Genomic DNA, 57,671 nt, shown 5'->3' with positions numbered 1-57,671 from the left:
CTCACGCTGACGCTCCCACCACAACAGCAAGGCGGCGCCCACAAAGATAAATCCGATAAAGCCTAAGCTTGTGGCCGATAGCCAAGCAAAGTCTTGCCCTGCCACAGACAACCAATACAGCAGCGCCGTAATGATAGAAGGAAATAACAGCACGCCAAGCAAATCAAACCGACCCAGTCGTACTGGTTTAATACTCTGTTTATGCAAGCGATTAAGTCGCCAAACCGCCAGCATAGCCAAGGGAATATTCGCCCAAAATAACCAGTGCCAAGAATAGGCATGCACCACAAAACCACCAATCACTGGGCCGCCAACACTGGCGAGGGTAAACATAGCGGCAAAATAGCCCTGAAAACGCGCCCGTTGCCGTATCGGCACCAATTCCCCCACAAGGGATTGGGACAGACTCATCAGCCCGCCACCGCCGAGGCCTTGGAGAATCCTTCCGGCAATCATATGGTCCATCGTCCCGGCACTGGCGGAGACAATTGAGCCTAACGCGAACACCGCCAAGGCAATCATCAAGATTTTGGCGCGGCCAAAGTTATCCCCCAGCCAGCCATAAATAGGTACACTGGCCGCCATTGCCAACATATAGCCGATAGTGATCCACGAGGCTTGCCTGAGGCCGCCAAGATCTTCCACTATGGCTGGGGTTGCGGTGGCGAGTAGGGTTTGATCGACCGCCGCCAAAAACATGGGTAAGAACACGGCGGAGAAAATCGCCAGAAAAATCGAAGTGGGTAGAGGCTCATGTTGGGACGAAGCAGACGCTGGGGTCATAGAGTCTCTACCTGTGATTAAGGCTTAAATTCGCCTTGCATTCCAATACTTTGATGCCCAATAGCTATTAAGTAGGCTCGAAATTTTTACCCCTTGGCTCGTCGAGACATGGAGGAAATTATTCCCGCCCACATAAATGCCGACATGGTGCGTGCTCCAGCCAGTTTTAAAGAACACTAAGTCCCCCTTACGCAGTTGATCCCGCGCCACGGGTTTACCAAGTGCTTGCTGCTCCTCCACTGTACGCGGCAGAGTCATACCCAACATTTTTTGGTAAGCGACCGACACAAAGGCCGAGCAATCGATGCCTTTCTTGGTCGCGCCCCCCAAACGATAAGGGACGCCGCGCCATTCGGAATGCAATTCGGCGATATTGCTATCGTTCCAAACGGAGACGGGTTCAACTTGCTTAACCACAGGCTTAGGTTCTGGCGCGCTCGCACAGGCACCAAGACCTAAGGCTAAGATAACTATCAGTAATCGTTTCATTAGCGTAAAACTCATCGCGGGCAATTCTTGCGTAATATCGGGTGCTATCAAAGCGATAACTAACATACCGTGAAAAAATCGATGGTAACAGCCTAAGCTAATCTCAAGCTTAAAACTATAACGCCGTCCACAATAAGCGAATACCCACCAGCACCATTAAAATCAAGATGATGCGTTTAAACAACCTATCGCTGATCTTATCTTGGATCGACAACCCCAGTTTTACCCCTAACCAAGCCAAAGGCGCAAGTAACAGAGAAATCAGAATGTTACCTTGATTAATTTGCCCGAGCAGACTGTAGGGCACTAACTTAATCAGATTCACCACCGCAAAAAATACCACTGCCGTGGCTAAAAACTCTGGTTTGGCCAAACGTAACGGCAGCAAATAGGCATTGAGTGGCGGCCCGCCTGCATGGGCCACAAAGCTGGTAAAACCTGCGGTTAAGCCGCAGAGTCGTCCCACCAAAGGTGAAGGGGTCGCTTGGGTTTTATCCCCTAAAACCAAGCCATAAAGACCAAACCCTAAGGACACACAGCCTAAAATCGCCCGTAAGTAATCTTCGTTTAATCGGTCGAACAACCAATAGGCGATACCTATACCCACAATCGCCGCGGGTAAGAGGATCCATAATTGGCGTGGATTATGTTGGCCCCACCACGAACGAACACTTAAAAAATCCATATAAATCAGCAGTGGTAACATGATTGCCGCCGCTGTCGCCGGGCTTATGGCTAGCGCTAACAGGGGCACGGTCAAGCCACCGACGCCGCCGGCAAAACCCGATTTAGAGATCCCCGTAATCAACACCGCAGGAATCGCCACTAGCCAAAAAACAGGGTCTGTTAACATCCCTTATTCCCAATATTGCGTTAAAGTCATTAAGGTCGAGCGTGAGTAACAGACCTTGAGGGCGATAACACGCCTCGCTGCACCAGCATAAATGTTAAATCTATCCGTGTCTAAATGAAGATAAGGAGTCGATATGAGTCAAATGCAAACGTCGCCGTTTTACGGCGGCCCAAGGGAATGCCCCGTCGAAGATGGGCGGATCCAAATCCAACATATAGCCTCCAAAATCGGTGATGTAGGCGGGATACCCGTAGCGCGGGCTATTCCGCAAAAACCGCGTCGACTCATAGGCCCTTGGTGTTTTCTGGATCATATTGGTCCTGTCACCAACGGCCCCTTAATGAATGTGGGCGAGCATCCCCATATCGGCCTACAGACCTTCACTTGGATGCTGGAGGGGGAAATCATGCACAGGGACAGCCTAGGTAGCGCCCAAGTGATCCGCCCTAAGCAAGTCAATCTGATGACCGCAGGCCATGGTATCGCCCACACCGAAGAGTCCGTCGAAGGTCATCGCACTATGCATGCGGTGCAGCTATGGATTGCGCTACCGCTGGAACACAAAGACACAACCCCGAGGTTCGACCATTATCCCCAGCTGCCCACTTGGCAGGAGGCGGGCGCTGAATTCACCCTATTGATTGGCTCGTGGAAGGATAAACAAGCGCCCACACTACACTTTTCGCCAATCGTCGCGCTCGATATCTTCGCCACAGAGGCCACTCAACTAACACTTCGGCTCGATCCGCGATTTGAATATGGCCTAATGCCGCTTGAGGGCCGATTCGATATCGACGATGAATCCTTTGATAACAATAACCTCGCTTACCTTGGCATGCTGCGCGAGAGTATAACGCTCGACCTTCACCAAGGCGCACGTTTACTGCTGATTGGCGGCGCGCCCCTCGCCGACTCTGTCAGTATCTGGTGGAATTTTGTCGGCTACAGTAAGGAAGATATCGCCAGTGCCCAAGCCGATTGGGAGGCCAAGTCCCCACGTTTTGCCACTGTGCCGGGTTATAGCGGCAAACGCTTAATGCCGCCGCCCATCCCTTGGTAATCCCAGCCGTTCATGCGTTAGCGCGAGGTAATCGAGCTAGATTACCTCGCCTAATGGAGGTATTTGCAGCCACTATCTAATGCAAGTTGGTGAGTAGAACAGACTGCCTGATGTAAATGCCAGACAACATTCACACGCCAAGCCACAGAAAATTTTACGGATTTTTTACGCGCTATCCCTACAGGCCTTTGCTAGAGTAGCCTTAACTTCAGCAATGCCTTAGCCATTATGACTTTTGCAAACACAGCCTCCATCAACCAATACTGGCGCACGCATCCCGCGTTATTTACCGCCATGTTGTTAGTGGTAACGTTAATAACTAGCTATTTTATTGATGTATTTTCAGGATCAGCCATTGCTGTGCTGCTTATCCTGCAATTAGCCGTGATCGCCGTGGCCCTGCAATGCAGCGCCAACTATGCCTACTTTGTGGCCGTGTTTGGCGCCGTCAGTTTCAATTTTTTATTCACCACACCGCGCTATTCGTTACAGATGTTCAACGTCGAAGACATAGTCAATCTAAGCGTATTTTTGCTGGTCGCCCTTACTAGCAGCAAATTGGCTGAACATTACCGCCGCCAGCAGCATGCACTCGAACAGGCGCAGCTCAGAAACAGCATTTTGCTCTCGGTCTCCCACGATTTACGCACGCCCCTTGCGACCATTATCGGCACCTTAACCACGCTGAAGGAATACCAAGCCAAGCTCAACCCAGAGCAAACTGAGGAGCTTATCGACTCGGCCGCCGCCGAGAGTCATCGCCTGCACCAATATATCGAAAATCTTTTGCAAGCCACTAAGTTACAACATGGTGCGCTCAAATTTAGCCTAGATGAAGCCAATCTACGCGAAGTGCTACAGCGCACTATCGCTCGCTTTCAAACTGAGCAACCCAGAATCAAAATTCATACTGAGCCAGAGCTACCACCATTAATGATTTGCAGCTCTTTGATTGAACAGGCGATTTTTAATGTGCTCGATAATGCCCTGCATTATTCCCCCACCAACCAGCCTGTGATCGTAAGCCTCTATCGCCACCAAGATATGCTGCGTATCGATATTCAAGACTTAGGACAAGGCATAGCCCCATCTCAAAAGGAGGCGATTTTCGAACTGTTTTACCGCCAACATCCCTCTACCGATGGCGGAGCTGGATTGGGTCTGCCTGTCGCCAAAGGGATTATTACTGCCCATAACGGGCGTATCAGTGCCGAAAATGTTGCTCAAGGCAGCCTGATCCGCATCGCGTTACCGATAACGAAGGAAAGTGCATAAATGGCTTACAAGGTGTTAGTGGTGGATGATGAGCCACAAATCCATACCTTTATGCGGATCTCACTTGAGGCGGAAGGCTTTGAATACATAAGCGCCACCAGCATAGCCACGGCGCTCAAACAATACCAAAGCCACCAGCCGCACCTTATCGTGCTCGACCTCGGCCTGCCCGATGGCGATGGCATCGAACTACTCCAAGCACTGCGCCAGCAAGATAAGACCCCCGTGTTGGTTTTAACCGCCCGCGATCAGGAGGAAGAAAAAATCCGCCTGCTCGAGGCCGGTGCTAACGATTATCTAAGTAAACCCTTTGGTATCAGGGAATTAATCGTGCGTATCAAGGTATTAGTCCGTGACCTTGTGGATACCTCAAACACTATCGATATGCTGCAATTTGGCCCGCTCACCCTACAAAAGAGCAGCCATCAATGCTGGCTTAACCAGCAGGAAATCGCCCTCACCAAAAAAGAGTTTGCCCTACTGGTTCAGTTAATGTCCCACCCTGGGCAATTGCTGAAACAGAGCGAACTGCTGCGCAATATCTGGGGCGAAACTCACCAAGAAGATAGCCATTATCTGCGGATTTTAGTCAGCCAACTGCGTAAAAAGCTTAACGATAGTGACGAACAACAACTGATCAAAACCGAGCCTGGTTTAGGGTATCGACTCACCGACCTCGGCCCGCCGTAGGCCAGCTCGCCTCACTCTTTAGCTCAACCACACAAGGATATGAAATGGCACATTTTACTGTCATCGGATTAGGCCGCTTCGGCGTTGCTGTAAGCAGAGAACTGATCCACTTAGGTCATACAGTTACGGGTGTCGACAATGACCACAAAGCTGTTGAAAAATATGTAGAAAGTCTTACCGAAGCGGTGATTTGCGACTGCGCTGATGAGGCGTCGCTGCGGGAACTCGATCTTACCAGTAGTGAAGTCGTGATTGTCGCTATCGGTTTTGATATGCAATCGAGCCTGCTGTGCACTCTGGCACTTAAAAATCTCGGCGTGCAAAATATTTGGGTTAAAGCCAGCAATAAAGCGCACCACACCATATTGTCTAAACTCGATGTCGCGCGAATTATTCACCCCGAGGAAGATATGGGGATCCGCGTCGCCCAGTCGCTAAACTACCCTATGGTGAATAACTTTCTCGCCATCGGCGATGGGCTCTATATTGTTGAAATCCATATTAAAGCCCATTTACATCAAGTCACAGTTGGCCAACTACTAGGGAGCCTACAAGAGAAAAACACCGATGAGCAAACCAACGTACAGCGCAGCCCTAAAGGCAAAGTCACACCGCTGATGGTTAAGCGCGGGCAGAGTGTATTTAGCAAGATTGATAGTGACTTTAGCCTGCACACTGAGGATGCTCTATTCCTCTGCGGTAGCCGTGCCGAGTTAAAACAGCTCGCATCAAGGTTGGTGTAACGTGGTTCAATGGCATCCTTCGCTCACCCTAGAGCACACACCGAAAACCAGTAAAAAACTCTTTGGCGCGCCGCCCTTTATCTTAAGTGCAAGCTTTGCTCTGCTAATCTTGGTCGGCACTTGCTTGCTTAAACTGCCTATCGCCACCGAGTCGCCCATTACTTGGCTGCAAAGCCTCTTTACCGTGACCTCGGCGGTGACGGTCACAGGGCTAGTTGTTGTCGATACCGGCAGTGTGTTCACGCCCTTTGGCCAAGTGATTATCGCGCTGTTAATTCAATGCGGCGGCCTAGGCTTGATGACCTTTGCCATTGTCACTCTGATAGCACTGGGCGGTAAGATAGGTTTCTTGCAGCAAACAGTGGCGAAAGAAGCGTTTAATCAAACTGATACCTCTACCTTAGTCTCGACTGCTAAGGCCGTACTGGTGTTTTCGCTATTGGTTGAAGCCGTGGGTATGCTGATTTTATCTGTCTACTGGAGCGGCGAATTGGGTTGGCAAACTAGCCTGTTTCACGGCTTCTTTTATACCATTAGCGCCTTTAATAACGCGGGTTTTGCCCTAAGCCCAGATAGCTTAATCCCTTATGTCGCAGACCCAGTTATCAACCTCACTATCACAGGTTTATTTATTGTGGGCGGCCTTGGGTTTTCGGTGTGGATTGATCTTAAACGCAATAAACGTTGGTCGAAACTCACCGTTTACAGCCGTATGATGATTACCGGCACCATATTGATCAATGCCGTGGCCGTGATAGCCATTTATCTGATTGAGTACAACAACCCCAACACCCTCGCGCCCTTAAGCGAACTCGGCAAATGGTTGGCCTCTTGGTTTCAGGCCGTAACCCCGCGCACCGCAGGCTTTAACACCCTACCCATAGACCAACTCGAGGATGGTTCCACCCTATTGATTTTAGTGCTGATGTTTATCGGCGGCGGCTCCCTCAGTACCGCCAGCGGCATTAAAGTCGTGACCTTTATGGTGTTAATCCTCGCCACCTACGGCTATTTACGCCGCGATGAAGCAGTGTATGTGTTTAAGCGCGAAATCCCCAAAGACACCATTAGCAAGGCACTCGCCCTCACGATGATCTCCATCGGCGTCACTTGGCTGGCAATATTCGCCCTCGTACTCACCGAAAACGCCCCGATAATGGATATCGCCTTCGAAGCCGTATCCGCCCTCGGCACCGTCGGGTTATCCCGCGGATTAACAGGTAATTTATCCAGTGCAGGCCAAGGGATTATCATCTTTATGATGTTTATGGGACGCCTCGGCCCATTGATGTTGGCCTACTTCCTTGCCAACCCAAGGGTAAAAAAGCTGCGCTATGCAGAAACCAAATTAGCGATTGGATAAGGAAAACACTAAGGCGCGCCGTAAAAAATAATTCGCTTAGCTATGAGCTATCAACAACCGACACAGTGGGGCATTAATGTAATAATTAGCACGCCCCACTTTTTGTTTCGTTAAGAAACCGTGCTCGACCAGCTGCTCTAAATATTTAGTGGCGGTAATGCGTGTCACACCCAATTCTTCGATTAGAAAGTCAATCTTGGTATAGGGATGATTAAACAAATTGTTTAGTAAATCTTGGCTATAGACTTTTGGAAGCTGCTCACGGATACCTTGTTTGACATCAGTCATCAAGGTTTTCATTTCGGTGATCAGCGAAATGGTATTTTGTGCTGTGTCGATAATGCCATCAAGCATAAATAGCAGCCACTGCTCCCAATTCCCTGAATCTCTTACCGCCTGCAATTTCGCATAATAATCAGGCTTATGCTGAATAATATAACGGCTTAAATACAGAACTGGCAGGTTAAGTAAATCTTTAATAACCAAGTACAAAATATTCAATATACGGCCAGTTCGACCATTACCGTCATAGAAGGGGTGAATACTTTCAAATTGATGATGAATAATTGCCATTTTTACCAACGGATCGGCATCACATTGCTCGTCATCGTTGATAAACAGAATCAGATTTTCCATAAGCTCAGCAATATCATCTGCATGCTGTGGTGGTGTATAGATCACTTCCCCAGTCCGCGTATTCTTAAGCTCCGTGCCCGGTAACTTCCGCAGTCCCGCATTGTTGTGCTCTAGATTTTGTTGTATCGCAAGAATATCGCTGAGGCGGATCAATTTGTTTTGCCGCGCAATATGAAACCCTTGCTTTAAAGCAAAAGCATAATCTTGGACTTCTTTGGTAGCAGGGTTAGTAATGGCCTCTTCAAATAAATTGGCCTTATAAAGCTCATCGTGCGTAGTGACGATATTCTCAACTTCAGAACTATCTTTTGCCTCTTGTAGAGCTAACGTATTGATTAAAATAGCTTCATTGGGAATGCTGGCTGCGACACCTTTAAGCTCTGCCAAGTAGCGATGTGCTTCGGCAGTTTTTTTGAGTACCGAACGGGTTTCCCACAGTTCAATGTTAGGAAGAGGAAGCAAAGCCAGTGAGTCTAACATAGATAAATTCCACTCTTTTTTATACTGAAGAGATTCAATATGTATAGTTTTCCTCAAAAATTATACATGACAGAGAAAACATGTATAGTTTTTCAAGTTTTCTATACATTACACCTAACTCGTTAGACTCAATGGCAAGAATGTTAAAAATGGTAGGATTACCGCAAAAGAGTCACGCAGCACAACACAGCTAACCAACTGATATACAAGAATGAACTCGAGGCTTTTCAGAGTTCTGCGAAGAAGCGGCATACAAACCTCCTTGTTTAATGCTTAACCAAACCAAGCATAATAGGAGGCTGACTTAAGTGCTATTAAGGATGAGTGTCCAGTTTTTCAGCCTCAAGTAAAGTTAAGCATAAATTCGTCCAAATCTTTTGCGATAGTATCTATCGTTTTCTTTTCTGACTGCCGAAGAACTGCTGCATGATAAGAAAATTTGTTACGCAATTGCTGAAAGTTCAATTGGTAGCTTTTCCCACTCAATATGGTTTCAATCGGATTATTGTAGCCTTTGAATAGACCGAGCAAACCAGACCTTTGGTCTAAACTACTTTTTATGGATGCAGCAACATTTACGACATCATGGTAATCATCACAAAACTGCCTTAGCATCGTCTCATAATTAAATTGACTAATTTGAAATTCATTTTCTAAAGCAACACGATTTTTTAATTCATTGATTTGGTCAAAATAGAAGATAAACGTAAATAAATATTAGATACGTCGATCTGAGCTATTAATCCAATATTCCGTTTATAATTTTTTTCGTTTAAGTCAAAAGAGTTTGTTGGGTTTCTCATTTCTTCAAAAACACTCATTATTAGTTTTTTGAACAAATCTAACCGTCATTCCGCACCTAATTTTCGATTTAAAAAACTTGACGGCGATCGGTCATTCTGATCTATTACTCTCTTTTGCAGGTAATTCATCATGGCCGCTCCCGCTATCTCTATCCGTAACCTCGACCACCTTGGTTTGGTCGCTGCACTTTGCCAAGAACTCGGCATTGCTCGCATGATTGATGCGGTGCTACCCAAAACGCCGCCCTACAAAGTCTCACATGGTGAAGCGTTGGTGGCGATGATACTGAACGGTCTTGGCTTTCATAGTTCGACCTTGCACATGTTCCCGCAATTCTTTGCCAACAAGCCTGTAGAACGCCTGATTGGCCCGGGGATCTGTGCCGATGACCTCAATGATGATGTGCTCGGCCGCTGCCTTGATGCCCTCTTTGAGGCCGATGTCAGCACGCTTTATCAGGTGATGGCGGAGCAGGTCGTTGAACGATTGGGGCTCAAAAGTACTGCAGTACACCTCGATATCACCAGCTTCCACGTCGATGGCGCCTATGACCAAGCCGATGGCGAGCAGCTCGGTAAGTTGCAATTGGTACGGGGCTATAGCCGCGACCATCGGCCAGAGCTAAACCAGGTTATCCTGGAGCTTATCTGTGAAAATCAGGCCGGCCTGCCCATCTACATGCAAGCCTTGAGTGGTAATATTAATGATACCAAGGCCTTTGCCCAGACGGTACGGCGCCACTTGAGCAGTCTCAAGGCCGCGCAGGAGAGTCGTTATCTGGTCGGCGATGCGGCGCTGTATTGCGCCGACACCTTGCAACTACTGGCACAACAGCAACAGTTGTTCGTGACTCGTGTGCCTGTCACCCTCAATGAAGCCAAGCGAGCCGTGGCAACCATTGGCACCCAGTCGCTGGTTGCGCTGGGCAATGGCTATCATGGCTGTTGGCAAAGCGCCAATTATGCCGACGTCGCGCAGCGTTGGTTGCTGGTGCGCAGCGAACAGGCCAGCCACCGTGAGCAGCAAACATTAGCCAAAAACCTACTGAAAGACAGCACGCGTGAACTGAAAGCCTTCAACAAATTATGTGCCCAGCGTTTTGCCTGCGAGACCGATGCGCAGGCTGAATTAGCCCGTTTTGCTGTCAGCTTAAATCTGCTGCAACTAGAAGCAGAAGTCGTGAGTGAACCTATCTATGCAGGGCGCGGAAGGCCCCAAAAGGGTGAAATGCCGGTGAACTACCAATTTCACATCAAGGGGTTAGCCGCAAGTAGCTTGGCGCGGGTGGCTGAGGCGCGCAACCAGACAGGGGTGTTCATCCTCGCGACCAATGATCACAGTGAAACGCTCACCATGGCTGAGCTGTTGGCTACCTATAAAGCCCAGCAGAATGTCGAGCGTGGTTTTAGGTTTCTGAAAAGTCCCGAATTTTTAACCTCCTCGTTATATCTTAAAAAACCGGAACGTATCGAAGCGTTGCTGATGGTGATGACCTGTAGCCTGATGATTTATGCGGCGCTGGAGCACCGGATCCGGCAGGGCTTAGTAGAGCAGAACCGGAGTGTGGCGGACATGAAAAAGAAACCCACGCAAAAACCGACTGCGCGGTGGATTTTTTTACGCTTTGGCGGGGTGCACGAGTACCAGTTGGGAGAGGCGCCACCTCAAGTCACAGGACTCACAGTGGACCAGCAGATCATTCTCGACGTGTTAGGCGAACGGTATCGGCAAATTTATTCCTAAATCAGGTGCGGAAAGTCGGATCTAATACGTAGTTCGGATCAGTTAGTTCCATAATCTTACCTAAAAAATAGAGTCACCCAAAGTAAAGCAATAACATAATTCACTTTCGATTTTCCGACAACACATCTGGCTAGAATGACTTGAATAAGTAACAAGAAAAGTAGCAAGGCTGCATTCGAGGTAAAGAATCGAGATAATAGCTTAGATAGTTACGATTGCCATTGTCGTAACTTTGACCGTTGGCGGCATGTATGCCGCCGTCGAGCCTATAGGGATACTTCTTGTAAAATAAAAGGGCGGCGTGTCACAGGGGAAATAGTGACAATGTATACAACGCCAACTTCCTTGAATTGTTATGTGCAGAAAACAAACTTAAATTTACGTATTCCACCGCGCTAACTGAGAATTTCCCAATATTAATTCGATCTCATTATGCGACAGTACATTTGCATCTTCAGATTCAAGCACTTTAATATCTAAATGACATCCCATATTGGCACAAAAGAACTTTACTATTTTCAATCTAAAACTAGTAAGTTCATTCACTTCTAACTCTTTGCTTGCGCTACTTAGCAACTTGAGAGCATCAGCTCTTATACGGACGTATTCTTCATCAACCCAATGTTCATCTGAATCATCCTCAAAATTGTTATGACAAGCGATTTCTAGTTCATTTAATTTTTCTAAATATTTCTTCAAACTTTATTGTTCCCAAACAGACTAAACCGCTTGTCCAGCCGCCACACCAGATGCCCAGGCCCATTGGAAGTTAAAGCCGCCTAACCAACCGCTGACATCCATCACTTCGCCGATAAAAAACAGGCCGGGGACTTTTATGGCTTCCATGGTTTTGGAGGAGAGTTCATGGGTATCCACGCCGCCGAGGGTGACTTCGGCGGTGCGATAGCCTTCGGTGCCATTCATTAACACAGTCCAGCGGTGCAGATCATCGACTAACTTGGCGCGCTCTGCATGAACAAGCTGATTTAAGGCTTTGTTGAGTAAAGCCTCATCGAATAACACTTCCACCAGCCGCTTAGGTAACCACAGGCTTAAGGTATTACGCAGACTCTGTTTAGGATGTGCGGCCAGTTGTTGCTCTAAAGCCTGCGCGGCATCCATATTGGGTAATAGATTGATTTCTATGGTTTCGCCGGCTTTCCAATAGTTGGAAATCTGCAAAATAGCGGGGCCAGATAAGCCTCTGTGGGTAAAGAGCAGGGCTTCGCTAAAGGCGGTGCCATCTTTGGCGGTAATGCGGCTCGGTACGGCAATGCCCGACAGCGGTTCGAAGCGAATTTTATCTTCGCTGTGCCAAGTAAAAGGCACCAGACCCGCGTGAGTTGGCAACACCTTAAGCCCAAACTGCTCGGCCAATTGATAGCCGTAGGGCGTTGCGCCAAGTTTTGGCATGGATAAACCGCCGGTGGCGATCACTAAGGAGTCACAACTTAACTCGCCATTTGAGGTGGTTAGCGCAAAGCGGCCTGCCTCAGTTTTGCTCACCGCCAGAATATCGGTACGCAGCTTAATGCTCACACCCGCCCATTCACATTCGGTCAGCAGCATAGTGACTATCTCTTTGGCCGAGTCATTACAGAACAGCTGACCATGGTCACGCTCGTGGTATTCAATGCCGTGGCGCTCAACCAGTTCGATAAACTGCTGCGATGGATAACGCGCCAATGCGGATTTGACAAAGTGCGGGTTACCACAGATAAAGTTGGCGGGTTCAACTTTAAGGTTGGTAAAGTTACAACGGCCGCCACCGCTGATAAGGATTTTACGCCCTGCCTGCTTGGCATTATCGAGTACCAGTACATCACGACCTCGGTAACCCGCTGTTGCAGCACACATTAATCCTGCGGCGCCGGCTCCGATAATAATTACATCATGATGTTTCACACTCATACTCCAGTCGATAAATTAATTTGGCTATTGCCCATCATCCCAAATAGTTCAAAGACTTGGTTACGGTATTGGTCTTCGATATTGGGGTAGATATTCCGCGTTCAGCATCCAGCCTTAATGGATACAGCCAATGCAGACTGCTGCCAGTACATTAAGGCGATAGCGATCGGACATAAAAAAGGGCGCTATTTTAGCACCCTTTATTTTATTCAGCATCATCACGACTCGCGCTTTATTGCGCTGGCGTTTCTGATTTCTTTTCTCTGCTGAGCAGTTCTTTTGCGGCATCCAAGGGCGCTTTGCCTTGGTATAACACTTGGTAGATTTGCTCGGTGATCGGCATTTCGACGCCCATGCGCTTCGCCAGCGTAAACACTTCTTTAGTATTGCGATAACCTTCAACCACTTGGCCAATTTCGGCCTGTGCGGTATTCACATCGCAGCCTTTACCTAAGGCTAAACCAAAGCGGCGGTTACGGGATTGGTTGTCGGTACAAGTTAACACTAGATCGCCTAATCCAGCCATGCCCATAAAGGTGGCGGTGCTGGCGCCTAAGGCTTCGCCTAAGCGGGTTAACTCGACTAAACCACGGGTAATTAACGCCGTTCTGGCGTTGGCACCAAAGCCAATACCGTCGGACATCCCCGCGCCAATGGCGATAACGTTCTTCACCGCGCCGCCTAATTGCAGGCCGATAAAGTCGTCGTTAGCGTAAACGCGTAAACGTTTAGGGCTGTGCAGCAATTCCACTAGCTCAGCGGTAAATTTAGGACAAGTGCCCGCAACCGAAATCGCCGTAGGTAACCCCATGGCTAATTCCTTCGCAAACGTAGGTCCTGACAATACCGCCAGCGGATATTGCTCGCCTAACACATCACGGGCCACATCTTGCAGCAAACGTCCGGTTTCAGGCTCGAGTCCTTTGGTCGCCCATACGATGCGAGCATCTTGGCGTAACAAAGGTTTCGCTTGGGCCAGTACCGAGCCAAACACATGGCTAGGTACCACAACCAGCACATTATTGCTGGCCGCTAAGGCTTTGGCTAAGTCGGCTTCGATATGTAAACACTCGGGGAAGGCAATACCAGGCAGGAATGCTTGGTTGCATTTGTCCTGAGCGAGCGTTTGCATATGGGCAGGATCGTGCCCCCACAACAAGGTCTTATGACCATTGCTGGCTAGAGAGATGGCAAGGGCGGTGCCATAAGAGCCCGCCCCTAACACCGTGATATCGGCAGAGTTTTTCATGTAATTAAGCGTTAGCTTCTTCGGCTGCTGGTGCAGCTGCTGCGGCTTGACGTTGTTGCACGTATTGTGCGAACAGAGCGTCGAAGTTTACTGGTGCTAAGTTAAGTTGTGGGAAAGTACCACGACCTACTAAGCTACCTACAGCTTCACGCGCATATGGGAATAGGATGTTAGGGCAGTATGCACCTAATGAGTGAGCCAGTTGTGGCTCAGTCAGACCTGCGATTGAGAAGATACCTGCTTGTTGTACTTCACACAGGAATGCAGTTTCGCCAGCGTTTTGTGCAGTCACAGTCAAAGACAGAACCACTTCGTATACGTCGTCGGCTAATTTAGCGCTGCGAGTGTCTAAATCTAACTTAACTTCTGGATTCCATTCTTTTTGGAATACAGCTGGGCTGTTAGGTGTTTCGAAAGAAACATCTTTAGTGTAAACACGTTGGATGTTGAATTGTGGGGCTTGTTGTTCGTTGTTTGCTACTTCAGCCATAATTTCCTACCTATCCTATCAATGTTATGCCAACACTTATCTGGTTGGCTTTTTTGTCTATTTAGCTGGGCTTATGCTTTGATGCCTGAATGAGATCTCAGTACCGTCCCAACGTTCCCTTAACGGGGTACTTTTGAAGTCAATCTAAATACTTAATTTAAGCCCTTAGTGACCACAGGATTAGTATGCCAAACAATGATGACGCAACTGCTGCACAATCAATTAACTATGCAGCACAGCGCATAACTGCCGCCGACAACTTATCTTTTGCTTTTTGAAACAGGCATATTCGCTGCCTGCCATTCACCCATACCACCTTTCAAGTTATACAGGTTTTCAAAACCTTGTTTACTTAAAAGCTGAGCCGCTTGAGACGAGGTCATGCCAGCATTGCATACCAGTATAATGGGACTACCTTTAAACTTTTCAAGGGCAGAAACCTGATTATTTTTGATATCCGCGAGCGTAACGTTAACTGCATCAACAATATGGCCCTTGCGGAATTCGTCATTAGAACGCACATCCACGACTTTGGCGTCTTGTCGGTTCACCATAATAGTGAGTTCTTGATGAGTAACATTTTTGATTTTTGAAAAGCTCGATTTGATCACACTGACCACAAGCATTACAAACAAACCCACCCAAGCCAGACTTAGCATAGTGTGAGCCTTAAAAAATTCGATATATTCTTGCATGGTTACAGCCCGTATAAATGGCGAAAAATTCGATAAGGGCACAGAGTATACCCATTGCCTTGGCAGATTGCAGCAGTTTAGTCACAGTTCTAGAACACAGCTCAGCCCTTGCGCCATCTCGCTTCTCTTGGCGCTCACAGAATCCGCTGAAATAGCCATTCGATGACCTTAATCTAGGTAAAGCGCTTTTTCGTACCCCGCTTACGTAGTAATATTTAACCAATTTCAGATTTCTTTAGCTTCCTTAAACTTTAAAGGTATCACCATGACGACAACTAAACGTCCAATCGCGTTGTTGATCCTCGATGGCTGGGGTTACCGTGAAAATACGCATATGAATGCGATTTACCACGCCAACACACCAGTACTCGACCGTCTCAACGCCCAATATGCCCACGGTTTAATTTCAGGCTCAGGCTTAGATGTAGGCTTGCCCGATGGGCAGATGGGGAACTCTGAAGTAGGCCATATCAACTTAGGTTCTGGCCGAATCGTTTACCAAGAGCTGACTCGTATCAGCAAAGCCATTGCAGATCATGAGTTTGAACAAAACCCAGCCCTTTGCGATGCCGTAGATGCGGCCATCAAAGCCGGTGGTGCGGTGCACATTATGGGCCTGCTCTCTCCCGGTGGCGTACACAGCCATGAAGAGCATATCGAAGCCATGTGCCGCATGGCAGTAGCACGCGGCGCCACTAAAGTATACTTACATGCTTTCTTAGATGGGCGCGATACCCCACCTCGCAGCGCCAAAGGCAGCCTAAGCCACTTTGATGATCTGTTTACTACATTGGGCCATGGCCGTATCGCCTCGATTATTGGTCGTTACTTTGCTATGGACCGTGATAACCGTTGGGACCGCGTGTCACAGGCATACGATCTGATCACCCAAGGCAAGGCGAAGTTCCAATACGATAACGCCGTGACCGCGTTAGAAGCCGCTTACGAGCGTAACGAAAACGATGAGTTTGTGTCGTCGTCAGCCATTACCGACAGCGAAGGCAAGGTTGCCAGCTTGAACGATGGCGATGCGCTGATTTTCATGAACTTCCGCGCCGACCGTGCTCGTCAAATCACCCGCAGCTTTATCAATGCCGATTTCGACGGTTTTGAACGTGCAGTGACGCCAAAGGTTAACTTTGTAACGCTGACCGAATACGCGGCTGATATCAAAGCACCTATTGCTTATCCTTCTGAAAACCTAGTAAATACCTTAGGTGAAGTGCTGCAAAATCGTGGCCGTACTCAGTTACGTATCTCAGAAACTGAAAAATACGCCCATGTGACCTTCTTCTTCAACGGCGGTAAGGAAGAGCCATTCAACGGTGAAGATCGTATCCTGATCAACTCACCTAAAGTGGCAACCTACGACTTACAACCTGAGATGAGCTCAACCGAGCTGACGGATAAGTTAGTCGCAGCGATTGAATCCGCTAAATACGATGTGATTATCTGTAACTACCCTAACGGTGATATGGTGGGTCATACTGGCAACTTCGATGCGGCGGTTAAAGCCTGCGAAGCTGTCGATGCCTGTATCGGCCGCGTAGTTGACGCACTGGCAAAAGTAGGCGGCGAATGTATTATTACCGCCGACCACGGCAACGCCGAGCAGATGACCGACGAAACCACTGGCCAAGCCCATACGGCGCACACCAGTGAACTCGTACCCTTTGTGTTTGTTGGCCGTGACGCCACCATAGATGAAGGTGGTAAACTGAGTGATGTCGCCCCAACGATTCTGCACCTGATGGGTGAAACCATTCCCGCAGAGATGACGGGTAAGCCCTTAATCCACGTTAAAGAGTAGTTGTTACCTAGTGAGCACTCGACTCCCCGTTAAAGCCAGCATTATTGCTGGCTTTATGATGTTATCTTTCTCGGTCTACGCTTCTGATTTGGAGAAGCGTCAGTCCGAGTTGAAATCCATCCAAGCGCAAATCAACCAACAACAAAGCGCGCTTAAAAACACCAGTAAGCAGCGGGAAAAGTTACTCGCACTGCTACGCAGCGATGAAGAGGCGATTGCGGCGGCAGCCAAAAAGGTCAATAGCACCAAAACCAGTTTGGCGCAGATTGATAATACGCTTGCCGAACTCAAGCAACGCCAGGAAGAGTTAGAAACCCTCAAGGTGAGCCAGCAAAATACGCTTTCAAAACAACTTGCGAGCGCATACCTAGCCGGTAACCACGATTACACTAAGATGATGCTGAATCAGCAAAGTCCCGCCACTATTGAGCGGATGTTGGCCTATTACCAATATCTCAACAAAGCGCGGATGAAGTCGATTAACGAGTTAAAACAAACCATCACAGAGCTGGATGAGATTAAAGTCACCCAAACCAGCAAGCAAAAACAATTAACTAAGTTGATGGCCGAGCAACAAGTGCAATCTAAGCGCTTGAATCAAGAACAAGATCAACGCCAATTAACCCTCAATGAATTACAGCGCACCTTAAATACTAAAGGTGCCGAACTCGAACAACTGCAAATTGAAGAGGCCAGCTTAAAACGGGTGGTTGAACAAGCGCTTAAGGCCATGCGTGACAATCCTTCGATGGAAGGCTTCGATAAACAAGGCGGTAAACTCAAATGGCCAACAAAGGGCCGTGTTACTGCTGGTTTTGGCAGCCCGAGATCGGGCCAAGTGGTGTGGAAAGGCACTATGCTCTCTGCGCCCGAAGGACAAAATATTCGCGCGGTTTCTGGCGGTAAAGTCATCTATGCCGATTGGCTTAAAGGCTTTGGTATGGTGATGGTGATAGACCATGGTAAAGGTTATATGAGCCTCTACGGCCATGCGCAGGCCCTGTTAAAAAGCCCTGGAGACATGGTCAAAACCGGTGAAGCAATTGCTTTAGTCGGACGTTCGGGTGGACAGACAGAGCCTGGCCTATACTTTGAAATAAGGTATAAGGGGCAAGCGGTCGATCCAGCCAAGTACTGTCGTTAATCAGTACTGTCGCTAAGGTGGCCGTCCCCATCAACATCGGGGACGGCTATGAAACATCTAATCCGCAATATCGTCTGCCTTGGACTCGGCCTAAGCCTAGGCTTATCCATTAGCCTCTCCAGCCAAGAGAATGCCAAATCATATCAGAGTGACTTCGACTACCCGCTATTGCAGGATGTATTAGAAACGGTCGAAACCTATTACGTTAAAACCGTTTCCAAAGATGAGCTGGTGCAAGCGGCCATTAAAGGGATTTTTGAGCACTTAGATCCCTATTCCAGCTTTTTAAATCACCAAGAGTTACTCGACTTAAAAGACTCCAATCGCGGCGAATACTTCGGCTTTGGCTTTGAGGTCGCCAGCGATAAAGACCATATCAGCATTATCGCGCCCTTTGCGAACTCGCCCGCCGAACAGGCAGGTATCCAAGCGGGTGACATCATTATCAAGCTAAATAACACGCCAACCACCGAAACCAATCTTGCGGATATCCTCAATCAAATCAAACAACATAGTCTGAGTAATCAGGGTATTCACCTCACACTGAAGCACCATAATGATGACGCCCAGTTCGAGGTATCACTCAAACCAAGCACTATTACGATTCAATCTGTCGCCAGCAAATTACTGGATGGTAATATCGGCTATATTAGGCTCAGCAGCTTTCAAGAAAACTCCACCGAGGATATGGTGCGCAGTTTAAGCCAGTGGCAAAACGCGCATCTTACGGGCTTGATTTTAGATTTACGCAATAATCCCGGCGGCTTGCTGGATCAGGCAATCAAAATTGCCGACCTGTTTTTAGCTAAAGGACGAATCGTCTCAACCTCAGGCCGCTTCTTCGATGCCAATTCCGACTATTACGCCTCCCCCCAAACCATGCTGACCAATGTGCCTATGTTAGTGCTGATCAATAAAGGCTCGGCCTCCGCCTCCGAAGTCCTCGCCGCAGCACTACAAGAGAATGGTCGCGCCAAGCTGCTCGGTGAAACCAGCTTCGGCAAAGGCACAGTACAAAGCCTGATCCCCATACTGAACGACGGCAATGCCATCAAGCTCACTATCGCCCAGTACAACACACCCAAAGGGGAAAACATCCACGCTATCGGCATAGTGCCAGATATCAAAGTTGCAACCGAAACTGGCTCCAATCAAAAGAATATGGCTATAATCGACGCCATCTCAGCACGAACCGATGTCAGCCAAGATAACATAGTCATTTCCGCTATTGCTTGGATACAACATCATGACTAATAAGAAGAAATAGTGCGTCTATTTTATATATTGGCCCTTTTGGCTATCAGTATTGCGCCAAGCAATGCAGCTCAAATCGCCTTAATCATCGATGATATCGGCTATCGTCACACCGACGAAGCCGTGCTTTCACTCCCCAGCGCAGTCACCTTATCGGTGCTGCCACACACGCCGCTCAGCAATAAGCTAGCCAAAGCCGCACACGCCAAAGGCCACGAGATTATGCTGCACTTACCCATGCAGGCGCTCAATGGTAAAGCCTTAGGGCTTGGCGGTTTAACCAACAAAATGAGCGAAGCACAGATACGTAGCAGTGTACTTGCTGCTATCGCTAGCGTGCCCTTCGCTAAAGGTGCCAACAATCATATGGGGAGCCTGCTGACGCAGCTCGATGATCCTATGTTATGGGTAATGGAAACGCTAAAGCAGAAGCAGCTCTACTTTATCGATAGCATGACAACCAAATTCACTAAGGCGGGAGATAAGGCAGATTTACTCGGCGTGCCACTGCTACGACGCCAACTCTTTCTCGATAATGACGTCAGTGCAACAGCACTGGAAAAACAGTTTAACTTGATGATAAGCCAGGCTCACGCGCAAGGCAGTTTAGTGGCCATCGCGCATCCTTACCCCGAAACCATTCACTTCTTAAAAACGAACTTAGCACGCCTAAAGGCGGAAGGAATTGAGCTAGTACCGACATCACGCTTGTTGCCCATCGAACTAGCCCATGAGAAAGGCGCTAATCCAACTGTAAGACAGAAATAGTCATACCTGGCAGCAATGCTAGCAACTCATTTCGATTGCTTACAATGTCCTCCAAGCTGTATTGATCGAGCACACTTAAATACGCCTCAACCGCTTTGGCTAATACGCCCTTCAACTGACAGGCGGGAGTGAAGCGGCAGTAAGGTTTGCTGCAATCAATCGGTGCCAGCGAGTTCTCTAACGCACGAATGAGTTGCCCAAGATTAATCTCGCTCGCTGGTTTCCCTAAACGAAAGCCCCCCATCTTACCGCGTATGGTTTCTAGATAACCTAACTTGCCTAAGTGATGCACAATTTTCGAGACATGATTTGGTGACAAATCGAAGACCTCGGTAATCTCAGCGATCCTAAAAAGGGTTGTTCTATCGGGCTGAACCGCCAAATACATCAGCGTGCGAACACCAAAGTCGGTATAGCGTGTTAACTGCATAATTCACCTGTCAGCAATAAACTATTGAGATGTTTGAGATTCAAGGTTTGTGATCAACCAGAGCGCCTCTTCGTTTGAATCCCCACAGACATCTAAAGACGCTTCAAAATCACTACAAACCGCAGGACGATCAGGCGAGCCGAAAATCAAACATAAATTGTCATCACTGAGCTGCACACAGCGCTCTCCAGCCGCCTTACCATTTGGCATACCAGGGATCCCACTGCTGATTGAAGGCGCAATACAGCAAGCACCGCAACCTAGACGACAATTCATTTTATTACTCGTAAAAATTGGTAAACATTATACCGTTTAATTTATCTGAGGGCAGAAACACAGTTCAATACTGCCAAGTGGCGCACAACCACCTCACCCACAAATGAAAAACTGACCTGTCCAGCCGTAAAAACTAGCAGTCTATCATAAAGAAAACCGCTAAACCCTTTTAATAAAAAGAGTGGTTTCAGAATAACTTACATAAACGAGGCTGAGTAAAACACCGCTGAAAGTGAGTCTGAGCAGATTTTTCAACGCATAAACGAAAAAAGCCTCATCTTTCGATGAGGCTTATCTCTTGTGTTGGCGGAGCGGACGGGACTCGAACCCGCGACCCCCGGCGTGACAGGCCGTGCAGATATGGATTTTAGTGCGTTACCTATTTTACCTAAATTGTTGTCAATTGATTTAATTAGCAATATTCGAATGACAATCGGACTAAACATTAACGACTATTAACAACAACTTGGTGGTCACAGTCACGAAAACCAGTCTTTTCACTGATCAACATTTGATCGATTTTGATAACTAAAAATAGTGTTAACTTCATATTTAAAGCAAATATGCAGTCACAGAGAGCTACATTCTGTTAACCAAAATGATTTTAAAATAGTAAGACAGGCATGGTTTTTCAGTGAGTGTAATCTTGAGCTTGTCTCCAAAATTGATTGAACTAGTTGCCCCCCGATATCACCAGTAACCGTGCTAACAACAGGTGTTTCCAGTTAGTGAATTGTCATTGCAGGACTAGGAATGATCCATTGGAAAGTTAAATAATTCACAACTTTAGGGGCTTGTTCATAAATCCGATTATGGAAAAAACCAGATCACGATCACATAAATCGATCTTTTTACTGATCAACTTTTGAGCACACTTGGGAGGTGAAAAAGTGAGCCCTATATTAAAGGAAGGACGCAATCACAGGAAATGGAATTCTGATGGCCCAAATAATTTTAAAGCTCCAAAAGAAGTATCAGGTGAACTTACATCCAGCAGCTAGAAAAGCTTTCGATGTAATGCAATCATTACCTGGGTTATGTAATCTACATGCCTTACCTGCAATTATCAGGTCTGAATTTGCCTCCCAAACAATAAATTGTTTGGAGTACATAGATTCGAAAGCCAGCATCAATAAAGCAAAACACCATACCAGAACATTTCAGTTTTATAGTCCTATCTGGGCAGCACTTTTTTGGGAAAATGGTCGCCCACCAGAAGGTACTCTTCTGGTTTTAGAAACAAAGATTCAAGATCAATTGACGCCTGAAAGCGTCGAGAAAAAAGCATGGTTATCACTATTGCAACTGCTAAGTCTATCCATCAATTCTAAATATGTTGCCGCCTTTATTGATGACTGGCGTCAAGGCCTACCAGAGCAGTTTTCACGAGAACTCTTTGGGAAGAATACACTACCTGACCAGCTATTTTGTGATTTGTTATCTATCTCGAGAGGCACTCTGGTTCAGCAGCGCCAGCGCCAGTTTCCTAAATGCCCAATATCTGATTCTGTCGATATTCTCGCCGAATTAGCAATGCCATGGGAGCCTAAATAATGACTCCTCCTGCACGCAACACCAGCAAAAAATTAAAGGAATTTTTAAGCAAATATTTTGCGCCAGAGCATTTAAATCCAGAGCTCAAGCAAACGCTGTTAATGCAACTAGCCTATAGTATTCAAGCATTTCCAGCAGGCTATTGGGAACAATTCGAACTAATAGATAGGCTAGTAAAAATTCTGATAACAAAAATGCCTTCAGGCTCCGTCAGTAACACTGAAATATTTGGAATTTTAAAGAAAAATAAGCATCTTACATCATACCCATTTGCTGCCACCATTTGTGCAGTGTTACCCCCCAATGCCACACCACAATGGAGAACGAAATACACGTCATACCAATCGATTGTTCTTATCTGTTGTTTCATCCGCTATACCCATAACCAGCAACTCGCAACCTCAGGAAATGAAAATGCATTACGCGAGCTACGTCTGGTAGCGATGGACCCCAAGCATCGAAAACTATTAGATATACTGCCAGAATTGGATGACGCATCATCAGTTGAACTACTGGTGTCAAAACTTAAAGAACTACGAAAGGAAAAATATCCTGCCCCGCAAGAATACGGCCTTGGCTACTTGGAGTTAGTGCTTAGAGAAGCAGTATCAGGGAGCAAAAGACGACGAAGAAGAATTAGAATACCTCCTATTTCAGACCCTGACACCTTCATCGAACTTAATCCCGTTGATGCATTTGAAGACGCAGGACTTGAGGTTAAAGAACTATGTGTTGCATCCACAAAACCGACGACCGCTCAAGAACGAGATGAGGCAATATCGGTAACAGCCGGTCGAACATTTCGTATTGAAGATAAACCCTTAACGAATAAACTAAAAACAACTCCTTCCCCATCCTCAAGAGCTGTACGGGCTATACAGCATAAGTGTCTGACCGAAAAACTCGGCATTATGCAGTTATCCTTAAATTGCAGTTACAATCAACTGACCGAATGGGATATATGTCATCTCATTCGTTTTACGACCAATGGAATTAACACTGGAGTAAACCCAGATAGCTGCTCAACCCTACTGCTGTGCCTGCTATGCGGTCGAGATCCTATCTCCCTAGGACAATCTTCAAATACATTTTGTCTCACACATTACAAAAATCGCCCTTGCATATCTCTAACCCACACAGTACCAGCAAGCAAACAAGATGTAAGACTAGAAAAATGTTTGAACAATATAACAAACCATTTAGTGCTGCCGCTCCCTCAATTTTTACAAGATAAGCTTACTCAAAACGTGGGCACGGCAGAGTTGAAGTCAGTCATTAGTGACATCAACAAGCAACACCGATGTCGTTTAAGTCTCGGAAGAATCACCCGTTTTCTTGAACACTGGTATATCAATCATGGACTAGATCGTGCCGAAGTCGGACTCATAAAAGGGCGAGCCCCCCGAAACCAGCCTGCACTGAGCTATTCAAATTTCGATGCAGATAAACTGATTGAAAACCACCACAGATACGTGAGTTCAATCTTCGAGATGGCTGAGATCGCTTCGCAACTCCCCGAAGTAAAGCCCATCAAAAAGCAACTGGGAAGTGCATTACATCTCCCCCCACGGACCTTACACAATTTTTTTCGCGTTTTGAGGAGTCAAATTCCTCGCCCGCGAAAGCAATCTTTGGAAGAACTCACGACACTACATAATCACTATGTCTGCTACGTATGGGCGCTTTTGACGTTTGCAACCGGTCACCGCGATGTTAATGCACCAATGGGACAGCGTACCGATTTCAACAGCCATAACAATACCTGGTGGATTAGCGATAAAGAAAACCGACATGGGATATCTGCTAGAACGCTGATACTTCCACAGACTGCAGTGAAGCAACTTGAACATTATCTACAACATCTTCAAGAGTTGAAAAAACGCAGTCAACTCATCGCAAAAGATATTTTCAAACGTGCAGACGAGGCAATGACCGGCAGCGGAAATCTTCTATTTTTTATAAAACATCAAGAACAGGACAACATCCCCCAAATTACGCAAGAACTCACGCCTGCCAGAGTAAAAGCATTTCTTGGAGACCAGTTACCCTGGCCTGGCAACTGGGGGAGGCATCACATGCGTAGCGAATTAAAGCGTCTCGGTGTTGTTCCGGCAGAGATAGATGGTTGGATGGGACACGAAGATATTGGAGAAGAATCCATGGGTCGTCATAGCATGCTATCAACTCAATACCTCAACCGTATTGCTCAGCATATCGAAACGCTACTGAACACTCATGAAATTACGGTGGTTGATGCATGGAAAACCCGCTGATCCTTCCACATGAACAGAAATCCCTAGTACGGTTATTGGGGCATCAGTCCAGAACTGCTGCTCGGCAAAAAAGTCATATAACGATAATAAAACAAGCTCTGGCCGTACTTGAACATCATCTACCTGAACTGTTTGAAACACCACCGAAATACGACCGATTTTCGGCTGTTTGGCCACAGGTTGACTCAGATCTGCGAAAGGTCCTCAAATCGGAAACAGCTTACCGCCGAGGATATGCTTTTATCTGCAGACAACTAGAAACGGGTAACCGACAGGGACTTTGGCAGATCAATCCTCCCTCAGACTATCTCACCCTTCGTAGAGTTCGACCGCTTAGAAATTTGACTTGGCAACACAATACTTCTGTTTTCGCATCAAAAATTGACGGTTTGCTAGACAAGCTTGATAAAACATCCGATCCCCAACAATGCTTTGCCAGATTGCTGATGAGTTGCATTTGCTATGGTGGTCTGAATCGACCTAGGCTATGGCCCGCGCTGGCGAAGGCATTAAATAGCGATAAACCATTAAATGGCAATAAAGACCTTTGCTGGCTAACGTTGAGACCAAGTCCAGGGCAGAGCTTTGCCAGTAATCTTTACACCGTTCAAGACGATTTCGAACCTAATAAAGCTCAGGTCGAGGTTCATTTTTTCCCCGATCCAATAAGTCTCGGGCTAATAAAGCCATTTCTAAACAGCCGAACAAGAAGTTGGCGCCCCCCAAAATCAGTCAAACAATGTTTAGAGATAATTAAGTCAGAACTTAAACTCATTCTTCCAAAAAAACAGTTTCAACAAGGTGGGATTTGTTTTGCAGAGGCTCAGCCTAATGTCGAGTTACCACAGGTGTTGGTAGAGTATTCGTTGGGACGTCAAAAAAGCGCATCCCTACCCAATGCCTACTGGTTAAGATTATTTAAAGGTGCAACGGGACCTTGCAACGTAAGAAGCTTTGCTCAATTCAAGAAATGGTATAATTCAATACAAGCAGACTCTTCAGTAACATCGCCATCACACCGTTTTAAACTAGGTAACCGATACCTGCTTAACCAAATAAGAGAAATATTTAAGCAGAATAACGCCAATCCCCAAGGAAAGCGCCAAGTTGTTCTTCATTTACAAGAACTAACACAAGCAAGCCTCTGCCCTAACGAAGAGATCCTGCTTCAATGGCTCATTCACCACCTGACTACTGAGAAAAATGAAGTATCAACAGCGAATAGGTACTTTGGAGCAATTGGAGGCCACTGGTTGGCTGCGACCGCAGAAATTGACTTATACAGCCTGAGCAGTGAAGACTTTATCGAACTTTATCAAGAAATTTTGAATCGTACTGATAGTCAACATGAACTGCACTATAAAGCGCGTCGGTTTGAGAACCTACATTTATTCGCACAACAGAGATTTGATCTCCCTCCTCTTAATCAGCCACTCAGCGAAGGTAGCAATATTACTCCCCATGTAAGTGCAGCCATTATTGATGAGCCACTGTTTTCAGCCCTGCTTCGCCAAATCGATTACATAGACGATTTAGACCATGCAGCCCAACGGATGTTAAAATGCTATTTGCTCATTGCCTATCGTACAGGTCTTAGACCCGGTGAAGTCGCCAAACTGCGTCTAAAAGACATTGAGCCTTCCTCTATCGGATGGCTATTTGTTCGTGAAAGCCGCCACGGGCATAACAAAACCGACTCTGCACTTCGAAAAGTGCCTTTATTTCCTTTGTTGACCGACAACGAAAAAAGTTTAATGGAAAGCTATCTTAGGGATCGCCTTATGGCTTGCCATAAACGTTATAACGAATTGCTCTTTCACGAAGAGGCTAATCCCTTTCAAGTTGTCAATACAGGTCAAATATCCTTGATGGTGAAAGAGATATTGTCTCAGTTAACCGGCGGAATTTATTATCGTCTATATCATCTTCGCCATACAGCATTGTCCAGACTTCAACTCCTTGCCCATGATGACTTAATCACATTACCTGAAGTTATCAAGACGATGTTGCCATACCCACCGTCACAAAAAAGGATAATATCTAAACTGATATTTGGTGAAGACCGGTTACGAGACAGATATTCTGCGCTGGCAGTGTTTGCTGGCCATAGCAGTCCAGACACCACATTCAGAAGCTATCTACATTTTACCGATTTACTGCTAGGCAGCCATTTGGCAATAAACGCTCAAGAAATACCTGAAGACACAGCAAATATTGTACTTGGAGTACGCCCACACCGTTATAAAGTGATGCAAAAATCAGGAAACATCACTCCTGTGCGTTTGCTGCCATTTTTTAGAAAGCGGCTAGTCCCTTTTATGGGCCCAGTGAGCGGCATTCGCCAAAGTACAATCCGCCAGAAAAATCAGGTTGTAAAAAGCAGTCACTACAATCAGGCCTTGGCGGTACTCAGGAGTATTGATCTAGGTCATGACTATCAAGACGTTGCCTTTCAGTATCGCCTCACTCCTGAACGCGTTAAACGCTGGATAGATGCTGCAACTGCACTTCGGATGTTAAAAACACCACGAGGTATTGGCCGATTATTTTCAAACAGACGTTGTAATGCGCTGCTACCCGCAGACCCCATTGATATTTCTGTTCGAAAGGATATTTATTCAGCCCTACAAGTATGTCGCGAACTCAAGTCGAGTCAAAAAGGAAACGTCGAATTACAATGGGCTATTCAGTATTACTTAACGCATACAACCAGCAGTAACCCGTCGATTTTCTTTAACAAAACAACAGAGTTTCAGCGATTTATGGCAGTGGTAAGCAAGCTTTTTACTTGGAAGCGCTGGCACCTTAGACTGCATTATCAATATGGAAAACCCTATAATCAGTGGAAATGCCACCGCAACCTTCAGATAACCTGCTACACGTTACAGAAAATAAATGAATATCCAGAAGGATCTGGAGCATTATTTTTACGTCACATAAAAACACGCGGCGACGAAGCAATAAGCCAATATTCCTCCCCGGCACTGAAAACCTTATTCCACCAGCTGGCGATTATCCTGTTCAAAGCGGAGCAAATAAAGCAATGGGAACAGAGTTAATGTCACCAAGCGTCATCCGAGCCGCTTATACCATTGATCGTTCATAGCAGAATGAGCGTACCAATGATGTGGAGGCACATCTGCAAAAGCGGTGCGCCAATGGCATACTTCCATGGAGAGATTGTCGCATAGTCTCACCATAGAGGCCGGAATATATGCCTCAGAGCGGCGCCCGATCTTGACCGATAAGCAACTACTCAGCGCCTCAAAAATCTTGGGAGAATTTCGATACAACAACGCTAATGGCTCAGCCAATACCATAAAATTGTATGACTCGTGTGAACCTGCAATGCCATCCCGAGTATCTGCATTATAAAAAAGGTGAATTTTACCTATGTCGTGTAAAAGGCCTCCAATAAAAGCGACGCATACACTTAAAGGCCCAACATTGTATCGCCAGCAAAGCATTGCTGCAGTAACAGCCACCTCATGGCTATGTTCCAGTAATCCACAAGCATGATTATGATGATGACTTCGGCTCGCTCTGGCGTTAAAAAACTGTCCCATCAGCTCATTGTTGAGTAATACTGCTAAGTAAAAGCGTCTTAATGCCTCATCATGGATAAGTCCCAAAATCCCCCAAATATCGATAATGATTGACTCACAACCTGCGGGGACAAGTTTAAAATGATGATGCACAGCAGCTTTATCGGTAACCTCATGGATATTCAAGGTTATTTTTACCCGCTGCAAATCATTGCTAGGGCTCCACTGAACCATCACCAGCTGCCCCTCAGGGTTTACACCTTCCATAATATTTGGGGATAGCTCTAGTGCATAAGACTGTCTTAAGCAGCTAAATTGCCACAATTCTACCTGTTTTCTCCGCTCTATCAGATGTACCCAGGCCAAGTCATCAGCATTATTTGTTCGGGATTTAATATTCATTTTGACGACTCCCCTTTTGGACCATTGCCAATCAACCGTTCAAACGCTGCGCCATCTTGCCCTAATAAATTAGGTACATAGCGAGAATACACTCTAAATAACATCCCCGTATTGGCATGTCCTAACTGCCGAGCAATCCATTCTGGACTCTCTCCTGCTGCAAGCCACAGGGTTGCAGCAGTGTGTCTGGTCTGGTAAGGATTTCGCTTTTCGAGTGCCAAACTTTCTAGCAGTGGATACCAAACACGCTTGGTCACATTCCGATGGCTCAGTGCGTCTCCACGGCGGTTACAAAAAACGAATTTACTCCGAATTTTGGTTAGCTCACTTTGGGCCTGAAGTGCTTCATATACAGGCTGATTCATTGCAATCGCGCGGTCTGAACTTGACGTTTTAGTTAGGCCAAGGCTGCCACGAACTAATGACTGGCGGATGTGGATCAATCTGTTCGTAAAATCAATATTTTCCCACGTCAGACCATCGATTTCCCCTGTGCGCATACCTGTAAAAAATCGAACGGTGTAGTAAGGGCGAAAATCATCTCTTACACCCTCGATAATCCGATATACCTCTACCAACGAAAATGGTTGAATATCCGTTCGCGGCATAGGTAACGCTTTGATATTTCGCCAAGGAGTCTGAAACCCAAAGCGCTCAGCAGCCTCATTTAGGATTAATCGTAAATAAGTCATGATGTGATTGATTCTTGAAGCTGACAGCGAACGATTTGTGAGTGCATCGACCTCACAAAGACTTAGACGCAAACCCAAAATATCCTGCTTACAGATAGTGGCTATCATCTTAGTCCCCATCGCGGGAATGAGGTGACACCTTAAGATCCCCTCTACCGTCTCAATTTGACTCTCGCGCCATTCTACCCGCTTCTCGTCCAGCCAAAGATTAGCAAAGACACTAAACAACATGCGCCCACCAGCAGCATGGAATTGACTGAGTTTAGCTAACTGGGCGAAGTGTTCGACTTTAGGGCTATTTGGAAAATGATGCCGATAATCAAATGAACCAGCTTTCATTTGCTGTTCCAGCATTAACAACAGTTTATTTAATTTTTGTCGATTCGCCGGAGTATCGGCAAGACTGGTCTGCTCTCGGCAACGTACACCCTTATAGCGAAAATCTAGATAAAGTTTGCCATCTCGGCTATTTACAGTTCCCATGGCAACCCCCTAGTTCAGCTGATTTATCAGATCATGGGCAGAGGCTCCAAGCAACATAGACTCCTCAACTCGCTCCCATATGTAGAGAATTTTTCGTCCGCCAAAAGGCCGAATGTAATGCACACCTTCAAACAGCACAGCATCCTTTAAGCATTGGCGGATAGTACGAACGTCATAGCGGATACGCGCAGATAGTTCTTCAGTTGTAAGATAGGTATATGGCATAATCAAACCTCGCTTTTTTCTCTTCTAAAAACAAAAATGACCCACAGAAGAGAATTTAGCACTAAAATTAATCATTGCAAGTCATTTTTCTCTTTTGTAGGTATTTTTTCTTCTCAAGGAGGATTTTATGGTAAAGTGTCACTTGTCTCGGATCTTGGGCGAGAGAAAACAAAAAATAGCTGAAGTATCACGAGATACAGGTATAAACAGAAATACCCTCCACCGTCTCTACAATGAAACGGCGACAAGAGTGGAACTTGATGTAATTGAGGTACTTTGTAAGTATTTAGATATACAGGTGGGTGATCTGTTTGAGCTCGATAAGTCCAATAATTAATATTGAAATGTGTGTTACGCAATGAATGTAAAGCATATTTTCTAGCATACTCAGCTATCCACAGTCTCACTGCGGATAGCAAAATGCGCTTTATATTTTATTAGCAGCTTCTTATCTCTCTGTAACATAAAGATGTGTTTGGCAGTCTGGACAGGGGTTAACCTTATTACGAATACCGATAAACATTTTGCCGCAACCAAGGCACTGGCATTTGAGCTGTTGATGTACAGGGATAGATAAAACATGGCTTTCGGTAGTTAATTCTTTCAGTGCCTTATTGATATCTTCATCTCTCTTAGCAATACACGCCTTCTCTCGGGGATGATAATACCAATCTTTAGCCTTGATACTTGTTTGAAGCCAACCTAATAACTGGGCTCTGGCGGTTCCTAGTTTTCCTGTTTTGGCCATCGGCTGATGGTAAAAAAACGTTGATAAAGCATCGATATTGAGTATTGCTGCACCAGCATTCAACTCTTGTAATAATGGCCTTTCGAGTTGGCATTTGCGCCCTCGGTATTCCAAATAGATCACTAGAGAGGCTTTATTGAATTCATATAAAGCATCAACTTTATGCCCGCAAAAATCAGCGTCTACCGTGAGCTTTACACCCGCAGAGCTCTTTAACTCCAGCTCTTTAAATACCATCACTTCGGGAGGAAATTGTTCTCGTAAAACCTTTGGTACACTAACAGGCTTAAAATATGCAGGTAACTTGAGTGATGCGCCTTCCCGCAGCAATTGATGGATCATCATCCTCACGGAAACTTCAAAAGAAAATTCGCAATCAACTATTTCTGCTTTAGGTGTATTTCTGGTGTGGTGAGTAAAGTGCCATTCTCGCTCATCTCCCTGATGGGCGGACAAAGGCAAATGACAAGAAGGGCAAATACAATCGCAGGCCAGCCCCCGCTCGACCTCTGCAACATCTTTCCATTCGCCAGTGGTTTTATCCTGCCCGAAAGGTACGCCTAATTTCATCTCAGCCATCCTTGTTTAAATCAGGTCTGTCCAATAACGCCATTTCCATCTCAACCCGTACTTTATATATGACAGATAAAATTCCACAGAGTATCAGCGACAGACCTTTTTCACATATTCCATTGTATTTAAAATTAAATATATCTAACGGTTAATGCACTCCATGCATTCTTGTTCATAAGCAAGTAGATGCCGGTAGAACGTTTCACCACAACTCTCACAAGGAATAAAATTAGGTGTATCAAATAATATCTGTGCCCAATCCTCATCAAAAAACCTAGAGCCAATATTGTGCCATTGGCCTTCGAGCTCAGCACAAACGGAGACTCGGGGCGATGTTTCCTCAGCAATTAACATTTCAACAGCGAGTTTAGGTGCCTTGCGTCTACCTTCAAAACGCCACTCTTGTAACTCATTTCGCTCTTCAGCCGTAAATGGCGCGACTAATAATCCCATGTCGCTTAACATACTGAGTAAGCCTTCATATCGTTCAAGCTCACGTTGAAGCTTATCAACCAACAAAAACTCACCGTCAATCCCACCCGCAGCCAAAATTGCACTCATTCTGACCTGACGCTCTCTATTACAAATAGGGTGGCCTTTAACAACCTTAAAAATCGCTGCACCGTTATCTTGCGCTAAAATATTTAGCCATAAATATAATTCCGGCGGGCTCATAAGCAGCCAAGCTTGGCATTGAAACTGAGTCATGCTCTGAATAGAACATTGCGGCGCAAAGGGCATTTTTTCGACGATGAATGTAGGCAAAAATATTGAGCGACCAAAGGAGCGATTTAAATAGCGGATCCCAAATTCAATTCCCTCATCAGTCACGCAGAACTGTATGTCTTCAATATCATCCGTTAACTCAACTAACTTTAACCTCAGCAAGTCATCCGTCAATGAGCTCGGCTGTCGAGTGTTTCTTGGGAAATAAGCATCATATGAATGAATTACCTCCTCTCGGCTTACTTGAATACGTTCAAGTTCCGCAATTTTTTCATCCTTTTCTTCGATAGCTTGCTTTAAAAAAGATATAGCTTGTATTTCAAATAAAGCATGAACTGCTGGCATATCAGTCTGAAGTACATCAGTCAGCACATCACAATCAAAACTGGGATCACTCAAGAAACTGATATAACGGGCAAACCAGCGCAATCCAAGCTGAGTTTCAGGGTCATCGTCACGCCAATCTCGAAGTGCGAGGTGGAACAACCGTTCGCGGTCATCCCATTCATCAAGTGCCGGATTTATCTCCGCCCCTAATCCTACCAAACGGTCCATTGTGGCAAAGTCCCGCTTTTGGTAGCAATGAGCCAGAATCGGCATTGCGTTATAACCAAAACGGAATTGCCAATCGATATTCAAAAATGGGTAAAAACGCTCATACAGGGGATCTAACAACCACAGATGGGGTGAAAAATAATGATTCGAATCATAATGCCCTACAGATGCAGCTATTTCAGCATGCTCGTTATCCAGCATAAAATCACAATTCACTTCAATATCGGGATGCAGCAGTAATAAGTTGAATATTGCCTTGCGTTGATAAGCAACCGCCATTGCTAAGATGTTATTTTCAAAGTGATACGCGGTGAGCTCCGTCAGTGCCAATAACACAATTGTCAGTTCAATATTGTCGTTTTTAATGGCAGTCTCAAACGCATCCTGCGCTTGATCACTGTCATCAATCAGTGCATGAGCAGCAGATACAGTGTCGCATACAGCCACCGTTGTAGCGTCTGCAACGCTTGCTAGATCAGCGCTAACAATCACATCCTGCATTTTGGTTTGTAACCAGCCATCCATTTTGGCCGCTAGTAGCCATTCGATATCGAGCAGATTTTTCTTCAGAGTCATTATACTTCCCATGTTCTCTTTTACCCTGCATTGCAGGTTATATCGTAATTAATTCCACGTAACTCAAATGATATTTGCACTTAAGCAAATACATCTTATTTCAGTCATTTTTATAATTAGTGTTACTGAGCTTAATAAGTGCTTTTAAATGTTCGGGACTCATTGCAGGTGTTTCTGTATGTAACATGGCATGGCAGTTGGGGCACACCGGCAACAGATCAGTGATGGGATTCACCTCTCTTACATCATCAGCCAGTGCCAAATCCACCCTATGATGCACATGGATAAAACCACGCCCGAGTTCGCCATAAGTGCGTTCAAAATCAAAGTCACAGATCTGGCAAATGGATCCAAAATGCGCAATGCAGGCACGCCTTGCTGCCGGGTCTCGCTCGTGGACTGTGAGCTCTATGGTTTTCACAGCGCCTTCGTGATACGCAGGCCCTGGTGCTTCATGCGTATCAGTAAGGCTTTGTTCTGGCTGGGCAGCGCCTCTATTCCCTGCTGGCTCACTGTCGTTTGAAGATGGCTGAAGTGCAGTAAAAGCGCTACCGTAAAAGACTTCGGCACGGGTTTGAAACTCCGCCAGAATGCCTGCAAGTTCCTTCTGTTTGCCAGCGCCCTGTGCATTGTAATAGCGAATATGCCCTGTAACTGACTGCAGTACAGCAGCGAACTCATCGACATTCATCTCGCCCATAAATCGCTGGAGATAATATCGGGTCGCGCTGTTACTGATGGTTTTTTTGTAGGTTTCACCGGTTGGCATAGTCTGCAGCGCACTAAGGTAAAACGAGGCCGATGTGTGGCCAAGGCCCGTTTCAACCATTAACTCAATAGCCCGAGAACGATTAAATCGCCCTTCGCGCATGGCTTTGGCAATATCAAAAGCCGGTTCGTATTGTTGCGGGGTTATTTTGGCCATAATTCCTCCATGAATCGGTAATCAAACTCCTGCTAGTATCGCCTCACCACCAGTGGCGCCGTGTTCTTGCTGTTGAAACTCAACGACTGACCAGACAAGGTCCAGATCTATACGTGACAATGCCATATAAAGCTTATGATCCCAAAATTTCCCCGGGCTCCGCTTTAACGTGTCCGCAGAGGGAGCTATACGCTTTCTTTCAACTAGAGCCTGAAAATCGAGCAAATTTCGGGGGCCGATATTGTCTTCTACATAATGTTCCAGCGGCAGATAACGCCCTTCTACCAGATTTTTGATCTCAAAAACATCATTCCACGTGTCCAATTTGCTCTTTAGAACAGGGTCGTCTGACTCAAGCCTCACCCTGACTTTTGGAGAAGTATCGTTAAGCTCAATTTCCAAATCCACCAGCTCACTTGCGCCTTCGGTATAAGGGTAAAAACTGTGCCTCTGCTGTCTGGCTGCACTACAAAAAAACATGTCTTTGGTCTTTTTAGCGTCCTGATTACAGGTTCGGCATATTGGAAACAGGTTTTTCGGGTGCACCGCAAAAATGGGGTATTTGGATTTGCAGAGCAAGTGGTCGTAGTCTGCGCGCCACTGTTCTTCATCAGGAGTATTGGCTCTAAAAGGGGCAACGACCTCAAGGCCGCAAGCCCTGCAAACCTGGCCGTTAATTGCCTTAAAGGCCGTAAAATGACTGTCAATATTCACGCCACCAGCAGCGGCTATGACACCAACTAAGGCTTTGGTATGTGTATAAAGGTGGTAGCACAAGGTTTGCAGATGCGTCATCAACGCAGCAGACAAAAATGCCAGCAGGTCATGCTTTCGTTGCTGAAACAAGCCTACTAAGTCCTGATTGTCACTCACGGTTTCATATAGCCTTCGTCTTAAGCCCTCCGACTCAGTCTGCAGGGCTTCGTGCAACGCTTTAAACTTATCGTGGGTAAGCTTTCCTTTGTCGGTAGATGTTCGCGCATTATTCCAGCAGGCCAATCCCAGGGGGGTATCAGATAAACTCTGACGATTAAAACCTCCAGCTGGTATCGCATTCTCAAGGAAATACAAAAGCTCAGCATTGAGCGCCGTGAACACAGCAAACTCTGGGGTACTGGCCTCCAATGGAAACAGCATTATGACCCCAGCTTTTTAATGAGATAGGCCTTCTCCGGTGACTTGCCCAAGGTTTCGAGCCATTCAACAACACCGTGTTCATCCTCTCTAATCCTGCGGCGGATCTCTTCAACCACAGAGTGAGAGATAAGTGATTCGAGCCCAAAAAACTGCTTAATCAGCACATCAAAAGAAGCGCCATAAGTCTCTTCAGAAGGCGGTCGGTAACCTATGGTGCGGTCCTCATTGCGCTTGAACATGAACACACTTTGCTGATGCAGTGAGGAGATCATAAAGGGGGAATGGGTGGCGACAAACACCTGGCCATTTTCATTATCAGGCCCTAACGCTTGCTGCAAAAAGCGGTAAAAATGGGTACGCCAGGCAGGATTCAAATGTGTTTCCGGCTCATCGAATAAAAACAGGGTTTGCTCATCTTTATACAGCGTTAGGATGGCTAACACCTGCAGCAACTGTGCCTCACCGTCGGATAAGTCATCATAACTAACCACCCTGCCGTCTCGATCTGCCAGCTCCAACAATTTAACCGCAAGCGGTAATTTGGACTTCAATGGCTTCTTCACCGGGCCAAAATAGTTATCGTTTTTGAGCTCACTGCGTACTTTAGGGTCTAACGCCTTTAATCCCAGTTGTTGAATACGATACAGGCGTTCAAACATCCTCAGGTCACTGTCAAGATTCGACTGCAACAGCAATCTGGTGACGTCCCCGTCGCGAAAGTTCAACTCAATTTTTCCACGCAGATATTCGAGGTCAAACTCGTCATATTCTTCATCAGTTGTGCGCGGCCCAATCCCCTCAACATTGTAAGGAAGCGCATCACCAATAAACTTTTTAATATCTCGTGTCAGGTCCTCTTCTATCACCCAGCTTTTGAGGTCATATTCCAGTTTCATTAGCGCTGGCGAATTAAAAGTAATCCCTTCCAATGCCTGCACTAAGTGTTGACGGTTCGAGATAGCCAAAGACGCGATAGCCAATTGCGCACTGTCATAGTCAAGATAAACTTGGGTACTTGAACGCAATGCTGTCTCGATAAGTGATAATTGATTTACGTAGGTTATCCGGTTATCACCAGTGCCAATTTCGGTAATATCCTGAGCAAACAGATGAGGGTATCTGCGAAGAAAGCGCTGATTCAATTCTTCAACATTTTGCTGATAACGCTGCTGGCTCTGTTCATCATTGCGGTAGCGAATATCTTTATTTAATTGTCTTAATTGCTTACGCCTGCCTGCTCTGGCCATGAGGCCTTCATAGAGCTGATTGGCGTTTTTCAGAAAACTGCGCTGCAAATTTTCATTCAAGCCAGACGAATAACCCACTACACGTGGTAATGGTAGAGCATCCAAAGGAATTAGAAAGCGCTCGCCATTACTGCATGCGAATACCTTCGGAGCCTTGCCTGTAGCAGCAACCTCAATACGGTATTTCGGGTTGATCACGCTACCAAATTGGGACAGCGGTCCCCATGTCAAATCACCAAAGTCATTGTTGTTATCATGGAGTTGGTACTCTAGGGTAAAACCAAAGCCAAGAGGCGTTTTCACTTTAAAATCTGGCCGCTGAGCCCGCTCCAAAAAAGCGAAGCATTCTGCAATTAACTCAAGTAGCTGCGACTTACCCGAACCATTCAGCCCTACCAAGGCAATCGCTTGACCAATGGACTCGGAAAAATCAAACGCTTGGTCTTTTAATCCTTTATATCGACCAGTTAAACTCAGCGACAGCAAACGCATCAGGCTTTCTTCCCTGTCTTTTTACCTACCAATGCTGCACGCTCTGCTTTGATTTTTTCAAGCAAGGCCGCGGCGCTGTTGTCGCCACTTATAAGCTCGGGGTTGGCGGCGCGCCAGTCGGCGGTGAGTTCACCTCTGAACGCCTTGGCCAGAATCGACTGGGTCAGGTTATTAACCCGTGCTAAGGCTGCATTGGCTTTTTGTTCGATGCTATCGGCGAAGGTGAAGAGTTCATCCACTCGGCGAACGATTTCGGTTTGCTCCTCAAAAGTTGGTAAATTGACACTGAATTTCCTCAAGTGAGAAAGTGAAACAGTTTTTTGTGCAGTTCCTGTGGCAACTGAATTCGCATACTTAAAAACATCTGGTGAAGCGAGGTAAAAAGATAGATACCTATAATTGACCTTGTTATGGTCAGGCTTAATTATTGCTATATGTCGCTGAAAACAAAATTTAGCTGGTGAATTAACTATCACAGGAATTCCGAATGAGCCTGTAACAGTGTACAAAATATCATTTACTTCAGGCCTTCTAATATCTTTCAAAGTTTCATAGTATTCTTCTGGGACATATCTGCTTACTGAGTCGAAATTAATTTTCCCATTGCTTATATTTGATATAACTAGGAAGGGAATACCATATTCCGCTCTTGGTGGCGCTTGATGATCTCCATCAGATACACTGCTGCAAACCTTGGCTAAGGTGACAACGCTCCAACACGTATCTTTACTTTCCCGCCACTCTTCGGTTAATTTGCCGCTGACTGCCGCGGAGAGGACGGATTGGCGGAAGCTTTTTAGGATCTCGGGGATGCGCTCGAGGCGGGCTTTGGTGGTTTCCACCTGCGCCAAGAGGGTATCCAACTTGTCAGCTATGACTTTTTGTTCGGCTAGGGGGGGGAGAGTTATCGGATGCTCTTTGATAAGTGCCTGAGAAATGTTGGGCTGAGCCCCCCCCTTTCCCTTGGCGATGAAATTATCTTTTTCATTGTTCAGAAAATAATATAAGAACTCACTAAAGGTGATGCCCTCAATTGGGGTACCTACACCACAAGCTTGGTTTGTCGTAGCGTCTATACCCAGAATTGACGTCCTTCCAATAGTTGCTCCATACATTGCAATTGCAACTGAGCCTGTTGGAAAAAACTTTGCACTGGAGTTTTGAACTGCAGACTCAGAAATAAATTCGCTGGCCTTGTAAAGCACTCTAGGCCCCAGATCTCCGGTTTTCACCCATGGGATATCACCTTCATAATATGAAGGCTTGCTTCGGGAAGGTGTACCACCAGATCCCCAGGTAGCTACATTTTCTAACGTTGTTAAAGCCCAACTATCAGGCAAATTGACATCACTCATCATTCCGCCCCCAACGCCTTCAATAAAGCATCCAGCTCTTTGAGCGCAGCGCTTAGCTCCTGTTTGGCTTCCCGCGCCAGCACATCCGGCTCGGGCAGGCTGGCGGCATCGACGCTGTCTTTGTCTTTGAGCCAACTGATATCGAGCGAGTCGCCCTTGTGCTCGCGGATCCAGTCGCGACTGAAACAGCGCCAGCGAGAATGTACCAGCCTATTATCCACGCCCTTGTTTTCATCCGCGTCAGCGATTTCCACCTGTTCGGCACCAAAGCTGTACTCGCCCTCTTCCCTCGGGCTTGTGCCATCGGCCTTGGCGCCATAGACACGCTCGAAGGGGCCGAGGTGCGGATCGCTGCCGTGGCTGTCTGCACCATCGGAATCCACAAAACCCAGAGCCGCGTTACCAAAGGGGGTGCGCTTGCCAAAGCTTGGCATATTGGTGCGAAGATCATAGACCCAGACGTTTTGGGTGCAGTTTTCCTGTTGGTATTTGTCGCTGGCACTGCCCTTGGTGAAAAACAGCACGTTGGTTTTTACGCCCTGGGCGTAAAAGATGCCGGTGGGCAGACGCAGGATAGTGTGCAGGTTGCACTTATCCATTAAGTCACGGCGAATGTCGGTGCCCTTACCCGCTTCAAATAAGACGTTGTCGGGCAGCACCACGGCGGCGCGGCCACCGGGCTTTAAGTTGCGGTAGATGTGCTGCAAAAACGCCAGCTGTTTGTTGCTGGTATCGAAGGTGAGGTCATCACGGGTGATACTGGCCTCACCGCCCTTGCTGGTACCAAAGGGCGGGTTGGCGAGGATGATATCGGCGGCTTTAAGGCTTTTACCAGCATCGCCAAGGGCGTTGCCCAGATGTACCACGCCTTCATCGTCGCCTTCCATGCCGTGCAGGAGGCAGTTCATCAGCGCCAGACGGCGGGTGTTGGGCACCAGCTCAATGCCGACAAAGGCTTTTTGGCGCTGAAAGCGCTGCTCTTCGGCCGTTAAATCAAACAGCTCGTCGGTGTGGGCCTTGATGTACTGATCGGCGGCAATCAAAAATCCGGCGGTACCGGCGGCGGGGTCCTGAATAAGCTCACCCGCCAGAGGGCGAATGCAGCGCACCATGCTGTTAATCAGCGCCCTTGGAGTAAAGTACTGACCGGCACCGGACTTGGTTTCACCAGCGTTTTTCTCCAAAAGGCCTTCGTAGAGATCGCCAAGGCCATCTTTGCTGGCGCTGAACCAGTCGATTTGATCCAGTGAGCGAATAATTTGCTCGAGGTGGCGCGGCTCGCGCAGACGGGTTTGGGCATCGGCATAGATAGCAGCGATGAGCGGATCTTCATCTTTGGCCAAGTCCAGCAGCATCTGGCGGTAGTGGTTCAACAGGTTCAGGCCAGAGAGTTTAGAAAGCTGCGGCCAGCGGCAATGCTCCGGCAGGGTGTGGGCCGCGAGGGAGCCAGACGCTTCGTTCTCGTGGACCATTTTGATAAACAGCAAGAGCACCAACTCGGTGACGTAATCGGAATAGTTGATGCCGTCGTCGCGCAGCACATCACAGAGGTTCCAGAGTTTCTGGACGATATCGTTATTGGTCATGAATTGTTCTCAAGCTCGGCAGGCAAACGGTGGCCAGCCTTGGCACAGAATAATGAATGGGGCGTAGAAATCCGTTGGGTGGTATGGTATCCCTTTGACTTAACATTGTGAATGTTGGAAATACGAGTTTTGCAAATGAGCGCACAGGTTTTACTCATTGGGAACGGTAGTGGCGAGATACCCGCAATACAAGAGGAGTTGACTATTGGCTTTAACGGGCAGGCAAGCGTCAATCCTCACCGAACATTAACGGTATATAACGGTAAACTTGCCCAAGCGTATCTCAGCGCAGCAGTCCCCCATGGCGACATCACAAGATTAACGCTGACCGATTGCCATACTATCGAGTCGCACTCGACACCAGAGCTGCAAGTCAACGGGAAAATTCAGCCGATTGAACGACAGTTTGCGGTACATTCAGACGGTGCTAGCCTTGAAGCCGACTTTCCGCACCTGATTTAGGAATAAATTTGCCGATACCGTTCGCCTAACACGTCGAGAATGATCTGCTGGTCCACTGTGAGTCCTGTGACTTGAGGTGGCGCCTCTCCCAACTGGTACTCGTGCACCCCGCCAAAGCGTAAAAAAATCCACCGCGCAGTCGGTTTTTGCGTGGGTTTCTTTTTCATGTCCGCCACACTCCGGTTCTGCTCTACTAAGCCCTGCCGGATCCGGTGCTCCAGCGCCGCATAAATCATCAGGCTACAGGTCATCACCATCAGCAACGCTTCGATACGTTCCGGTTTTTTAAGATATAACGAGGAGGTTAAAAATTCGGGACTTTTCAGAAACCTAAAACCACGCTCGACATTCTGCTGGGCTTTATAGGTAGCCAACAGCTCAGCCATGGTGAGCGTTTCACTGTGATCATTGGTCGCGAGGATGAACACCCCTGTCTGGTTGCGCGCCTCAGCCACCCGCGCCAAGCTACTTGCGGCTAACCCCTTGATGTGAAATTGGTAGTTCACCGGCATTTCACCCTTTTGCGGCCTTCCGCGCCCTGCATAGATAGGTTCACTCACGACTTCTGCTTCTAGTTGCAGCAGATTTAAGCTGACAGCAAAACGGGCTAATTCAGCCTGCGCATCGGTCTCGCAGGCAAAACGCTGGGCACATAATTTGTTGAAGGCTTTCAGTTCACGCGTGCTGTCTTTCAGTAGGTTTTTGGCTAATGTTTGCTGCTCACGGTGGCTGGCCTGTTCGCTGCGCACCAGCAACCAACGCTGCGCGACGTCGGCATAATTGGCGCTTTGCCAACAGCCATGATAGCCATTGCCCAGCGCAACCAGCGACTGGGTGCCAATGGTTGCCACGGCTCGCTTGGCTTCATTGAGGGTGACAGGCACACGAGTCACGAACAACTGTTGCTGTTGTGCCAGTAGTTGCAAGGTGTCGGCGCAATACAGCGCCGCATCGCCGACCAGATAACGACTCTCCTGCGCGGCCTTGAGACTGCTCAAGTGGCGCCGTACCGTCTGGGCAAAGGCCTTGGTATCATTACTATTACCACTCAAGGCTTGCATGTAGATGGGCAGGCCGGCCTGATTTTCACAGATAAGCTCCAGGATAACCTGGTTTAGCTCTGGCCGATGGTCGCGGCTATAGCCCCGTACCAATTGCAACTTACCGAGCTGCTCGCCATCGGCTTGGTCATAGGCGCCATCGACGTGGAAGCTGGTGATATCGAGGTGTACTGCAGTACTTTTGAGCCCCAATCGTTCAACGACCTGCTCCGCCATCACCTGATAAAGCGTGCTGACATCGGCCTCAAAGAGGGCATCAAGGCAGCGGCCGAGCACATCATCATTGAGGTCATCGGCACAGATCCCCGGGCCAATCAGGCGTTCTACAGGCTTGTTGGCAAAGAATTGCGGGAACATGTGCAAGGTCGAACTATGAAAGCCAAGACCGTTCAGTATCATCGCCACCAACGCTTCACCATGTGAGACTTTGTAGGGCGGCGTTTTGGGTAGCACCGCATCAATCATGCGAGCAATGCCGAGTTCTTGGCAAAGTGCAGCGACCAAACCAAGGTGGTCGAGGTTACGGATAGAGATAGCGGGAGCGGCCATGATGAATTACCTGCAAAAGAGAGTAATAGATCAGAATGACCGATCGCCGTCAAGTTTTTTAAATCGAAAATTAGGTGCGGAATGACGGTTGAAGAGCGGGCAATGCTTAATCACTTAAGCGCTATTGCAATCAAACAGGAGCAACTGCTTGGTGCTTGGCCTTCTTCAGGGTTTGCGGTGTTAGGATGCCTTGTGGCCTTGGCGGTTCCCCTTAGAGTGTGCCGGATGAATCTTTTGCCGTCGTTAAAGCGAGAATTAACCTTAAGCCCTCGCATGCCACTGCCAGCCGTGTTTCATAACTGGCTTGGTGAACGGCGATTAGCCATTGAGTGGTTGATCGGCAACGAGTTTGATAATTCCCCCATCGATTGGCCTAGTTTTTGGCTGCCAGCGCCAAGCCAGCCGATGCCCACTGAGCCTTCACTTCCTGTTGAGGCATTACTGCATGTCACCCACTGCAGCAAAGCCGAGGGACAAAAGCTATGGCAACAGCTGGCCAGCAGCGATGTCGGAAGCTGGCTTGAGAGCCTAACCAACAGCCCTGATACGGGTACGTGCCACCAGCCAGAGGCGCTGCTTGCGGCAGAAAAGCTGTTCTATCTGCCACGGAATACCCGAGAGACCGCCCTTTGGTGGCTTTACGATAACGAGGCGTCCGTTTGGGTCAGTCAGGTGCATTACAAGCTGGCGTGGCTGTGGCAAACGCTGGCGCTTCGCTCCCGGGGGCTTGTGGTGCCGGACTCAACGAGGGCATGGCCAGGATCTCCTCGATAAGCTGTCGCTCTCTTGCCTTTTCGTCGCGGCCATAATCGCGGCGCAGATGCCAGCAGGCGTAGCCATCGTCTAGATACAGTGGGTTTAACGCAAGCTCGGCCATGGGCAACATGGTCAGATAGTCGGTCACGGTATCAAACCATGCACCATCGGGACGTTTGAAGTAGTCCAGCGGTACCCTAAGAAACAGAGAACGGGTGAACACCCGCAGGTGACTCCAGACATTGGCGCCCGCCGCTTGCCTTGGCGCTTTATAATCCGGTCGGTACAACCTCAATGGCTTATTGGGGCGATACATGGGCATCTGGATTAATTCAGCGCCTTCAGCCCTCGCGTTTAACAGTATGTCCACCACCCTTGGGTGCATCAAACAGTCGTCCTGATCCAGTACGGCGATAAGACTATGGTCGTGCTCACACAGGGTATTGATGGCCTGCAGGAAGTTGGGCATTCGGCCCTGGTGGCTCAGGTGGCGCACAAGTGTGGTACGTGGCATCAACTCGGCCAGCAGCTCGGGGTAACACCAGTTGTGAGCCCAGCCGCTGGCATCATCAATAAGCACTATGCCGAAGTTCTGATTGTGCTGCATGCGCAGCGAATTCAGACACCTTGTCAGCAAACTTACGTCGGTATACCGACCTTTAAGCAGGAAGACCAAGGGTTCGGCACGTTTGGGATAGTGCCAGTCTGCCGTGGGTTGCCAATCGAACGCTTCTTGCTGGGCATGTGGCTCACAGCCCTGGGCAATCAAATCTGCCGCCCGGGCGATAAGCGGCAAATGCTTATGTTCATTACGAGGATGCACGTAAAAGGTGGCCGGATCGCCACCGCGAAGTGCGCGCAATCCTTGTCTGGCCATATGTGCCTGCAAGGCCCGGTGCCAAGTTAAACGATAGCGCCCCTCGGCTATGGGATTGGCGATGGGCAGTTGCGCTTTTATGCGTTTAAGATCCAGCAGCCCAAGCCTGACTTCTGGCGCAAACTGCCCCGGTTCACCGTGGTAGGACAAAAACTGGCGGGTTGCTTTGGGAATATTAAAGCCTACCGCAAGCACAGTGCTTGGCTCTGCGGCATAGAGCATGTCTGCCAAATAGTCATGCTGCCAGTCGCGTCGGCCGATCATGACATCCAAATCGCACTGCAGCACATAACGGGTATCTATTTGCCCGAAAGCCCAGATCTGGGGAAACAAGGGGGCATTGTCCTGAGTATGCGTATGAATATCAGCACAGCCACCCTGCTCAACCGCATCCGTCACCCCGAACCAGTGATGACAGGTCGCCTGAACAACACTCTGAGATGTGGGCGACAACAGCACTTCATCGATAAGCCCTGCCTGTTTCAACGCCTCGGCCTGGGTAATGACCGAAGTGAGATCCGCTTCAGCGTATTGCCGTAAAAAATCGCCTGCGTGGGTATCTATCAGCAGCAACCTTTTGGCAAACCTGACCGGATATTGCAAGTGAGTCACTATGTGCTGCACCTGCGTTGTGAGGCTTTTGGCATCCTGACCACAAGCTTTCATCAGCAGACTGACATTGTCAGCAGTTGCCCGGCATTCGGGCTGCCGGATATGCAGGAATTGAGCATCGTGGCTTTGGGAGTCTATCTGACAATGCGGGTGCAAACTTGCCACCAACTCTGCGTAGAAGGTTGCAAAGCCCGGCAGGGCTTCAAGCGCTTCATCCTGGCGGCGAAAGCTGTGCCTGCGCACCCATTCTTCATCTTTATTTCCCTGTATACCAATGGAGTACAGGCGGGCGCACATATCCTGAAAATTGGAGCTGGTGAGCGGCCGAATATCCTTGCCGATATCAATGTAAAATAGCGCTCCCTGCTGAGATAGAAACAGGTTTTCTCGCTTGATATTGAGGGCGCTAACGCCGTTTTGATACATGGCTGACAGAAAACCGGTTACCTGTTCAGCCGTGAGGTGCTGTCCGGGATGACTGCCGGGCACAAACGGCGTTTGGTACTGCCAGCGGCCATCACATTTGCGCCAACGTACCTTGGGGATCGGTACATTTTTATGTTCCAGCAGGTGCTGCAAGCGGCTGACTTCGGCATCATCAATCGCCCAGGGATAGAATTCCTTTATAACCTGATTGTGCTGTCTCCAGACAGCGCCTTCCATACCTACCCCAAGCAAGTCTCTTTGGTGAGTAACAAGCGCGGCCCAGCTGCTGGTAGCGCTGGCCAGACGGGTTCTTTGCTCCTGCCATATAGACGACTGCTTATTCGAAGCTGAGTCGGCTCCGGATAATGAATAAATGGCGTAAATTGGCTTAGGGTTTACCGCAATTCTTTTGCCGAAACGCATTAAAAGCCGAGCTAACAGCCAATGATCCTCCGCACTTCGAATATTGGGATATCGAAGACCAATTCCAGTTTTTAGTAATAAATTACAGGAAGGTAACTCTCGACATTGGTGACCTTCAGCAAAGCGCTCAATAAAATGGGCTAATGCAACTGGCGATAGCAATTCAGTGGGATCGGCAATATTAGCCTCAGTCAGGATATTATCCCCAATACGAAGGTAATTACTTCCTATTGCAGCAACGAAGTCGCCATTCGCTGCAGCATGCCAAAGGCTTTCAAGGCTATCGGCATAAGCCAGTTGATCATCAGCATCTAGCCTAGCTACCCATTCGATATTCGGATTATCATCCGCCCAATCCAGTAACAGATTTCGCGCCCTTGCAGGTGAGCCACATTCAGCTCGAATAACAGTAACAGATGGATGCGATAATGCATCAGTGACATCCAATTGCCAGCCGTGTTCACTACTATCATCCAAAACCAAAATCTGGGCCCTTTTTTGTTGCACCAAAGTCTGGCTAAACGCACTATTCAATGCCCGAATAAGTTCTAGTGGCTGATTTTTATGTGAAATGGATAGCAGTATCGGTGCTAGCTGATACTCTGCTGAAGCCTGCTTGATCAGACTTTGATTTCGGTTACAGAGGACTTCTTGGTAAATCGCGGGGGCTTTAGGTTGATAGTGTGACAATTGATTTTTCCATTAATCGATATTCTTCCATGATGTCTGCCTCACTGATATGAAACAGTGTTTGTATGCGGTCAAAAAAAGCCTGCATATCTGCAGGCGACATCCTATGTCCGTGCAATCTTAAAAACTGCGCACATCCTTTGCGTTTTTGGGGCGAATTCGGAGCAGAAAGCGCAAACTCTGATTGATTACAGTGCCAGACTACAGTCACCATACCTGTATATCTAAAGCGATTTGAGGCACGCAGCAACATACGAATAGCCAAATCCCTATCGTTACAACTGATTAGGCCATCCGTATATCCACCAGCAGCTTGTATCGCCGTAAGTCGCACAAAAGTGTTTGAGCCCTGCCAACCTGGATTTTTTACCAGAAAGTCACTGTACTTCAGATTATTAGGGATAGTAGTAGCAAGAGTGTTTCCATGCTGTCGGATTTCGATACCCGATATCACAGCATCTACATTATCGGCCGTCCGTTCGATACACATTTCAACATGACGTGGCATCCATATGTCATCATCGTCCAAAATACTTACCCAGGCATCAGGAAATGAAGCCTGAAGATAATCTAGGCCTGTATTCCAAGCTCCAGCAGCACCTGTTGCACGCTGGTTGTGTAAAAAAGTCACAGGAATGCCATTTAAACATTCCTCAATCGCTAGCTTTTCAGTGATTGAAAGTGGTTTGCGATCGGCAACAATAACAACCCGATCAGGAATGCGTGACTGTGACACTATGCTTGGCAGAGATAACGACAGCAAATAATCACTCGTTGGTCGAGTAGCCAATAAAGCGACTACAGGCAAACTTATACTGCTTCCCATAAAAACTCACCTAACTCTTCCAATACCGTATCTAGCTGATCATCTAATATTTGGTTAAGTCTTTTGGCTCCTCCTTCGAATGCAGGAGTCTGGTTAATCGTTTCTCTATCAATAATCGCTTCGTGAACCAATTGTTTGGCAAGACGATCAAGCCACTTGCGTTGATTCGGATTCCAATTATGCAATGCATAAATTTTATGCATTGCTTTGGCAACCCGTTCGTCGAATGAAACCAACGGTTCTCCCAATGCTGCACGCCGAATATGGCCGATGATCCCCGCTGCAATTTCATGGTTAGTTTTACCACGCCAAGCTGTTTTAAGATTGGTCTCACTGTAACCTGCACCATCGAGCAGCATACGAATTTCTTTAAGCTGTTCACGAGTGAGATCTTTAGGACGATTAACAACGGTCATTAGTGCGGCATGCTGATTTATGCGCTCACGGATGTAACTATCAAAATCACTCAGATAGTCTTCAGGTCTACTACGGCCACCATAGGCTTGTTCACGCAGCGTCAGTTCATCTTCATGATAGGAGATAACGGGTCGATACTCGCTTCCAATGAGAGCTTGTACTTGTTCTAACTGAGCGATCAGCGTTCCATGTTGTTTAAGAAAATGACTCGCTTGCTGAGGACCTATGCTGTGTAAATGTTGATGTAATTTTCCTGGTTCAACACCCCAGACATTGCCAAGCTCAATTAGCTTCTGTTTAAGGGCTGGATAACGCTCAGCTTTATTTTCAGCCTTACGCAATACTCGCATCAGTTTTTGACTGAGTTGACTAAGCACTGTATCGGCCTGAGACTCATCAGCCTCATCGCCTGGAGCTTGTAGCGCCTTAATGAGCAGTGTTTCGTCCGTTAGTTCATCAATCAATTGCTCAATGGTGATATTGGGATTTTTTACGAGCGGTTTCATGGTATTCACTTCAGCTAACGCCGCATAAATATCAACTGGGTCGTAAATTTTAAATACAGTCTTGCCAATATCATCGCAACGTCGCGTCGCTCGTCCGATCATTTGTTCATACAAAATACGCGATTTAACTCGGCGCATGAAAACTAAATGACAGATTTTAGGTACATCAATACCTGTAGTAAGCAGGTCTACTGTGATAGCAATATTGGGGTAGCGTTCGTTTTTATAACGGCGAATAAGTTCAGTCACTTTATCGCTTTTTCCAGTAATTTTAGCCACTGCGGCTTGGTTATAATCGCCGTTATAGAGAGCTTGAAACTCTTCATCCAAAATACGCTTAACCATATCAGCATGCAGGTCGGTGGCGCAGAAAATCATGGTTTTCTCTTCACCAAATGGATCTAACTCCTGAACTAATGCCTTACAGATAACTCGGTTAAAATTCTCACTAATGACCCGCTTATTAAAAGCATTAACGTCAAAATTCAATTCATCATCAAGCTCCGCAGACTCAATAGTCCCAGTTGACATATCAATTGATGTGACGGTTTCGCCTTTCACGAAGTTTATACCGTTTTGAGTCAGTAGTGTTTCATAACGGATGGGAGGCTCATGGTCGATCAGCCAGTCTTCTGCCACCGCTTCACGATAAGAATACAGATAGACAGGCTTACCGAAAATCTCGCTAGTATGCTTAGCTGGTGTAGCTGTAAGGCCTATTTTTACCGCGTCAAAATATTCAAGTACTCGGCGGTAACTTGAGAGGTATTGGGTGGCATCGCGGGTTTCGATTTCACCATCAGTCATATCTTGATCAAGGGTATAACCTCGGTGGGCTTCATCCACAATGATACAATCAAACTCATCCACGGTAGGAGGTTCATCACTAGCAAAGATACGCTTAACCATGGCCTGCACTGTGGCAACCTGAACACGAGTTTCGGCCTCTGCAGCCATATCTCCCAGTTCGGCAATATTGTATATCGTGGACAGGGTTTTGTTCTGCTCAAGTTTTGCCTCTTTAAAAGCATCGATGGCCTGTTCACCCAAGGCGGTTCTATCCACTAAAAACAGAATACGTTTGAATCGCTCGGTTTTTAAAAAGCGATACATCAATCCGATGATGGTACGCGTTTTACCCGTGCCAGTTGCCATGGCAAGTAGACATTCACGCTGCTCAGCCTCGAGCGCAATTTCCACCTTTTCAATGGCTCTTTGCTGATAAGGACGAAGCTTCAAGTAGCCAAAACCTTCTTGCTTAAGTTTAGCTTCGGCATCTAAGCGGTTACGTTTAAGCAAATCAACAAGCCCATCCGGAGAATGGAAACTTTGCAGCGCTCGGGCAAGATTTGCACCACTGCGAACATCTCTAAACCAAGTTCCAGATTGCTCTGCAAGTTGTTTTACAAAGGGTCTGCCGTTGCAGGAATATACAAAAGGAATAAAGAACATGTCGCTATCGATGGACCAAGGCGTGTTGCGCTCTTCAAGTAGCCAAGGCCCTGGCAAGCTACCGAAAACAAAACCTTTGCTATAGCGTTCAGCTTGCGGAATAGCGCCTGCAACGTTGATATTTTCACGTTTTGCTTCCACAACTGCGATAGGTATTAAACCAACAAACAGAACATAATCAGCTCGTCCCCTTTGCCCACCTTGGGTCGGCCACTCTGCGATGGCTAAATTTTTACCCTTTTGAGGCCGAGCACCTTTGCGATAATCCAAAAGAATAGAATCAGCCTCCCAGCCTGCTTCTATTAGCTGCATATCAATAAGCATTCGGGTGCTTTCTTCGTCCAGCGTTATTGATTTTGAAACCCGCTTAACCTTACTGCTCAGTTGCTTTATGTCAGTTTGTTGTTTGGTTGCAGCCTCTTCAGTCTGGTTCTTCAGTTGTGTTTGTAATTCAGCTAACCGATGTTCAAACTGCTGTTGCTGGTGTTTGAGCTCAGCTTCATGAGCCTTGGCTTGGTCAGCTAACAACCTAGACTCAGCATTCATCAACTCTGCCAATTGCTGGTATTCAGCCTTTTCCCGCTTCAAAAGCCCCGTAAGCTCTGCATTTTGCTCAAGCTGGCAATTTGCTTCGAGTAATTGGTTTTTCAGCTGAGCAATATGATCTTGCAACTGAGTTAATTCGGCACTGGGATCTTTAGGCGTGATAAAAGGCCCTGGACTGAAAGACTCGGCACCTTTTGCAAAATTACGGTGAAACCATACAGCCAAGTCCCGCGCCACTTTCAAACCTGCGAGAGCCTCTTTATGGCGGGTTCTGAATTGGTGTACAGCCACATTGCCAGCTTTACGCAGGCCATGGAACAAATTAAGAATTAAAGGCTCTAGCTGCAGTTCTCGACTAATCAAAAACAGTAAGTCGGCCTGTGTAGTTTGTTGATCAAATTTTAGATGGCAACGCGCAGCAATATCTTGCGTTAAGGCCTCAGCCAATTGCCTCAACTTGACAAGAGTGGTATTGGGGTCTGCAGAAAATGAACGCTCCGCACCATAGGCAAGCTCAAAAAAAACCGGGTCGTGCTCCCTAAGAAAAGAGAAGTTACTAAAAATGTCCTTTTCGTCAGCCATCCAGGGCGCTCTCCAAATGAAAACTCTGCAAGAGATTAGGCCCTGATTTTGCCACAATAATTTTGGCTATTACCAGTAAAATGATTGGAAATACAGCAAGTAATCCCAATATTTAAAAATGATTAGATCGATTTAACCCATTCCTCTTGAACAGAGGTTTTTTAGCCGTTGAGGAACGGTTCTCATCCCATGCAACACCTTAACTCTAAACAACATACAGCTGCGAATCAGTTAATAGGGTTTTAGTGTCATCCAGTCAAACCCAAATTTAGCTAAAAATATTCAAAAACTTTCAAACTGACCATAACCGCCTTGATTCACACATAATAGCTCCAGATTCAGACGAGTATCGGTAGACCCCAAACAACCGTTGATATGCAAAGGAGCATATATGAGCATTGACAAATCCGTCGCACTTGGCATTGCGGGTAATGAACTGTCCAAGCAAATCACCAACAGCTCTGAGGTGTCCCTAGGTCGAACCTTGGTCGCCACGGGGTCTGGTGCAGCACTAGGTGCAGCCACAGCAGGAGTTCTGACAGTGGGAGCCGCGGCAGCTGGAGTTGCAACCGCACCAGTGACAGTCCCCTTAGCAGTAGCTGCTGGGCTAGTCTCTTTCATCGCAAGCCGCTTTGACTAAGAGACTCTTCAATAGAGCTTCTCAGCGATTGCGCCATTAGTCACCTAGCTATGGCGCAATCACAGACGAAAATAAGGAGCCTCCTCATGCCTTTCCCAATCGGAAAAGTACTAATACGCTGCCCTAACTGCCATTGGGAACAAAGCAGTTATCAGCCTTCAGATGCACTATTTGGTATCCCCGATATCTGCCCACAGTGCCAATATCCCAAACTAATCCTTACCCCACAGCAATCAAGCTTAAAAACGATATTGCTACGCAAATTGGGGTTAGAAAAATAACAGCGCTTCAAATTCCATGAGGCCAATTCAATTTCACGAGCGATGTACTGAAGGATCCCCTCATAAATCAGCCATAGCATAGCCATATTTGAGCAACTGATTGGCGAATAATACCCAGGCCGCCAGCAATTCTTTCTCCGTGATTTGATAATCAGGCCGCCTGAGTACCTCCAATCCCAAGCGAATCGTTGAGAGTACCGTTCGATGCCCAATGGTATTGGCCTGAAAATGCTTATCCCAGCCCTGTTGCTGTGCGTGTAAACCAACTAGCCACAACAGGCATTGAACCATCAACGCTATCAGTAGGATGATGTCGAATCGCTCTGGACTGTTGGTACGACTTTGGCGTAAGCCAAAGCCGTATGCCGGGCTTTTGAGGTCACGAAAGGTTTCCTCTATTTGCATACGTTTGGCGTACAGGTTTACCAGCTGCTTTGGGCTCCGAGATTCTGGTGGTAAATTGCTGGCTAACACCCAAGGCTCTTTCGCCGATGTTGAGTACGTTTTTGCCGATGGATGGTGGCAATTAGTCCTCGTTGAACGCTGATTTGTACGCCCCTTAGGTTTGCTACGATAAAGCGTGAGATGGCAATTGATAGGGTTAGTTTTGGTCAAGGTCTTACAACCCAGGCTCTTCGCTTGACCGTTGGCCAAGTCATGTGTACTGCGAACTGCACGCCAATTTTCAGCGCCAATATCTGCAAATTGAACTGTACCGCGAATACGGCTTAGCCAAAACCAACCATGCGCCTCAACCTCTTTGTACCAAGGCACTTTGAACCCCGCGTCAGTCACGATGAGAGGGGTAACATGCAAAGGTAAAATCTTGGCTAAGTCCGCTAAAAAACCGTTGTGGGAGGCCTTAGAGCATTGTTCTGATAGGGGATAGGACTTCTCATACAGGGTAATAGAGCGGCCATTGAAGGCTATTGAGGCGCGCAGAGCCATGATGCGTTTATGCTCTCGGATGTCTGACCAATCGACGAGCACAATCGGCATAGGGTTACCAGAACAGATGAGGCTGGCATGCCATTGGTAGACAGCTAACCGTTCTTGATGCAGATGCGTGTTGCCGAGCAAACGATCAATGCGCTTGATGTTGTGCTTGGTTCGGGCCGTGGTTGGTAAATTTCGACCTAACTCAGTCAAGGTCAGTGTCTTACATTCAATCAGTGCCTTAGAGGCCAGCATCAAGCTGTTTAATCGTTTTAGGTGAAGTTCTGGGCAGTATTGGTGTAAAGAATGTTGTAGGATATTGGCTTCGCGCATCTTGTTGTCCAAGTGTAGTTTTTGGAGAAACCATTTGATCATGCAACAAGATGCGCTTCCACCCTAATTTGATGATTTATTTGTAAATCATCAGGGGATTCTTCAGAGCGATGTATCTAGCACAAGCAGAAGTTGCAATACATAGGAAACATTATACCAACCACATTAAATACACAATAAATTCATATGCTTAATGAGGCAAGTGTTACAGCATTCAAAGAATACCATACTGCTTTGCATTTGTTAGAGAGCATAGCCATTGTCAGCGAGGTCAGCACCATGTCAGAGCAGCTCATTCTTATAGCCTATGATATTCAATGCCACAACGCCCGCAGCGCCGCACTACGCCAACTGAGAAAAGTCGCCATCAGTTATCAGGACTCGGTCTTTGAATTACATTTAACCATCCCTAAACTGCAACAGTTACTGCATAACCTCCAAGCTCTCATTAATCCCAACGATAGCCTGCTAGCTATACCCCATTGCCTGCTGGCAATTAGGTTGTGGCATTCAATCAGTGCAAGGTCAACTGCTAGTGATACGCTAATGACTACATTATTAATAGAAAAACATGGCATTACCTTGGAGTACGCCTCTGACGTCCTCGTTATGCGTGAACCCGATACGCCACCTCGCACCTTGCCACTGGCGCGTATAGACAAATTAATTTGCCTCCACAACACCCAACTCACCACCCAATTACTTGGCCAACTGCAACAACGGGGGATCGATTTTATTGTCATAAACAATCGTTACTCAGACCACAGTGTGGCCCTATACGCTAACACTCATGGCAACAGCATGCGCCGCACAGCCCAATACGCGCTACAACTCAATGACGCCATTCGCCTACCCTTAGCAAAATCTCTATGTCAGCATAAATTTCATCAAAGTCTGCGCGTACTCGAAACATATTCACCACACCGGATTCAAAGCCAATTACAAATAGCCTCAGAAAGCTTACCCAACTGCATAACAGAACAACAGTTGCGTGGGCTTGAAGGTAGCGCACAAAGAGCATTATTCCAATATTGGCGTCAATCACTCGATCCAAAATGGGGATTTGAACGGCGCCAACGCCGACCACCGCCCGATCCAGTCAATGGTCTACTTTCACTTATCTATACCTTGGTTCACCATGAAGCCATCCGCCAGTGCAAACAATTTGGCCTTGACTCAACACTTGGCATATATCACCGGCTTTCTTATGGTCGCCACTCCCTCGCCTGCGATCTCATGGAGCCAGTCAGACCATGGCTTGAGCATTGGCTGGTCCAATTATTAGCAAAGGATTTACTCAACCTACGCCACTTTACCCAAGGTAAACAAGGCTGTTACCTAGGTAAAACTGGCCGACTCCTGTTTTACCCACAATTTGAAACCCAAATGCCCAGCATTCGCCGTAAATTGGCAGCAAATGCCCGCTGGTTAGTGCAACAACTTAATCAAGGCATAGCACAGGGCCATGTAGCCCTACCGGAATTTGAAAATGAGCAACCATAAATACCAATTTTTAATTTGCTACGACATTCGCGAGCCTCGGCGGTTACAAAAACTACAACGCTTACTACGCCGCCACTGCTTAAAATTACAGGCGTCTGTATACCTATTTAAAGGTAATAGCCAGGCTGGCGAATCCCTTAGGCAACAAATTAGCCAACATATCGATCGCCGACAAGATGATGTGCGGGTTTACCAGTTAAGTCTTCACTGTTTGTGTGAATTTTACGGCCTACTCCCTTGGCCAAAGGAAATATTTTATGCCGATCTGCCCGTTTTCCGCCATCAGCCACTGATTGCACATGCTGCGCAAGCAAAGTAGACTAACACTGCTCTTTAACAATTAATTGGCACTAACACGATAGACCAAGTAGCGAGCCATTTTTATGCTTAAAAATCAATCAAGCGAAATGCGTTCAAAAACATTGATTTTAAAAATAAATTTTTTGAGTTAGGCTCTCAAAGCAGCCCCGACTTATAAGGGGATTAAGACCGTAGCATTTCAACCCCGTGAGCAGCGAGCTGTGCTCTCAAAGCAGCCCCGACTTATAAGGGGATTAAGACTTATAAGCCATTTACGCATTTCCTTTTATTAAACTCTCAAAGCAGCCCCGACTTATAAGGGGATTAAGACCTCAAATGCGAACTGGTCTTGCAGATACTTAGCTCTCAAAGCAGCCCCGACTTATAAGGGGATTAAGACTGCCGCCCTTAAGCGGCAGTCTCTTCTAATATCTCTCAAAGCAGCCCCGACTTATAAGGGGATTAAGACCACCTTACTTATACCGGTTTTTACGAATTGTTGAACTCTCAAAGCAGCCCCGACTTATAAGGGGATTAAGACCTTGGCAGGCGGTGTGGCTGCCGACAGCAATACTCTCAAAGCAGCCCCGACTTATAAGGGGATTAAGACTCTTCTTCATTTAACAATTCACCACTGACTTTCTCTCAAAGCAGCCCCGACTTATAAGGGGATTAAGACCAACAAATCAGAAACGATTTTACTTAGTTTACTCTCTCAAAGCAGCCCCGACTTATAAGGGGATTAAGACGGCTAAGCAAGCGCGGATGATTGACATAACACCTCTCAAAGCAGCCCCGACTTATAAGGGGATTAAGACGTAGGAATTTTCCCGTTCTCAACTGTTGCTTTCTCTCAAAGCAGCCCCGACTTATAAGGGGATTAAGACATACTTTGGATGATGTGCCCAGATGACTTCAGGCTCTCAAAGCAGCCCCGACTTATAAGGGGATTAAGACCCAGATTTGCCGTCACTTTGGCATCGTTTTAGCTCTCAAAGCAGCCCCGACTTATAAGGGGATTAAGACGCACGCCACGTACTGTGGCTATGATCTTTTGTCTCTCAAAGCAGCCCCGACTTATAAGGGGATTAAGACGATGTTAACGTGGCAACAAAGTGATTCTAAGCCTCTCAAAGCAGCCCCGACTTATAAGGGGATTAAGACAAATGGAACTACACTAACAACGACGATACTGGCCTCTCAAAGCAGCCCCGACTTATAAGGGGATTAAGACGGTGAGGTCTTGCCCGGTGATCATCAGGATACCTCTCAAAGCAGCCCCGACTTATAAGGGGATTAAGACCATCAACCACCATATCCTTGATGCTTGTGTTGCTCTCAAAGCAGCCCCGACTTATAAGGGGATTAAGACATAACAAGTGGCATTGAGTTATACTTTAGTTACTCTCAAAGCAGCCCCGACTTATAAGGGGATTAAGACGCCCCAGCTGCGTTTCTGTCGCTTAGTGAGTCTCTCAAAGCAGCCCCGACTTATAAGGGGATTAAGACGTAAAGTCTTCATCCTCTGCGCTCAACTTAACCTCTCAAAGCAGCCCCGACTTATAAGGGGATTAAGACGTAAAGCTTCTTGTGTACGATTATACATTATGCTCTCAAAGCAGCCCCGACTTATAAGGGGATTAAGACACCGTATAGAAACTTAATCCACGGTTTTCTTTCTCTCAAAGCAGCCCCGACTTATAAGGGGATTAAGACTTTTACTGCTAGACGGTCGAACATAGGATTGTTCTCTCAAAGCAGCCCCGACTTATAAGGGGATTAAGACTGTAGCTCGAATGGGCACCCCGACTTATAAGGGGATTAAGACAAATCACCTTTAAGCGCAACCCATGCCTTGTCTCTCAAAGCAGCCCCGACTTATAAGGGGATTAAGACCACGTACGATGAGTCATACGTTTGTTTTGTTGACTCTCAAAGCAGCCCCGACTTATAAGGGGATTAAGACCACGTACGATGAGTCATACGTTTGTTTTGTTGACTCTCAAAGCAGCCCCGACTTATAAGGGGATTAAGACAGCCTTACCAGCCACCATAGGGCTTACAAATGGCTCTCAAAGCAGCCCCGACTTATAAGGGGATTAAGACCTACCATATCTTTGATGCTGGTGTTGATTGTCTCTCAAAGCAGCCCCGACTTATAAGGGGATTAAGACATTTGAATCAGAACCGCTTCTTCCCATTCTTGTGCTCTCAAAGCAGCCCCGACTTATAAGGGGATTAAGACCATGTACCTATTCCCATTTGGATTTTGGTTACTTCTCTCAAAGCAGCCCCGACTTATAAGGGGATTAAGACTCGTAGTAATCAATAGCAGCAGGACCATCAACCTCTCAAAGCAGCCCCGACTTATAAGGGGATTAAGACCGGCGCACTGTATCAACAGACAAATCTTCTGGCTCTCAAAGCAGCCCCGACTTATAAGGGGATTAAGACTACAGCCAACTGCTGTTGGACCTCCTGCAACACCTCTCAAAGCAGCCCCGACTTATAAGGGGATTAAGACTTCCTCATGATAGTAAGTGGCGAATCTTTTCTCTCTCAAAGCAGCCCCGACTTATAAGGGGATTAAGACTCAAAACTTTGCCCCGTCTTTTCGTGATACGCACTCTCAAAGCAGCCCCGACTTATAAGGGGATTAAGACTCAGTCAAATGCCTAACTGGAATGCGAACGTAACTCTCAAAGCCGCCCCGACTTATAAGGGGATTAAGACGGTATTCTTTTGAGCAGACTCAAGCTGCTTTAACTCTCAAAGCAGCCCCGACTTATAAGGGGATTCTCTGTTTGCAACTTATTCCTGCCAGTTTCATCTATATACCACTTACAAGTTTTTAATTGCCCTTTGTGAAGGCCTTATTCGGTATGCTTTTTACATTAGTGCATCCGCTTAAGTCACAGCGATTGACAAAACAGTGCTATTACAAGGTTTGCCCGTATGACATTAAGCCATCCACCCTCTGTTGCACTTAACCACTATATCGCCAGTGTATTACTCGAAGGAAATATCGATTGATAGCGGAAAAATCTAATGGTCGATAGATATACACTCATAACTTTTAACCTTATAAAATCATAACGTTAAAAAAAATAACAAATTTAGATATCAATCATTTTATTTGATGATGTAATCGCTTAAGCTCTGTGCTCTGGTGCTTATCACAGGGACAATTTTATAGGGATGAACATGATAAAACCGCATCAAACGTTATTACTCGCTGTCACGGGTAATTCTCCACAAATAGTCACTGAAACCTTATATGGGATATTTCAGCAACAGCTAGAATGGCCCAATCGTATTGTTATCATAACAACCCAAATCGGGGCGGCCACAGCAAAACGAACTCTGATTGATGAAGGCAAACTTGCCGCGTTATGTACTGAATGGGATTTACCGCTACCCGCGTTTAGCGAACAAGATCTACTGGTGATTACT

The 57,671-nt window shown here is 46.9% G+C and carries 46 protein-coding genes and 2 CRISPR repeat arrays (2 of these 48 cut by a window edge); of the genes, 20 read left to right on the top strand and 26 right to left on the bottom strand.

Features of this window, described 5'->3' with window-relative positions:
- The 3 genes from FJD32_RS00490 to FJD32_RS00480 form a co-directional block, all read right to left on the bottom strand.
- Positions 1-783 carry the 5' portion of an MFS transporter gene (locus tag FJD32_RS00490; protein WP_088586460.1) on the bottom strand. It extends 666 nt beyond the left edge of the window, so the window shows 783 of its 1,449 coding nt (coding positions 1-783); the start codon lies at positions 781-783; the stop codon falls past the left edge of the window.
- 24 nt (positions 784-807) lie between these two features.
- Positions 808-1,272, bottom strand: coding sequence for an NlpC/P60 family protein (locus FJD32_RS00485; protein ID WP_037427995.1), 465 nt, complete (start codon positions 1,270-1,272; stop codon positions 808-810).
- A 115-nt stretch (positions 1,273-1,387) separates the two neighbouring features.
- Positions 1,388-2,125 (bottom strand): sulfite exporter TauE/SafE family protein, encoded by a 738-nt coding sequence (locus FJD32_RS00480; RefSeq protein WP_055646922.1) that lies wholly within the window; start codon positions 2,123-2,125, stop codon positions 1,388-1,390.
- 133 nt (positions 2,126-2,258) lie between these two features.
- Between FJD32_RS00480 and FJD32_RS00475 the strand changes: the two genes are divergently transcribed.
- The 5 genes from FJD32_RS00475 (at position 2,259) to FJD32_RS00455 (ending at position 7,256) form a co-directional block, all read left to right on the top strand.
- The gene (locus tag FJD32_RS00475) at positions 2,259-3,185 is read left to right on the top strand and encodes a pirin family protein (RefSeq protein WP_055646923.1); all 927 of its coding nucleotides are present in this window, start codon (positions 2,259-2,261) and stop codon (positions 3,183-3,185) included.
- 228 nt (positions 3,186-3,413) lie between these two features.
- Entirely contained in the window at positions 3,414-4,460 is a 1,047-nt protein-coding gene (locus tag FJD32_RS00470; protein WP_055646924.1) for an ATP-binding protein, read from the top strand.
- A complete protein-coding gene (locus FJD32_RS00465) occupies positions 4,461-5,150 on the top strand; it encodes a response regulator transcription factor (protein WP_088586459.1) in 690 nt (229 codons plus the stop codon).
- 44 nt (positions 5,151-5,194) lie between these two features.
- Entirely contained in the window at positions 5,195-5,893 is a 699-nt protein-coding gene (locus FJD32_RS00460; protein ID WP_037416157.1) for a TrkA family potassium uptake protein, read from the top strand.
- A 1-nt stretch (position 5,894) separates the two neighbouring features.
- A complete protein-coding gene (locus FJD32_RS00455) occupies positions 5,895-7,256 on the top strand; it encodes a TrkH family potassium uptake protein (RefSeq protein ID WP_069453861.1) in 1,362 nt (453 codons plus the stop codon).
- Between the two features lie 36 nt (positions 7,257-7,292).
- Here the strand turns inward: FJD32_RS00455 and FJD32_RS00450 are convergent, their stop codons facing one another.
- Complete coding sequence (locus FJD32_RS00450) at positions 7,293-8,372, bottom strand: Fic family protein (RefSeq protein WP_088586457.1); 1,080 nt, start codon at positions 8,370-8,372, stop codon at positions 7,293-7,295.
- A gap of 933 nt (positions 8,373-9,305) precedes the next feature.
- Between FJD32_RS00450 and FJD32_RS00445 the strand changes: the two genes are divergently transcribed.
- Positions 9,306-10,919 carry an IS1634-like element ISShes12 family transposase gene (locus FJD32_RS00445; RefSeq protein WP_011715680.1) on the top strand — a complete coding sequence of 538 codons (1,614 nt, stop codon included), beginning with the start codon at positions 9,306-9,308 and terminating at the stop codon, positions 10,917-10,919.
- Between the two features lie 378 nt (positions 10,920-11,297).
- Here FJD32_RS00445 and FJD32_RS00440 read toward each other — a convergent pair whose 3' ends face one another.
- The 5 genes from FJD32_RS00440 to FJD32_RS00420 form a co-directional block, all read right to left on the bottom strand.
- Positions 11,298-11,618: a hypothetical protein gene (locus FJD32_RS00440; RefSeq protein WP_047539601.1), complete on the bottom strand. Its 321-nt coding sequence runs from the start codon at positions 11,616-11,618 to the stop codon at positions 11,298-11,300.
- A gap of 21 nt (positions 11,619-11,639) precedes the next feature.
- On the bottom strand, positions 11,640-12,824 hold the full coding sequence (locus FJD32_RS00435) for an NAD(P)/FAD-dependent oxidoreductase (protein ID WP_088587004.1): 1,185 nt from the start codon (positions 12,822-12,824) through the stop codon (positions 11,640-11,642).
- A gap of 238 nt (positions 12,825-13,062) precedes the next feature.
- A complete protein-coding gene (gene gpsA, locus FJD32_RS00430) occupies positions 13,063-14,079 on the bottom strand; it encodes an NAD(P)H-dependent glycerol-3-phosphate dehydrogenase (RefSeq protein WP_088586456.1) in 1,017 nt (338 codons plus the stop codon).
- 4 nt (positions 14,080-14,083) lie between these two features.
- The gene (secB, locus tag FJD32_RS00425) at positions 14,084-14,569 is read right to left on the bottom strand and encodes a protein-export chaperone SecB (RefSeq protein ID WP_011620882.1); all 486 of its coding nucleotides are present in this window, start codon (positions 14,567-14,569) and stop codon (positions 14,084-14,086) included.
- Positions 14,570-14,829: 260 nt separating this feature from the next.
- Positions 14,830-15,264: a rhodanese-like domain-containing protein gene (locus FJD32_RS00420; protein ID WP_037414466.1), complete on the bottom strand. Its 435-nt coding sequence runs from the start codon at positions 15,262-15,264 to the stop codon at positions 14,830-14,832.
- 265 nt (positions 15,265-15,529) lie between these two features.
- Between FJD32_RS00420 and gpmM the strand changes: the two genes are divergently transcribed.
- From gpmM to FJD32_RS00400, 4 genes are read left to right on the top strand one after another with little or no spacing between them, the layout of a single operon-like run.
- A complete protein-coding gene (gene gpmM / locus FJD32_RS00415; protein ID WP_088586455.1) occupies positions 15,530-17,074 on the top strand; it encodes a 2,3-bisphosphoglycerate-independent phosphoglycerate mutase in 1,545 nt (514 codons plus the stop codon).
- A 10-nt stretch (positions 17,075-17,084) separates the two neighbouring features.
- The gene (locus FJD32_RS00410) at positions 17,085-18,218 is read left to right on the top strand and encodes a peptidoglycan DD-metalloendopeptidase family protein (protein ID WP_037414470.1); all 1,134 of its coding nucleotides are present in this window, start codon (positions 17,085-17,087) and stop codon (positions 18,216-18,218) included.
- Between the two features lie 48 nt (positions 18,219-18,266).
- Positions 18,267-19,472, top strand: a complete 1,206-nt coding sequence (locus FJD32_RS00405; protein WP_088586454.1) for a S41 family peptidase — start codon at positions 18,267-18,269, stop codon at positions 19,470-19,472.
- A gap of 12 nt (positions 19,473-19,484) precedes the next feature.
- Positions 19,485-20,240, top strand: coding sequence for a divergent polysaccharide deacetylase family protein (locus FJD32_RS00400; protein WP_088586453.1), 756 nt, complete (start codon positions 19,485-19,487; stop codon positions 20,238-20,240).
- On the opposite strand, the gene FJD32_RS00395 is transcribed toward FJD32_RS00400, so the two are convergent.
- Together FJD32_RS00395 and FJD32_RS00390 are read right to left on the bottom strand one after the other, a co-directional pair.
- Positions 20,215-20,670: an Rrf2 family transcriptional regulator gene (locus tag FJD32_RS00395; RefSeq protein WP_088586452.1), complete on the bottom strand. Its 456-nt coding sequence runs from the start codon at positions 20,668-20,670 to the stop codon at positions 20,215-20,217. The genes FJD32_RS00400 and FJD32_RS00395 overlap by 26 nt on opposite strands.
- A gap of 21 nt (positions 20,671-20,691) precedes the next feature.
- Positions 20,692-20,946: a YkgJ family cysteine cluster protein gene (locus FJD32_RS00390; RefSeq protein WP_011624688.1), complete on the bottom strand. Its 255-nt coding sequence runs from the start codon at positions 20,944-20,946 to the stop codon at positions 20,692-20,694.
- A 939-nt stretch (positions 20,947-21,885) separates the two neighbouring features.
- Here FJD32_RS00390 and FJD32_RS00385 point away from each other — a divergent pair.
- Genes FJD32_RS00385 through FJD32_RS00375 form a run of 3 tightly spaced genes read left to right on the top strand, consistent with a single transcriptional unit; the run spans position 21,886 to position 27,832 of the window.
- Positions 21,886-22,500, top strand: coding sequence for a hypothetical protein (locus FJD32_RS00385; protein ID WP_140906708.1), 615 nt, complete (start codon positions 21,886-21,888; stop codon positions 22,498-22,500).
- Positions 22,500-24,773: a hypothetical protein gene (locus tag FJD32_RS00380; RefSeq protein WP_140906709.1), complete on the top strand. Its 2,274-nt coding sequence runs from the start codon at positions 22,500-22,502 to the stop codon at positions 24,771-24,773. The genes FJD32_RS00385 and FJD32_RS00380 overlap by 1 nt, the downstream gene beginning before the upstream one ends.
- Complete coding sequence (locus FJD32_RS00375; protein ID WP_140906710.1) at positions 24,758-27,832, top strand: site-specific integrase; 3,075 nt, start codon at positions 24,758-24,760, stop codon at positions 27,830-27,832. Before FJD32_RS00380 ends, FJD32_RS00375 begins: the two co-directional genes overlap by 16 nt.
- Before the next feature lie 12 nt (positions 27,833-27,844).
- On the opposite strand, the gene FJD32_RS00370 is transcribed toward FJD32_RS00375, so the two are convergent.
- Genes FJD32_RS00370 through FJD32_RS00360 form a run of 3 tightly spaced genes read right to left on the bottom strand, consistent with a single transcriptional unit; the run spans position 27,845 to position 30,120 of the window.
- Entirely contained in the window at positions 27,845-28,720 is an 876-nt protein-coding gene (locus tag FJD32_RS00370) for a TraI domain-containing protein (protein WP_140906711.1), read from the bottom strand.
- Positions 28,717-29,895 carry a tyrosine-type recombinase/integrase gene (locus FJD32_RS00365; protein ID WP_140906712.1) on the bottom strand — a complete coding sequence of 393 codons (1,179 nt, stop codon included), beginning with the start codon at positions 29,893-29,895 and terminating at the stop codon, positions 28,717-28,719. Before FJD32_RS00365 ends, FJD32_RS00370 begins: the two co-directional genes overlap by 4 nt.
- Positions 29,896-29,904: 9 nt before the next feature.
- Positions 29,905-30,120 (bottom strand): hypothetical protein, encoded by a 216-nt coding sequence (locus tag FJD32_RS00360; protein ID WP_014611844.1) that lies wholly within the window; start codon positions 30,118-30,120, stop codon positions 29,905-29,907.
- 127 nt (positions 30,121-30,247) lie between these two features.
- Between FJD32_RS00360 and FJD32_RS00355 the strand changes: the two genes are divergently transcribed.
- Positions 30,248-30,457 (top strand): helix-turn-helix transcriptional regulator, encoded by a 210-nt coding sequence (locus FJD32_RS00355; RefSeq protein WP_014611845.1) that lies wholly within the window; start codon positions 30,248-30,250, stop codon positions 30,455-30,457.
- Positions 30,458-30,568: 111 nt separating this feature from the next.
- Here the strand turns inward: FJD32_RS00355 and FJD32_RS00350 are convergent, their stop codons facing one another.
- From FJD32_RS00350 to FJD32_RS00320, 7 genes are all read right to left on the bottom strand, one after another.
- The gene (locus tag FJD32_RS00350; RefSeq protein ID WP_140906713.1) at positions 30,569-31,438 is read right to left on the bottom strand and encodes a hypothetical protein; all 870 of its coding nucleotides are present in this window, start codon (positions 31,436-31,438) and stop codon (positions 30,569-30,571) included.
- 144 nt (positions 31,439-31,582) lie between these two features.
- Positions 31,583-33,298: a hypothetical protein gene (locus tag FJD32_RS00345; protein WP_140906714.1), complete on the bottom strand. Its 1,716-nt coding sequence runs from the start codon at positions 33,296-33,298 to the stop codon at positions 31,583-31,585.
- A 100-nt stretch (positions 33,299-33,398) separates the two neighbouring features.
- Positions 33,399-34,223, bottom strand: a complete 825-nt coding sequence (locus tag FJD32_RS00340) for an HNH endonuclease (protein ID WP_205403021.1) — start codon at positions 34,221-34,223, stop codon at positions 33,399-33,401.
- 21 nt (positions 34,224-34,244) lie between these two features.
- Positions 34,245-35,360, bottom strand: coding sequence for a hypothetical protein (locus tag FJD32_RS00335; RefSeq protein WP_140906715.1), 1,116 nt, complete (start codon positions 35,358-35,360; stop codon positions 34,245-34,247).
- Positions 35,360-37,099, bottom strand: a complete 1,740-nt coding sequence (locus FJD32_RS00330) for an AAA family ATPase (RefSeq protein ID WP_140906716.1) — start codon at positions 37,097-37,099, stop codon at positions 35,360-35,362. Before FJD32_RS00330 ends, FJD32_RS00335 begins: the two co-directional genes overlap by 1 nt.
- The gene (locus tag FJD32_RS00325) at positions 37,099-38,457 is read right to left on the bottom strand and encodes a restriction endonuclease subunit S (RefSeq protein WP_205403020.1); all 1,359 of its coding nucleotides are present in this window, start codon (positions 38,455-38,457) and stop codon (positions 37,099-37,101) included. The genes FJD32_RS00330 and FJD32_RS00325 overlap by 1 nt, the downstream gene beginning before the upstream one ends.
- Entirely contained in the window at positions 38,454-40,040 is a 1,587-nt protein-coding gene (locus FJD32_RS00320) for an N-6 DNA methylase (protein ID WP_140906718.1), read from the bottom strand. Before FJD32_RS00320 ends, FJD32_RS00325 begins: the two co-directional genes overlap by 4 nt.
- Positions 40,041-40,175: 135 nt before the next feature.
- On the opposite strand from FJD32_RS00320, the gene FJD32_RS00315 reads away from it, so the two are divergent.
- Positions 40,176-40,502, top strand: a complete 327-nt coding sequence (locus FJD32_RS00315) for a hypothetical protein (RefSeq protein ID WP_140906719.1) — start codon at positions 40,176-40,178, stop codon at positions 40,500-40,502.
- Here FJD32_RS00315 and FJD32_RS00310 read toward each other — a convergent pair.
- A complete protein-coding gene (locus FJD32_RS00310) occupies positions 40,499-42,112 on the bottom strand; it encodes an IS1634-like element ISShes12 family transposase (RefSeq protein ID WP_205403019.1) in 1,614 nt (537 codons plus the stop codon). The two genes, FJD32_RS00315 and FJD32_RS00310, sit on opposite strands and share 4 nt — an antisense overlap.
- Positions 42,113-42,193: 81 nt before the next feature.
- Between FJD32_RS00310 and FJD32_RS00305 the strand changes: the two genes are divergently transcribed.
- A complete protein-coding gene (locus FJD32_RS00305; RefSeq protein WP_140907669.1) occupies positions 42,194-42,886 on the top strand; it encodes a hypothetical protein in 693 nt (230 codons plus the stop codon).
- Here FJD32_RS00305 and FJD32_RS00300 read toward each other — a convergent pair.
- The 3 genes from FJD32_RS00300 to hsdR are packed head-to-tail and all read right to left on the bottom strand — an operon-like array spanning position 42,777 to position 50,225.
- The gene (locus FJD32_RS00300) at positions 42,777-45,896 is read right to left on the bottom strand and encodes a glycosyltransferase (RefSeq protein ID WP_140907670.1); all 3,120 of its coding nucleotides are present in this window, start codon (positions 45,894-45,896) and stop codon (positions 42,777-42,779) included. The genes FJD32_RS00305 and FJD32_RS00300 overlap by 110 nt on opposite strands.
- Entirely contained in the window at positions 45,877-46,722 is an 846-nt protein-coding gene (locus FJD32_RS00295) for a glycosyltransferase (RefSeq protein WP_088586281.1), read from the bottom strand. Before FJD32_RS00295 ends, FJD32_RS00300 begins: the two co-directional genes overlap by 20 nt.
- Positions 46,707-50,225, bottom strand: coding sequence for a type I restriction-modification system endonuclease (gene hsdR / locus FJD32_RS00290; protein ID WP_140907671.1), 3,519 nt, complete (start codon positions 50,223-50,225; stop codon positions 46,707-46,709). The genes FJD32_RS00295 and hsdR overlap by 16 nt, the downstream gene beginning before the upstream one ends.
- 391 nt (positions 50,226-50,616) lie before the next feature.
- Here hsdR and FJD32_RS00285 point away from each other — a divergent pair, with 391 nt between their 5' ends.
- Positions 50,617-50,865, top strand: a complete 249-nt coding sequence (locus FJD32_RS00285) for a hypothetical protein (protein ID WP_088586283.1) — start codon at positions 50,617-50,619, stop codon at positions 50,863-50,865.
- Positions 50,866-51,206: 341 nt separating this feature from the next.
- Here FJD32_RS00285 and FJD32_RS00280 read toward each other — a convergent pair whose 3' ends face one another.
- Positions 51,207-52,415, bottom strand: coding sequence for an IS4-like element IS10A family transposase (locus tag FJD32_RS00280; RefSeq protein ID WP_001206290.1), 1,209 nt, complete (start codon positions 52,413-52,415; stop codon positions 51,207-51,209).
- Positions 52,416-52,694: 279 nt separating this feature from the next.
- Between FJD32_RS00280 and cas1 the strand changes: the two genes are divergently transcribed.
- The 3 genes from cas1 to csm6 form a co-directional block, all read left to right on the top strand.
- Positions 52,695-53,918 carry a CRISPR-associated endonuclease Cas1 gene (gene cas1, locus FJD32_RS00275; protein WP_181160252.1) on the top strand — a complete coding sequence of 408 codons (1,224 nt, stop codon included), beginning with the start codon at positions 52,695-52,697 and terminating at the stop codon, positions 53,916-53,918.
- On the top strand, positions 53,905-54,237 hold the full coding sequence (gene cas2, locus FJD32_RS00270) for a CRISPR-associated endonuclease Cas2 (RefSeq protein ID WP_140907674.1): 333 nt from the start codon (positions 53,905-53,907) through the stop codon (positions 54,235-54,237). Before cas1 ends, cas2 begins: the two co-directional genes overlap by 14 nt.
- A 134-nt stretch (positions 54,238-54,371) precedes the next feature.
- Positions 54,372-56,005: direct repeats of the CRISPR family, unit length 37 nt; unit sequence CTCTCAAAGCAGCCCCGACTTATAAGGGGATTAAGAC.
- Between the two features lie 4 nt (positions 56,006-56,009).
- A CRISPR array of direct repeats spans positions 56,010-57,021; the repeat unit is 37 nt; unit sequence CTCTCAAAGCAGCCCCGACTTATAAGGGGATTAAGAC.
- A 401-nt stretch (positions 57,022-57,422) separates the two neighbouring features.
- Positions 57,423-57,671, top strand: partial view of a CRISPR-associated ring nuclease Csm6 gene (gene csm6, locus FJD32_RS00265; RefSeq protein WP_181159884.1) — the beginning only. The gene runs 942 nt beyond the window's last position; 249 of the gene's 1,191 nt are visible here — the first part of the coding sequence; the start codon lies at positions 57,423-57,425; its stop codon lies off the right edge, out of view.

It is taken from the genome of Shewanella sp. LC6 (assembly GCF_006385735.2).
GTDB classification, from domain to species: Bacteria; Pseudomonadota; Gammaproteobacteria; order Enterobacterales; family Shewanellaceae; genus Shewanella; species Shewanella xiamenensis.
This window is presented reverse-complemented; position numbering and strand designations above follow the sequence as displayed.

What these genes read in the sequence shown, in the direction of transcription:
- FJD32_RS00365 (WP_140906712.1), bottom strand. Translation starts at nt 29,895, where the DNA reads ATGGGAACTGTAAATAGCCGAGATGGCAAACTTTATCTAGATTTTCGC.
- FJD32_RS00480 (WP_055646922.1), bottom strand. Translation starts at nt 2,125, where the DNA reads ATGTTAACAGACCCTGTTTTTTGGCTAGTGGCGATTCCTGCGGTGTTG.
- FJD32_RS00450 (WP_088586457.1), bottom strand. Translation starts at nt 8,372, where the DNA reads ATGTTAGACTCACTGGCTTTGCTTCCTCTTCCTAACATTGAACTGTGG.
- FJD32_RS00355 (WP_014611845.1), top strand. Translation starts at nt 30,248, where the DNA reads ATGGTAAAGTGTCACTTGTCTCGGATCTTGGGCGAGAGAAAACAAAAA.
- FJD32_RS00375 (WP_140906710.1), top strand. Translation starts at nt 24,758, where the DNA reads ATGGAAAACCCGCTGATCCTTCCACATGAACAGAAATCCCTAGTACGG.
- secB (WP_011620882.1), bottom strand. Translation starts at nt 14,569, where the DNA reads ATGGCTGAAGTAGCAAACAACGAACAACAAGCCCCACAATTCAACATC.
- FJD32_RS00420 (WP_037414466.1), bottom strand. Translation starts at nt 15,264, where the DNA reads ATGCAAGAATATATCGAATTTTTTAAGGCTCACACTATGCTAAGTCTG.
- FJD32_RS00340 (WP_205403021.1), bottom strand. Translation starts at nt 34,223, where the DNA reads ATGGCCAAAATAACCCCGCAACAATACGAACCGGCTTTTGATATTGCC.
- FJD32_RS00445 (WP_011715680.1), top strand. Translation starts at nt 9,306, where the DNA reads ATGGCCGCTCCCGCTATCTCTATCCGTAACCTCGACCACCTTGGTTTG.
- cas2 (WP_140907674.1), top strand. Translation starts at nt 53,905, where the DNA reads ATGAGCAACCATAAATACCAATTTTTAATTTGCTACGACATTCGCGAG.
- FJD32_RS00460 (WP_037416157.1), top strand. Translation starts at nt 5,195, where the DNA reads ATGGCACATTTTACTGTCATCGGATTAGGCCGCTTCGGCGTTGCTGTA.
- FJD32_RS00470 (WP_055646924.1), top strand. Translation starts at nt 3,414, where the DNA reads ATGACTTTTGCAAACACAGCCTCCATCAACCAATACTGGCGCACGCAT.
- cas1 (WP_181160252.1), top strand. Translation starts at nt 52,695, where the DNA reads ATGTCAGAGCAGCTCATTCTTATAGCCTATGATATTCAATGCCACAAC.
- FJD32_RS00330 (WP_140906716.1), bottom strand. Translation starts at nt 37,099, where the DNA reads ATGCGTTTGCTGTCGCTGAGTTTAACTGGTCGATATAAAGGATTAAAA.
- FJD32_RS00380 (WP_140906709.1), top strand. Translation starts at nt 22,500, where the DNA reads ATGACTCCTCCTGCACGCAACACCAGCAAAAAATTAAAGGAATTTTTA.
- FJD32_RS00385 (WP_140906708.1), top strand. Translation starts at nt 21,886, where the DNA reads ATGGCCCAAATAATTTTAAAGCTCCAAAAGAAGTATCAGGTGAACTTA.
- FJD32_RS00475 (WP_055646923.1), top strand. Translation starts at nt 2,259, where the DNA reads ATGAGTCAAATGCAAACGTCGCCGTTTTACGGCGGCCCAAGGGAATGC.
- FJD32_RS00335 (WP_140906715.1), bottom strand. Translation starts at nt 35,360, where the DNA reads ATGCTGTTTCCATTGGAGGCCAGTACCCCAGAGTTTGCTGTGTTCACG.
- FJD32_RS00310 (WP_205403019.1), bottom strand. Translation starts at nt 42,112, where the DNA reads ATGGCCGCTCCCGCTATCTCTATCCGTAACCTCGACCACCTTGGTTTG.
- FJD32_RS00305 (WP_140907669.1), top strand. Translation starts at nt 42,194, where the DNA reads ATGACGGTTGAAGAGCGGGCAATGCTTAATCACTTAAGCGCTATTGCA.
- FJD32_RS00325 (WP_205403020.1), bottom strand. Translation starts at nt 38,457, where the DNA reads ATGATGAGTGATGTCAATTTGCCTGATAGTTGGGCTTTAACAACGTTA.
- FJD32_RS00405 (WP_088586454.1), top strand. Translation starts at nt 18,267, where the DNA reads ATGAAACATCTAATCCGCAATATCGTCTGCCTTGGACTCGGCCTAAGC.
- FJD32_RS00395 (WP_088586452.1), bottom strand. Translation starts at nt 20,670, where the DNA reads ATGCAGTTAACACGCTATACCGACTTTGGTGTTCGCACGCTGATGTAT.
- FJD32_RS00280 (WP_001206290.1), bottom strand. Translation starts at nt 52,415, where the DNA reads ATGCGCGAAGCCAATATCCTACAACATTCTTTACACCAATACTGCCCA.
- FJD32_RS00285 (WP_088586283.1), top strand. Translation starts at nt 50,617, where the DNA reads ATGAGCATTGACAAATCCGTCGCACTTGGCATTGCGGGTAATGAACTG.
- gpmM (WP_088586455.1), top strand. Translation starts at nt 15,530, where the DNA reads ATGACGACAACTAAACGTCCAATCGCGTTGTTGATCCTCGATGGCTGG.
- gpsA (WP_088586456.1), bottom strand. Translation starts at nt 14,079, where the DNA reads ATGAAAAACTCTGCCGATATCACGGTGTTAGGGGCGGGCTCTTATGGC.
- FJD32_RS00485 (WP_037427995.1), bottom strand. Translation starts at nt 1,272, where the DNA reads ATGAAACGATTACTGATAGTTATCTTAGCCTTAGGTCTTGGTGCCTGT.
- FJD32_RS00350 (WP_140906713.1), bottom strand. Translation starts at nt 31,438, where the DNA reads ATGAAATTAGGCGTACCTTTCGGGCAGGATAAAACCACTGGCGAATGG.
- FJD32_RS00315 (WP_140906719.1), top strand. Translation starts at nt 40,176, where the DNA reads ATGAGCGCACAGGTTTTACTCATTGGGAACGGTAGTGGCGAGATACCC.
- FJD32_RS00390 (WP_011624688.1), bottom strand. Translation starts at nt 20,946, where the DNA reads ATGAATTGTCGTCTAGGTTGCGGTGCTTGCTGTATTGCGCCTTCAATC.
- hsdR (WP_140907671.1), bottom strand. Translation starts at nt 50,225, where the DNA reads ATGGCTGACGAAAAGGACATTTTTAGTAACTTCTCTTTTCTTAGGGAG.
- FJD32_RS00345 (WP_140906714.1), bottom strand. Translation starts at nt 33,298, where the DNA reads ATGACTCTGAAGAAAAATCTGCTCGATATCGAATGGCTACTAGCGGCC.
- FJD32_RS00465 (WP_088586459.1), top strand. Translation starts at nt 4,461, where the DNA reads ATGGCTTACAAGGTGTTAGTGGTGGATGATGAGCCACAAATCCATACC.
- FJD32_RS00360 (WP_014611844.1), bottom strand. Translation starts at nt 30,120, where the DNA reads ATGCCATATACCTATCTTACAACTGAAGAACTATCTGCGCGTATCCGC.
- FJD32_RS00295 (WP_088586281.1), bottom strand. Translation starts at nt 46,722, where the DNA reads ATGGGAAGCAGTATAAGTTTGCCTGTAGTCGCTTTATTGGCTACTCGA.
- FJD32_RS00320 (WP_140906718.1), bottom strand. Translation starts at nt 40,040, where the DNA reads ATGACCAATAACGATATCGTCCAGAAACTCTGGAACCTCTGTGATGTG.
- FJD32_RS00370 (WP_140906711.1), bottom strand. Translation starts at nt 28,720, where the DNA reads ATGAATATTAAATCCCGAACAAATAATGCTGATGACTTGGCCTGGGTA.